General features: G+C 68.8%; 46 protein-coding genes (2 of these 46 cut by a window edge). 22 read left to right on the top strand and 24 right to left on the bottom strand.

All coding sequences use genetic code 11. From position 1 onward, the window contains the following. Positions 1–849: the 5' portion of a CoA-acylating methylmalonate-semialdehyde dehydrogenase gene (locus KYX17_RS21890; protein ID WP_243229530.1), read on the bottom strand. Its footprint begins 654 nt before the window's first position; 849 of the gene's 1,503 nt are visible here — the first part of the coding sequence; it begins with the start codon at positions 847–849; its stop codon lies off the left edge, out of view. 128 nt (positions 850–977) lie between these two features. Between KYX17_RS21890 and KYX17_RS21885 the strand changes: the two genes are divergently transcribed. Together KYX17_RS21885 and KYX17_RS21880 are read left to right on the top strand one after the other, a co-directional pair. Beyond that, positions 978–2,186, top strand: a complete 1,209-nt coding sequence (locus KYX17_RS21885; protein ID WP_243229529.1) for an acetyl-CoA C-acetyltransferase — start codon at positions 978–980, stop codon at positions 2,184–2,186. Positions 2,187–2,193: 7 nt separating this feature from the next. Continuing rightward, the gene (locus tag KYX17_RS21880; RefSeq protein WP_243229528.1) at positions 2,194–3,756 is read left to right on the top strand and encodes an enoyl-CoA hydratase/isomerase family protein; all 1,563 of its coding nucleotides are present in this window, start codon (positions 2,194–2,196) and stop codon (positions 3,754–3,756) included. Positions 3,757–3,848: 92 nt separating this feature from the next. Here KYX17_RS21880 and KYX17_RS21875 read toward each other — a convergent pair whose 3' ends face one another. Beyond that, positions 3,849–5,102: an HNH endonuclease signature motif containing protein gene (locus KYX17_RS21875; RefSeq protein ID WP_243229527.1), complete on the bottom strand. Its 1,254-nt coding sequence runs from the start codon at positions 5,100–5,102 to the stop codon at positions 3,849–3,851. A gap of 106 nt (positions 5,103–5,208) precedes the next feature. Next, the gene (locus tag KYX17_RS21870) at positions 5,209–5,655 is read right to left on the bottom strand and encodes a hypothetical protein (protein ID WP_243229526.1); all 447 of its coding nucleotides are present in this window, start codon (positions 5,653–5,655) and stop codon (positions 5,209–5,211) included. A gap of 375 nt (positions 5,656–6,030) precedes the next feature. Between KYX17_RS21870 and KYX17_RS21865 the strand changes: the two genes are divergently transcribed. Beyond that, positions 6,031–6,597, top strand: coding sequence for an antibiotic biosynthesis monooxygenase (locus KYX17_RS21865; protein ID WP_243229525.1), 567 nt, complete (start codon positions 6,031–6,033; stop codon positions 6,595–6,597). Between the two features lie 33 nt (positions 6,598–6,630). Here the strand turns inward: KYX17_RS21865 and KYX17_RS21860 are convergent, their stop codons facing one another. The 6 genes from KYX17_RS21860 to KYX17_RS21835 form a co-directional block, all read right to left on the bottom strand. Continuing rightward, positions 6,631–8,112: a hypothetical protein gene (locus KYX17_RS21860; protein WP_243229524.1), complete on the bottom strand. Its 1,482-nt coding sequence runs from the start codon at positions 8,110–8,112 to the stop codon at positions 6,631–6,633. 15 nt (positions 8,113–8,127) lie between these two features. After that, on the bottom strand, positions 8,128–9,039 hold the full coding sequence (locus KYX17_RS21855; RefSeq protein ID WP_243229889.1) for a 1,4-beta-xylanase: 912 nt from the start codon (positions 9,037–9,039) through the stop codon (positions 8,128–8,130). Positions 9,040–9,103: 64 nt separating this feature from the next. Continuing rightward, on the bottom strand, positions 9,104–11,563 hold the full coding sequence (locus KYX17_RS21850; protein WP_243229523.1) for a glycoside hydrolase family 2 protein: 2,460 nt from the start codon (positions 11,561–11,563) through the stop codon (positions 9,104–9,106). Next, positions 11,560–12,465 carry a carbohydrate ABC transporter permease gene (locus KYX17_RS21845; RefSeq protein WP_243229522.1) on the bottom strand — a complete coding sequence of 302 codons (906 nt, stop codon included), beginning with the start codon at positions 12,463–12,465 and terminating at the stop codon, positions 11,560–11,562. Before KYX17_RS21845 ends, KYX17_RS21850 begins: the two co-directional genes overlap by 4 nt. Then, the gene (locus tag KYX17_RS21840) at positions 12,462–13,454 is read right to left on the bottom strand and encodes a carbohydrate ABC transporter permease (protein WP_243229521.1); all 993 of its coding nucleotides are present in this window, start codon (positions 13,452–13,454) and stop codon (positions 12,462–12,464) included. The genes KYX17_RS21845 and KYX17_RS21840 overlap by 4 nt, the downstream gene beginning before the upstream one ends. Positions 13,455–13,474: 20 nt before the next feature. Further along, positions 13,475–14,797, bottom strand: a complete 1,323-nt coding sequence (locus tag KYX17_RS21835; protein WP_243229520.1) for an ABC transporter substrate-binding protein — start codon at positions 14,795–14,797, stop codon at positions 13,475–13,477. Between the two features lie 219 nt (positions 14,798–15,016). Between KYX17_RS21835 and KYX17_RS21830 the strand changes: the two genes are divergently transcribed. Together KYX17_RS21830 and KYX17_RS21825 are read left to right on the top strand one after the other, a co-directional pair. Next, the gene (locus KYX17_RS21830) at positions 15,017–16,087 is read left to right on the top strand and encodes a LacI family DNA-binding transcriptional regulator (protein WP_243229519.1); all 1,071 of its coding nucleotides are present in this window, start codon (positions 15,017–15,019) and stop codon (positions 16,085–16,087) included. Next, complete coding sequence (locus tag KYX17_RS21825) at positions 16,084–18,225, top strand: alpha-galactosidase (RefSeq protein ID WP_243229518.1); 2,142 nt, start codon at positions 16,084–16,086, stop codon at positions 18,223–18,225. Before KYX17_RS21830 ends, KYX17_RS21825 begins: the two co-directional genes overlap by 4 nt. Positions 18,226–18,228: 3 nt before the next feature. On the opposite strand, the gene KYX17_RS21820 is transcribed toward KYX17_RS21825, so the two are convergent. From KYX17_RS21820 to KYX17_RS21790, 7 genes are all read right to left on the bottom strand, one after another. Then, positions 18,229–19,260 carry a LacI family DNA-binding transcriptional regulator gene (locus tag KYX17_RS21820; RefSeq protein WP_243229517.1) on the bottom strand — a complete coding sequence of 344 codons (1,032 nt, stop codon included), beginning with the start codon at positions 19,258–19,260 and terminating at the stop codon, positions 18,229–18,231. Positions 19,261–19,409: 149 nt separating this feature from the next. Further along, positions 19,410–20,684 (bottom strand): glycoside hydrolase family 27 protein, encoded by a 1,275-nt coding sequence (locus tag KYX17_RS21815; RefSeq protein WP_243229887.1) that lies wholly within the window; start codon positions 20,682–20,684, stop codon positions 19,410–19,412. Positions 20,685–20,701: 17 nt separating this feature from the next. Beyond that, positions 20,702–21,619, bottom strand: coding sequence for an aldose 1-epimerase family protein (locus KYX17_RS21810; protein WP_243229516.1), 918 nt, complete (start codon positions 21,617–21,619; stop codon positions 20,702–20,704). Further along, positions 21,619–23,136 (bottom strand): L-arabinose isomerase, encoded by a 1,518-nt coding sequence (gene araA / locus KYX17_RS21805; RefSeq protein WP_243229515.1) that lies wholly within the window; start codon positions 23,134–23,136, stop codon positions 21,619–21,621. The genes KYX17_RS21810 and araA overlap by 1 nt, the downstream gene beginning before the upstream one ends. 103 nt (positions 23,137–23,239) lie before the next feature. Next, entirely contained in the window at positions 23,240–24,835 is a 1,596-nt protein-coding gene (locus KYX17_RS21800; protein WP_243229514.1) for a xylulokinase, read from the bottom strand. After that, complete coding sequence (locus KYX17_RS21795; RefSeq protein WP_243229513.1) at positions 24,832–25,551, bottom strand: L-ribulose-5-phosphate 4-epimerase; 720 nt, start codon at positions 25,549–25,551, stop codon at positions 24,832–24,834. The genes KYX17_RS21800 and KYX17_RS21795 overlap by 4 nt, the downstream gene beginning before the upstream one ends. A gap of 132 nt (positions 25,552–25,683) precedes the next feature. Further along, complete coding sequence (locus KYX17_RS21790; protein WP_243229512.1) at positions 25,684–26,697, bottom strand: LacI family DNA-binding transcriptional regulator; 1,014 nt, start codon at positions 26,695–26,697, stop codon at positions 25,684–25,686. 56 nt (positions 26,698–26,753) lie between these two features. Here KYX17_RS21790 and KYX17_RS21785 point away from each other — a divergent pair, with 56 nt between their 5' ends. Further along, positions 26,754–27,611 (top strand): NAD(P)-dependent oxidoreductase, encoded by an 858-nt coding sequence (locus KYX17_RS21785; RefSeq protein WP_243229511.1) that lies wholly within the window; start codon positions 26,754–26,756, stop codon positions 27,609–27,611. Positions 27,612–28,033: 422 nt separating this feature from the next. Here the strand turns inward: KYX17_RS21785 and KYX17_RS21780 are convergent, their stop codons facing one another. Then, positions 28,034–29,062 (bottom strand): LacI family DNA-binding transcriptional regulator, encoded by a 1,029-nt coding sequence (locus KYX17_RS21780; protein ID WP_243229510.1) that lies wholly within the window; start codon positions 29,060–29,062, stop codon positions 28,034–28,036. A 193-nt stretch (positions 29,063–29,255) separates the two neighbouring features. Here KYX17_RS21780 and KYX17_RS21775 point away from each other — a divergent pair, with 193 nt between their 5' ends. The 10 genes from KYX17_RS21775 (at position 29,256) to KYX17_RS21730 (ending at position 41,178) form a co-directional block, all read left to right on the top strand. After that, positions 29,256–30,554, top strand: a complete 1,299-nt coding sequence (locus KYX17_RS21775) for a sugar ABC transporter substrate-binding protein (RefSeq protein WP_243229509.1) — start codon at positions 29,256–29,258, stop codon at positions 30,552–30,554. A gap of 65 nt (positions 30,555–30,619) precedes the next feature. Then, positions 30,620–31,525, top strand: coding sequence for a carbohydrate ABC transporter permease (locus KYX17_RS21770; protein WP_243229508.1), 906 nt, complete (start codon positions 30,620–30,622; stop codon positions 31,523–31,525). 3 nt (positions 31,526–31,528) lie between these two features. Then, positions 31,529–32,425, top strand: coding sequence for a carbohydrate ABC transporter permease (locus KYX17_RS21765; RefSeq protein ID WP_243229507.1), 897 nt, complete (start codon positions 31,529–31,531; stop codon positions 32,423–32,425). 10 nt (positions 32,426–32,435) lie between these two features. Further along, the gene (locus KYX17_RS21760; RefSeq protein ID WP_374208982.1) at positions 32,436–34,292 is read left to right on the top strand and encodes a glycoside hydrolase family 127 protein; all 1,857 of its coding nucleotides are present in this window, start codon (positions 32,436–32,438) and stop codon (positions 34,290–34,292) included. A 111-nt stretch (positions 34,293–34,403) separates the two neighbouring features. After that, positions 34,404–35,015, top strand: a complete 612-nt coding sequence (locus KYX17_RS21755; RefSeq protein ID WP_243229505.1) for an HD domain-containing protein — start codon at positions 34,404–34,406, stop codon at positions 35,013–35,015. 234 nt (positions 35,016–35,249) lie between these two features. Then, complete coding sequence (locus tag KYX17_RS21750) at positions 35,250–36,293, top strand: LacI family DNA-binding transcriptional regulator (protein ID WP_243229504.1); 1,044 nt, start codon at positions 35,250–35,252, stop codon at positions 36,291–36,293. Between the two features lie 123 nt (positions 36,294–36,416). Next, on the top strand, positions 36,417–37,754 hold the full coding sequence (locus KYX17_RS21745) for a substrate-binding domain-containing protein (RefSeq protein WP_243229503.1): 1,338 nt from the start codon (positions 36,417–36,419) through the stop codon (positions 37,752–37,754). Then, entirely contained in the window at positions 37,751–38,698 is a 948-nt protein-coding gene (locus KYX17_RS21740) for a carbohydrate ABC transporter permease (RefSeq protein WP_243229502.1), read from the top strand. The genes KYX17_RS21745 and KYX17_RS21740 overlap by 4 nt, the downstream gene beginning before the upstream one ends. After that, complete coding sequence (locus tag KYX17_RS21735) at positions 38,698–39,609, top strand: carbohydrate ABC transporter permease (protein ID WP_243229501.1); 912 nt, start codon at positions 38,698–38,700, stop codon at positions 39,607–39,609. Before KYX17_RS21740 ends, KYX17_RS21735 begins: the two co-directional genes overlap by 1 nt. A gap of 33 nt (positions 39,610–39,642) precedes the next feature. Next, entirely contained in the window at positions 39,643–41,178 is a 1,536-nt protein-coding gene (locus tag KYX17_RS21730) for an alpha-N-arabinofuranosidase (RefSeq protein WP_243229500.1), read from the top strand. A gap of 91 nt (positions 41,179–41,269) precedes the next feature. Here KYX17_RS21730 and KYX17_RS21725 read toward each other — a convergent pair whose 3' ends face one another. After that, positions 41,270–42,784 (bottom strand): alpha-N-arabinofuranosidase, encoded by a 1,515-nt coding sequence (locus KYX17_RS21725; RefSeq protein ID WP_243229499.1) that lies wholly within the window; start codon positions 42,782–42,784, stop codon positions 41,270–41,272. A gap of 3 nt (positions 42,785–42,787) precedes the next feature. Beyond that, a complete protein-coding gene (locus KYX17_RS21720; protein ID WP_243229498.1) occupies positions 42,788–45,127 on the bottom strand; it encodes a glycoside hydrolase family 3 N-terminal domain-containing protein in 2,340 nt (779 codons plus the stop codon). Between the two features lie 177 nt (positions 45,128–45,304). On the opposite strand from KYX17_RS21720, the gene KYX17_RS21715 reads away from it, so the two are divergent. From KYX17_RS21715 to KYX17_RS21695, 5 genes are all read left to right on the top strand, one after another. After that, positions 45,305–46,222, top strand: coding sequence for a carbohydrate ABC transporter permease (locus tag KYX17_RS21715; protein ID WP_243229497.1), 918 nt, complete (start codon positions 45,305–45,307; stop codon positions 46,220–46,222). Positions 46,223–46,281: 59 nt separating this feature from the next. Next, the gene (locus KYX17_RS21710) at positions 46,282–47,112 is read left to right on the top strand and encodes a carbohydrate ABC transporter permease (RefSeq protein WP_243229496.1); all 831 of its coding nucleotides are present in this window, start codon (positions 46,282–46,284) and stop codon (positions 47,110–47,112) included. Positions 47,113–47,171: 59 nt separating this feature from the next. Next, entirely contained in the window at positions 47,172–48,509 is a 1,338-nt protein-coding gene (locus tag KYX17_RS21705) for a sugar ABC transporter substrate-binding protein (protein WP_243229495.1), read from the top strand. Positions 48,510–48,676: 167 nt separating this feature from the next. Next, the gene (locus KYX17_RS21700; RefSeq protein WP_374208981.1) at positions 48,677–49,726 is read left to right on the top strand and encodes a LacI family DNA-binding transcriptional regulator; all 1,050 of its coding nucleotides are present in this window, start codon (positions 48,677–48,679) and stop codon (positions 49,724–49,726) included. 234 nt (positions 49,727–49,960) lie between these two features. After that, positions 49,961–52,459 (top strand): esterase family protein, encoded by a 2,499-nt coding sequence (locus KYX17_RS21695; protein ID WP_243229493.1) that lies wholly within the window; start codon positions 49,961–49,963, stop codon positions 52,457–52,459. Positions 52,460–52,534: 75 nt separating this feature from the next. Here the strand turns inward: KYX17_RS21695 and KYX17_RS21690 are convergent, their stop codons facing one another. From KYX17_RS21690 to KYX17_RS21670, 5 genes are all read right to left on the bottom strand, one after another. Continuing rightward, positions 52,535–53,668 (bottom strand): bifunctional 2-methylcitrate synthase/citrate synthase, encoded by a 1,134-nt coding sequence (locus tag KYX17_RS21690; protein ID WP_243229492.1) that lies wholly within the window; start codon positions 53,666–53,668, stop codon positions 52,535–52,537. A 47-nt stretch (positions 53,669–53,715) separates the two neighbouring features. Beyond that, positions 53,716–54,624, bottom strand: coding sequence for a methylisocitrate lyase (prpB, locus tag KYX17_RS21685; RefSeq protein ID WP_243229491.1), 909 nt, complete (start codon positions 54,622–54,624; stop codon positions 53,716–53,718). Next, positions 54,624–56,150 carry an MmgE/PrpD family protein gene (locus KYX17_RS21680; protein WP_243229490.1) on the bottom strand — a complete coding sequence of 509 codons (1,527 nt, stop codon included), beginning with the start codon at positions 56,148–56,150 and terminating at the stop codon, positions 54,624–54,626. Before KYX17_RS21680 ends, prpB begins: the two co-directional genes overlap by 1 nt. Then, positions 56,147–56,794 carry a GntR family transcriptional regulator gene (locus KYX17_RS21675; RefSeq protein ID WP_243229489.1) on the bottom strand — a complete coding sequence of 216 codons (648 nt, stop codon included), beginning with the start codon at positions 56,792–56,794 and terminating at the stop codon, positions 56,147–56,149. Before KYX17_RS21675 ends, KYX17_RS21680 begins: the two co-directional genes overlap by 4 nt. Before the next feature lie 72 nt (positions 56,795–56,866). Further along, positions 56,867–57,229 carry a VOC family protein gene (locus KYX17_RS21670; protein WP_243229488.1) on the bottom strand — a complete coding sequence of 121 codons (363 nt, stop codon included), beginning with the start codon at positions 57,227–57,229 and terminating at the stop codon, positions 56,867–56,869. A gap of 178 nt (positions 57,230–57,407) precedes the next feature. On the opposite strand from KYX17_RS21670, the gene KYX17_RS21665 reads away from it, so the two are divergent. Next, positions 57,408–57,671, top strand: the 5' portion of a protein-coding gene (locus KYX17_RS21665; protein ID WP_243229487.1) for a glucose-6-phosphate isomerase family protein. 312 nt of this gene lie beyond the right edge of the window; the window shows 264 of its 576 coding nt (coding positions 1–264); it begins with the start codon at positions 57,408–57,410; the stop codon falls past the right edge of the window.

Raw genomic sequence — 57,671 nt, 5'->3', positions numbered from 1 at the left:
CATGCAGCGCTCGCCCGCCGAGCCGTAGCCCGAACCGATGAGGGCGTCGGCGACCTGGTCGAGGTCGGCGTCCGGCAGGACCACGAGGTGGTTCTTCGCCCCGCCGAAGCACTGCGCGCGCTTGCCGTTGGCTGCGGCGGTGGCGTAGATGTACTCCGCGATCGGGGTCGACCCCACGAAGCCGATGGCCTTCACGCGATCGTCCTCGAGCAGGGCGTCCACCGCCTCCTTGTCGCCGTGGACGACGTTGAGGACACCCGCCGGGAGCCCGGCCTCGAGGAAGAGCTCCGCCAGTCGCACCGGGACCGACGGGTCGCGCTCGCTCGGCTTGAGGACGAACGCGTTGCCGGCGGCGAGCGCGGGTCCCGCCTTCCACAGCGGGATCATGGCCGGGAAGTTGAACGGGGTGATGCCGGCGACGACGCCGAGCGGCTGGCGCATGGAGTACACGTCGATGCCGCTGCCGGCGTCGGTCGAATACTCCCCCTTGAGCAGGTGGGGCGCGCCCGCGGCGAACTCGATCACGTCGAGCCCGCGCTGGATGTCGCCTTTCGCGTCGTCGAACGTCTTGCCATGCTCGCGGGAGAGCAGGCGGGCGAGGTCGTCCATGTCCCGATGCACGAGATCGATGAAGCGCAGCAGCACCCGCGCGCGCTTCTGGGGGCTGGTCGCTGCCCAGGCGGGCTGCGCGGCCTCGGCGTTCGCGACGACGCGTCCGACCTCGTCGGGGCTCGCGAGCGGCACGCGCGCCTGGACAGAGCCGGTGCTGGGGTCGAAGACGTCTGCGAAGCGTCCGGCGTCTGGAGTGAGGAGCGATCCGCCTACGAAATGGGGGATGGTGCGAGTCATTGTGCAAAGTCCCTTCGCGCCGTCATTGGCACAAGCTCAGCTTAGTTTGCCCATCATCGAATTACTAGGGCATCCAACTATCTGCCGGCCGGGCAGGGCGCATAATGCTGTAGAGGGTTGGAGCAGACATGACGGACGCGTACATCTTCGATGCGGTGCGCACACCGCGCGGCCGCAACAGGAGCGGCGCGCTGCACGAGATCAAGCCGGTCGATCTGGTGACGGGCCTGATCGACGCGATCCGGGAGCGCAACCCAGGACTGGATGCCGCGGACATCGACGATGTCGTGCTCGGCGTCGTCTCCCCCGTGGGCGAGCAGGGCGGGGACATCGCGCGCACGGCGGCGCTCGTCGCGGGCCTGCCGGAGTCCGTGCCCGGTGTGCAGGTGAACCGGTTCTGCGCGTCGGGACTGGAGGCCGTGAATCTCGCTGCCCAGAAGGTGGCTTCCGGGTTCGAGGACCTGGTGCTCGCCGGCGGGGTCGAGTCGATGTCGCGGGTGCCCCTCGGTTCGGACGGCGGCGCGCACGCACAGGATCCGACCACGGCCTACGACCATCACTTCGTGCCGCAGGGCATCGGGGCCGACCTCATCGCGACCCTCGAGGGATTCAGCCGCTCGGACGTCGACGCCTATGCCGCGCGGTCGCAGGAGCGCGCCGAGACCGCCTGGCGCGAAGGGCGGTTCGCGCGCTCGATCGTCCCGGTGCGGGACATCAACGGCGTCGTCGTGCTCGACACGGACGAGCATCGGCGCCCCGGTTCGACCGTGGAGTCGCTCGGCCGGCTCCCGGCCAGCTTCGCGGGCATCGGCGAGCGGTTCGGCTTCGACGCCGTCGCCCTGCAGAAGTACCACGGGGTCGAGCGCATCGATCACGTGCACGGCCCGGGGAACTCCTCCGGCATCGTCGACGGCGCCTCGCTGGTTCTCGTGGGCTCCGCAGAGGCTCCCGCCACCGCCCGGCTCACGCCGCGGGCTCGGATCGTGTCGACGGCGGTGGTCGGCTCCGAGCCGACCATCATGCTCACCGGCCCGGCGCCGGCGACGCGGAAGGCTCTGAAGCGGGCCGGCCTGGGCGTGGAGGACATCGACCTGTTCGAGCTGAACGAGGCCTTCGCGGCCGTCGTCATGAAGTGGCAGCGCGATCTCGGCATCCCGGACGAGAAGGTCAACGTCAACGGCGGGGCGATCGCGATGGGCCATCCGCTGGGGGCGACCGGCGCGATGATCCTGGGAACGCTGCTGGACGAGCTCGAGCGCCGGGACCTGCGGCGCGGGCTCGCGACGTTGTGCGTCGGCTCCGGCATGGGGATCGCGACCGTGATCGAGCGAGTGTGAGGGCAGGATGAGCGCAGACGCCGGGTACCGGTGGGATCAGGATGCCGAGGGCGTCGTCACCGTGACCATGGACGACCCGGACGCCGCAGTCAACACCATGAACGCGCACTTCGTGGCGGCCTTCGGGGCGACGATCGAGCGCTTGGAGGCCGAGCGCGACGGGATCACGGGGGTCATCCTCGCGTCCGGGAAGGACAGCTGGTTCGCCGGCGGAGATCTGGTGCAGCTTCGGCAGGCGGATCCGTCCCGGTCGGCCGAGGAGACGGCGCGCGTGGAGCACGTGAAGTCGCTGCTGCGCCGGCTGGAGCTGCTGGGGCGCCCGGTGGTCGCGACGCTCACCGGTTCGGCGCTCGGCGGAGGCCTCGAGGTGGCGCTGGCCGCGCACCGGCGCATCGCGGCGTCGGATGCCCCGCGGGCACGGTTCGGCCTTCCCGAGGTGTCCCTGGGGCTGCTGCCCGGTGGCGGGGGAATCGTGCGCACGGTGCGGATGCTCGGTCTGCAGAAGGCGCTGGAGCAGGTGATCCTGCCGGCGACCCTGTTCGACGGCGCGGAGGCGGTGGACGCCGGCATCGTCGATGAGCTGGTGCCGTCTGCGGACCTGACCGCCGCGGCACGGGCGTGGATCGCGGTGAACCCGGAGCCGGTGAAGCCGTGGGACGAGAAGGGCTTCCGGATCCCCGGCGGCGGGCCGAAGGAGGGCTCGGTGGCGAGCATGCTGCCGGCGATGACGGCGCAGTTGCGCGCAGAGGTCGGCGGCGCGCCGCTGCCGGCTCCGCGGGCGGCGCTGGCGGCCGCCGTCGAGGGCGCGTACCTCGACTTCGAGGCGGCATCGCGGGTCGAGACCCGGTACTTCATCCACCTCACTCACACACGGGTCGCGAAGAACATGATCAGCGCGTTCTTCGACCGGCAGGCGCTCAAGACCGAGGGTGGCCGGATGGGGCCTGCCCCCGCCGCGCGGGCGGGGCTGATCGAGGCGGTCGCCGCGGTCGGCGAGGGAGTCGAGCCCGCGTCCGTGGAGCAGGCGGCACGTCAGGCGGGGTACCGCGTCGGAGCACTGCGGCGCGTGGACGAGGGCGCACTCGCGGGAGATTCCCCGGGTGCCGTTGTGCGGGCGGACCGGCTCGCGGGCGTCGCGGAGGAGGTCCTGGCCTGGTTGCGCGACGAGACGCCGCGCCGGGGAGACGAAGCGCCGCACGGCTTCTACGAGTACGACGAGGCCGGCGAACCCGTGCGGATCCGCGCGGACCTGCGCGAGCGCTTCAGGTCGGGCCGTGCGGCGCCCGCGCTGGTCGAGCTCCAGGAGCGGATGCTGTTCGCGGATGCCCTGGAAGCGCTCGACCGCCTGGACGAGGGCGTCTTCGCCTCCGTGGCCGAGGCGAACATCGCCTCTCTGGAAGCCGGCTTCCCGTCGTGGACGGGCGGCGCGCTGCAGTACATGGCGCAGTACGACGGAGGCGTGGCGGGTTTCGCCGCGCGTGCTCAGGCGCTGGCGGATCGGCACGGAAGTCGCTTCGCTCCCCCACCGTCGCTCCTTCGGCTCGTCGAGGACGCGGGCGATCACGCGTAGGCACAAGGCCCCCTGAAGCACGTGCACGCACCGGGCCCAGTCTCCGGTAGGCGCACCGGCCGATCCGGAGCACCGATTGCGGCGCCGACCGATCACACGAACATGACGCGTGGCGGCGGCTCGTCGATGTAGGTATGGCCGACGGGGCTCGTCCACGCGATCACCCCTCCGGGAAGCTGAGTCGCGGACCAGCGATGACGGTCGAGCAGATCGGGGTGCTTCAGCGCATGATGATTGATGCAGAAGCAGGAGAGATTGCAGATCTCGGTGGACCCGCCCTTCGCATGATCGTGATTGTGATCGATCTGGCACCGGCGAGCGATCCTCCGACATCCCGGGAATCGGCAGCGCTGATCTCGCGCCCGCAGATGCCGCTTCATCGACTCGGACGGGGAGTACGCGTCGGTGCGCGTGGCCATGCCGCCGGGATCGAGGAACAGCCGAGACCATGCCGAGGCGTGCGCCGCGAGATCCCGCGCCTGCTCGGGAAGCATCGGCCCGAATCCGTCGAGCTCCGCCATCCGGTCGTCCTCGCCGGTGAGCGTGGTCGCGGCGATCGTGATCTGGATGCTCGCACGGACCGCCTCGGCGGGAGTTCCGGCCACCGTCTCGAGACGACCGCCGAGGAGGAGCTCGAGCGCCACGTCGGCCCGGATCTGGTCCAGAGAGCGCGTGTCCGCGTCCTTCTCCTGAGGGCCGATCACCGGGCGCTGAGCCATGATCTGCTTCGCGATCTCGGTCGCACGGTCGAGAGCTGCCTGGATCAGGTACTCCGGTCCCGAGACCGAGAGCTGCCCGAGGCCGTCGTCGATGGGGAACGCCCGTACCGACCTGTGCTCCAGCGCCGCCCGGTGCCGCTCGGCGACCGTGGTCGGCGCGAGGGATGCGGCCACCGACTTCGCCATCGCCAGCGTGCGCCCCGGGCTCTCGGACACGGCGATCTCCAGGGCGCGCCCCTGATACTCGCTCAGCTCCGGCACCGGCGACGTCGACAGAGCCGACGCACCCGTGATGATCGCGTCCGCATGTCGAGAGGTGATCGCCCCGTCGCGCAGCGCCTCCCACACCAGCGGGAACCGATGCCTGAGCGTGTGCGCACGGTGCATCGCGGCATCCACGACGCCCGGCGAGAGACGCGCCACGGCGGCGAACTCCGCCGCCGCCGAACGCACCGCGATGTCGTGATGCGGCGAATCGAACGGATCATCCTCCAGCAGCAGATCGAACCGCTCGGCGAGAAGGCGGGCGCGTTCGGCCTCGAGAGCGGCGATCTGCGCGTTCACGGCTTCGAACGCCTCGAGCAACGCGACCTCGCGGTCGGCTCGAGTCTCCGTGATGAACGCCATACTTCAGTTTAGGATTTCTCTTCGATATTTGACAAGCCCTTCCGAGTATTGATTCGTATATTTCTCGGGCGAGTGCCGCGTTCCAATACGCCCCAAGGACGGCCGTTCACATGTAGTCGTCGGGATGGAGCTGGCGAAGACCGCGGTTGTGCAGCAGGAACTGAGCACGCAACGGCACGCCGAGCGCCGCCGCCTCGTCCGCCATCGCCGACGCCCACGCGCGATCCTGGCCGTCCAGGACGTTGGGCGCGACGCGTTCCCACACCAGGACGACGGATGCGTTCCCCGTCGCCTCGCGCAGCATCCCGATCCGATGCATCAGCAGATGCCCCTGATCGACGACGCCGAGGTCGTCCGCCTCGGTCTCCTCATGCGGGTCGGCGGGGTAGTCGGCCATGGGCATGATCGGGTCGCCGATGCGCCCGCTCTCCTCCATGAACACCAGCCACAGCTGGCGTCGGTTCGCCTGCCCGAGCAGGACATGCAGCACATCGCGCAGGTCATCGGCCCGATCGAGGACGCGGTCTCTGAGGTTCGTGTCGGCTTCCGTCATGCCCCGATCGTGAAGGATCCGCGCACGGCGCCTCCGCAGGATTCCGCGCCCTGTGGAGAGCACAGCCGCGTTCCGGCGCCTGCAGGACAACTGGTGCGGAGAACCGGTCCGGAGTTCCGCCCGTGTTCACCTTCCGGTCACCTGGAGCGATTACAACTGCAGATGCGCGGAGGATCAGACCGGAATGGGTAGTCAGAGACTTTCCGCGCCGCGGTGAGCCGATCATTGCTCCCGCTCGCGGTTGTCACACCGCGAGAGACCCCCGCCGAATCGGGTCGGCGGGGGTCTCCTTCTTCCCCCGGTACGCCCGGAAGGAGACCGGCGACCGCCTACACTCGTATGCGCCACAAGCATCCGAGAACCCGAGGGCCACCCATGTCCAGCGAACCCGTCACCGTCTCCATCCGCCGCGAGGTCGACCCCGAACGCATCCCCGAGGTGACCGCCTGGGTGCAGGCCGGCGTGAATCTGGCGAACCGGCATCCGGGATTCCTCGGGTCCGGCTGGATCCGCGCCGGGGAGACGTCGCACGTCTGGTACATGCTCTACCGGTTCACGAACGCGGAGACCCTCGACGCCTGGGAGAGCTCCTCCGAGCGCACGCAGTGGCTGTCCCTGGGCGAGGGCCTGATCCGCAGCGAGCGCTCGAAGCGCCGCACCGGCATCGAGGGGTGGTTCGACGAGCCGGCGACGGGAGCGGTGCCGGTGCCCGCCGACGCGCTCCCCGAGGCTCCGGTGCGCTGGAAGCAGGCCGTCACGATCTGGCTGGGCTTCTTCCCGGTGAACCTGCTCTTCACCTACGTGTCCGCACCCATCCCCGGATGGGGCGAGCAGCCGATCTGGCTGCGCGTGCTCGTGACGACCCTGGTGCTCACCCCGGTCATGACCTATTGGGTCCTGCCGTGGGTGACCCGGATGCTGCGCGGCTGGCTCTCACGCTGAGGCGGATGCTGCGGCATCCGCCTCAGCGCCGGATCACTCCCAGACGACCGTCGGCGTCTCGGCCGCGAAGTCGACCTTGGGGGAGTCGAGGTAGCCGCCGAACCACACCTCGAAGTCGGCGCGCGTTCCGCCCTGCTCACCCTGAAGCGTCATCTCGACGTCGATGGTGTCGTAGCTCGTCACCACGGCTCCGGAGGACACCTCGGCCGTCATGCTGTCCAGCGTCGACTGGCCCTCCGCCGTGATCGTGCGCGTGACCGTCCCCTCCACCGGGGTGTACCCCGTCAGGTCGATGTCGGTGAGATCCATGCCGCACGGGGTGGCGAGCGTCTTCATCGCAACGCATTCCTCGACCGAGGCGCGCACGAGCGACCGGAACGTCGCGGTTCCCTCCTCTGTGAGGGTCGGACGCAGATCCCACAGCGGCTCGGCATCCGCGTCGCTGGCCACGACGAAGGTCGTCGTGTCGCCCTCGATCGCGAACTCCTCGACGCCGAGCGCCAGCTCGTAGGTGCCGGGGAAGACATACGCGCTCTCGGGCGCCTCGGCGCCGTTGACGGTCAGACCGAGCCCTTCGAAACCGTAGAACCCGGACAGCGCGATCAGCCCGTCCACGATCTGCCAGTCGTCATCGCCGTAGTTGTAGACCTGGAATTCCCGCGAGATCGTCTCTCCGCCGATCGTGAAGGTCACCGGCACGGTGGACTCGTACGAGTCGCCTTCCGTCTGCTCCTCGACCTCGATGTCATCGATCGCGCCGAGGGCGAGAGAGGCCTGCAGGACCTCATCCGTCAGCAGGCTGTCGTCGCCGTAGGTGTCGATGTGCTCGAGCGCGGCTTCGGCGTCTCCGTCCGCCAGCGCGGTCAGGTAGTCCTCGACGATGTCGGATGCTGTGACCGCCGGGCCCCGCAGCAGAGCGGGGACGATGATCGCCGCGGCGATGAGGAGGATCACGGCGACCGCGCCCCCGACGATGCCGAACACCGCCCCCTTGGACAGCCCCTTCTTCGGGGTGGGCGCGGCGGGATAGCCGGCGTACGGCGGGACACCAGCCGTGGCGTTCGGGTCGTACGCCGGGGCGTTCGGATCGTAGCCGGCGGTCGCGTACGGCGCCGCGCCGGGATATCCGGCCGGATACGCGGCCGAGGGGTCCGGCTGCGCGGAACCCGGGTACGGCTGGGCGCCGGGATACTGCGTGGCCGACGGGTCGGGCTGCGCGGAGCCCGGATAGACCGGCGCAGAGTCCGGATACGTCTGAGCGGGCGCTTCTGCGCCGTACGGCGTCGCGTCGGACGCCGCCGCGCCAGGAGCCGCCGTCGCCGGGACTTCCACGGCCGGAGCATCCGCCTCAGGATCTGAGGTACCGGGACCCGAAGCTTCCCCCGCGGACGGCTGCGCCGCAGCCGACGAGGTCACGGCATCGAATCCGTGGTCTCCGGTCCCCGGCGCTTCAGGCGTCTGGGGACCGGTCTCTGCCGGCGGGGTGGGCTGCGGGTTCTCCGGAGTCTCTGTCACGAGTTCATCGTAGGGCTAGTGGCCCGCCCTCGATGAGTACGCCTCCCGGAGGAAGTCCCCCGCCGGCTTGCCGTACGGACAGTAGTCGTCGTTCGCGTCCTCCGCCGCGTACAGCGTCGGCGGCCAGTCCCACAGCATGAACCCGCGCATCCACGGACGCGCGTCGCACGCCGCGAACATCGCCCGGTAGTAGCGCAGCTGCTCCGCGCCCGACGGCTCCCCTGGCAGGCTCCAGTCGTTCGGACGGTCCGGCGAGCCCGTCCGCGACGGGCACCCCGCCTCCATGAAGAAGAACGGCGTGCCGGATGCCTCCACCACCTTCTCGATGCGGTCGAGCTCGGCATCCCAGCGGTCGATCGGGTAGTAGCCGCTCGAGGTGATCGCGTCCACGGCATCCCACCACGTGACGTGGTCCTCCTGGTACTTGTCGCAGTTGTACGTGACGATCCCGCCGTAGACCTGGCGCACGGCGGCGATGAGTTTCCGCCACTCGGTCTCGCGCGAGTCCGCGCGCACCATCTCGCAGCCGACGCAGAGCATCTCGCATCCCTCGGCCTCGGCGATCCGGGCCGCATGCAGGATGAACTCCGTGTAGGCCGCGAACCAATCGGTCCAGCTCGGTTCGCCGGGCACATCCCAGTCGAAGAAGCCGATGTGCGCCCGCCACGTGCCGTCGGACACGTTCACGACGGGCTTCAGGCACACCTTCAGTCCGTGCGACTTGGCCTCGCGGATCGCCCACACGATCTCGTCGTCGGTCACGGTCGGCGCCTGGTCCCACGGCATCTCGGTCGACTGCGCGGTGGCCTGCTCCACGGCGTACGCGAGGGCGGTCCAGTTCACGCCGTGATCGACCATCGCCGCCATGGATCGGGATGCCGCGGCCGTCGCCCAGGTGCCGCGCACGCCCGTCCAGCCCCACGTCATCCCGGCGACGTATCCCTCGAGCACGCGGCCGGTGTGTTTCGACTCGCTCACGTCGTTCCCTCGCTCAACGCACGACCCCCGCGACCAGTTCGTTCGCGGTGCGCAGCACGCGAGACGAGGCGAGAGAAGCGGAGTCGATCGGCTGAGCGTGACGCACGAGCAGCGTCGCGGTCTCCCCCGGCAGCAGCGTGATCAGACCGTCCTCCGTGGAGGCATCCGGGTCCACCTTGTCGGGCTGCAGCGCCAGATCGCGCACCAGGTTCCTCGCCGTCACGCGCACCTCGGTTCCGCCGTCGGCCGCGACGGTCTCGACGGCGAGATCCGCGGCGGGCAGCTGCGAGTCGCGCGGCTCGGCGAAGAACCAGAACCCGCGGGCGTCCGTCGTGCTCGCCACGATCAGCTCGCTCGCGCCATCCTGCGCGGAAGAGACGTCGGAGGCGATCACGATCGCGGCGCCGCCCCGAGCGGATGCCGAGAACGACTCCGTCTGCTCGGCCAGCACCGTGCCGTCGAACCGCAGCCGGCGAACGACGATCTCGCCGGCCCAGTCCTCGGCGGTGTCGTTGCCGAGCACGGCCGTCAGGCCGTCCTCGCGCGGCTGGATCGTGACCACCCGCGGTGCGAAGGAGTGCTTGAGCGCGTGCCACAGCGGCTTCGGCCGTTCGTCGCCGTCGATCGCGGCCCAGCTCGTCACCGGCCAGCAGTCGTTCAGCTGCCACACCACCGCACCCGTGTTGTGCGGAGCGAGCGAGCGGAAATGGTCGAGGGCGAAGCGCACAGCGTTCGCCTGGTTCAGCTGCATCGCCCAGTGCCAGGTGTCGGTGTCGGTCGGCACACGGAAGTGCGGAAGCAATCCGCGCGTGAGCTTGACGTTGCCCTCCGCCGCCTTCTGGTGCACGATCATGCCGGGCGACTCCGGGGTCAGCGGCTCATCCGAGATCGCCCGGGTCATGGTCGACCACGCCGGCGGTCCCTGCCAGCCGAACTCGGCCACGAAGCGCGGGCGGTGGTCGCGATACGTCGTCCAGTCGCGACGGTTCCATTGCTCCCACAGGTGCACGCTGCCGTGCTCGTCCGCGCTCGGGTGCTGGCCACCGGGGCTGAACGGGCTCCCCGGCGTGTAGGGCACGTGCGGGGCGAGCTCGGCGACGAGCTCGGGGAACAGCTCGAAGTAGTAGAACGCCCCCCAGGTGCGCCCGTCCAGCTCCTGCTGCCAGCCCCAGTCGGCGTAGCCCATGAGGTTCTCGTTGTTGCCGGTCAACAGCACGAGGGACGGATGCGCCGACAGCCGCACGATCTGCTCTCTGGCCTCGGCCTCGACCTCGCTGCGGATCGGCTCCTCCTCGGGATAGGCAGCGCACGCGAAGAGGAAGTCCTGCCAGCTGAGCAGGCCGAGCTCGTCGCACAGCTCGAAGAAGTCCTCCGACTCGTACATGCCGCCGCCCCAGACGCGCACCAGATTGAGGTTCGCCGCCGCGGCCTGTCGCAGGCGCCGCTCGTAGCGAGCCCGGTCCACCCGCACGAACAGCGCGTCGTCGGGAATCCAGTTGACGCCTTTCACGTACACCGGCTGGTCGTTCACGATCAGGGTGAACGGGGTGCCCTCGGCATCCGGCTCCATGTCCCAGCGCACCGAGCGGAAGCCGACCCGGCGCTGCGTCTCGTCTCGCACGCCCTCGTCATCCGACAGGGTGAAGGATGCCGGGTACAGCGGCTGCTCGCCGTAGCCGATCGGCCACCACAGTTCGGCATCCGCGACCTCCACCTCGAGATCGGCGGCTCCTCCGGCGACCGTCGCGTTCGAGGTGCGTCCGGCGACCTCGACGTCGACGGTCAGGGGTGCGGTTTCGGCGGCATCCGCTCGTTCGACGAGGACGCGGGCCGTGAGCCTCCCCCCGGTCTCGGCAGGAAGCGCGGCAAGCCGCACCTCGGCGATGCGGGCGACCGACCAGGACTCCAGCCGGACCGGACGCCAGATGCCGCTCGTGGCCGTCGAGATCCCCCAGTCCCAGCCGAAGCTGCACGCCGACTTGCGGATCGCCTCGTACGGTGTCGGATAGGCGCGCGGGCGCGGCGCGAGCTGCTGGCTTTGCGCGTTCGCGTACCGCACCGGTGAGCGGAAGGCGACCTCGAGACGGTTCGTCCCCTCGACCAGCGCTTCGCGCACGTCCGCGCGGTACGAGCGGTGCTGATTGGCGGTGCTGAGGACGACGTGCCCGTTCAGCCGGACCGTGGCGACGGTGTCGAGCCCGTCGAACACCAGGTCGTGACGGGCGTGGCCGTCATCGGCCCATTCGAACGTCGTCTCATAGGTCCAGTCGACCAACCCGACCCAGGACAGGAGCGCCTCGTTGTCGTCGAGGTACGGGTCGGGGATCAGCGACGCGCCGAGCAGGTCGGTGTGCACGCAGCCCGGCACGGCCGCCGGGATCACGCGACCCTCGATGTGCTCCGGCGCGGGGCCGTGGGCGGCGCGGACGGTCCAGCCGGTGTGCAGGTCGGTGCGGACGGGGGTGAGGGTCACTTGACGGCTCCTGAGGTGAGGCCCTTGTAGATCCAGCGCTGAAGCAGCAGGAACGCGATGAGGGTGGGGATGATGACGAGGACGGTGCCGGCGGCGATGACCTCCCACTGAGCGCCGAACGGTCCCTTGAACCGGAACAGCGAGGTGGAGATCAGGCCCTCGGACGGGAGATAGAGGAAGGGCGTGTAGAACTCGTTGTAGACGGCGATCCCCTTGATGATGACGACGGTGGCGATGGCGGGTTTCAGCAGCGGCAGGACGATCCTCCAGTAGATCGTCCATCGATTTGCTCCATCGATCATCGCAGCCTCGTCCAGGGACACCGGGATCGACTGCATGAACTGGATGAACAGGTAGATCGCGATGATGTCGGTGCCCATGAACAGCAGGATCAGCGCAGCCTTGGTGTCGTAGAGTCCGAGGCCGTTGATGAGCTGGAACGTCGCGACCTGGCTCGTGACGCTCGGGATCAGCGTGGCGACGAGGAACAGGCCGAACACCAGCTTCTTCCCGCGGAAGTGGAACCGGTCCAGGGCGTACGCGGCCATCGTGCCGATGAAGATCGTTCCCGCCAGCGACACGACGAGCACGATCGCGGTGTTGACGAATCCCTCGAGCATGCGCCCGCTCGTGAAGGCCGTGACGAAGTTCTCGACGTTGAGCCAGTTCGCGGGCGGATCGAAGGGGCCGGTCTGCGCGTACTCCTGCGCGGTCTTGAGGCTCGCGAACAGGAGGACCGACAGCGGGAGCAGCGTGACGACCGCCGCGATCACGAGGCTGAGGTACTTCGCGGTCGTCGCGCTCACCCCGCGCAGCCGCTCGCCGAGCGAGCGCCCGCGGGTCGGGCGAGGAGGGGTGGTGCGCAACGGCATCGTGCGCACGGGTCCGGTGGCGCCGGTCATGTCAGATCCACCTTCTCGTCGGGGAACACTCGGCGCTGGATCCAGGTCACGACCAGCACGATGAGCAGGAGCACGACCGCCATCGCCGAGGCGAGGCCGACGTTGCGGAAGGTGAAGGCGGTCTGCAGCGTCTGGATCACGAAGGTCGCGGACCCGTTCGCGCCCCCGGTCATGATGAACGGGATCTCGAAGACGCTGAGGCTGCCCGAGATCGCCAGGATGAAGCTCAGTCCGATCACACGACGGATGCCCGGGAAGATGATCGCCCAGAACTGCTGCCAGCGGTTGGCACCGTCCAGATCGGCGGCCTCGTACAGCTCGTGCGGGATCGACTGGATCGCCCCGAGGAACAGGACGAAGTTCATCCCCGTGTAGCGCCACACCGACGTGCCTGCCAGGGACCAGTTCACGATGTCGGGGTCACCCAGCCACTGCGGCGGATCGACCACGCCGAACCATCCGAGCACCGTGTCGAGCGTCCCGCCGGGCTGGAACAGGTACAGGAAGACGAACCCGATCGCGACGCCGTTGATGAGGTACGGGAAGAACAGGATGCCGCGGAAGAGGTTCGAGAAGCGTGTGGAGAAGCTCAGCAGAGTCGCGAAGTACAGCGCGATGGCCATCTGGGCGAAGGACGCGAAGAAGTAGTACAGGCTGACGCCGAACACCGAGAACACCCGGGGGTCGGTGAACACCTCGACGTAGTTCTCGAGTCCGACGAAGTTCTTCTCGAGATCGATGCCGTCCCAGTCCGTGACGCTGAAGTAGAAGAGGTTCAGCGCGGGCCAGTAGGTGAACAGCAGCAGCAGTCCCAGCGCCGCGGCGAGGAAGAACCACGGGGTGAGCTTCTGCAGCGGGCCCTTGCCCGCCGTGCCGCCCCGGGGCGCGCCGGACCGGCGGGGGAACCCGCCGATTCGACGCGCCCGAGCGGGCGCCGAGAGGGCGGCCGGGGCATCCGCCGGTGCCGCACCTGGTGTCGCGATGGCCATGTCTGCGCCGCCCTCCGCCCTCAGCCCGCCAGCTTCTCGACCGAGGCGCCCCAGCGCTCGTTCAGTTCGGCGAAGTAGCTGTCCTTGTCGCCGTCGGCGGCGCCGCGCGCGACGTCGATGAGCTTCTGACGGTAGATCGGTCCGTACAGGTCGATCTGCGAGTCGCTGGAGACCTCGTTCAGCAGTCCCTCCTTGCCGGCGGGCGCCGCGTTGATCTCCATGAGTTTGACGCCGGCCGCCTCGAAGTCGGAGAGCGACTCCGGAAGGGGAGCGTCCTTGAGCGGCGAGACCATCCCCTGCGTCTCGGTGTACCCGGATTCGGCGACGACCCACTGGATCCACGCCCAGGCCGCGGCCTTCGACTCGGAGTGCCTGCTGACCGCGAGGTTGTAGTCGCCGCCGATCACGGCCAGCTGCGTGCCGTCGACGTTCGCGGGGAAGGCCATGAAGCCGATGTCGTCGGCGGAGGCGCCGTTGTCCTCGGCAGCCTGTTCGATCTGCGAGATGGCCCAGGATCCCAGCGGCATCGTCGCGATCTTGCCCGTGCCCAGGTCGACCTTGGACTGCTCCCAGTTCGTGGTGAGCGGGTCCTCCTCCGTGAGTCCCGCCGCGACCGTCTCGTAGAGCAGGCTGTCGATCGCGTACATGTCGGTGCCCTCCGTCCACGGCGCCGGGTCCTCGGCGAGCGTGATGGGTGCATCCGGATCGTTCGTGACGGCACCGAGGTTGCCGAAGCTCTGCGTGAGCGGCCAGCCGTCCTTGTAGTTCGTGTACATCGGGATGGCGTCGGTGTTGTCCTTCACCTTCTGCAGGGCGTCCAGCCACTCGCTCTCGCTGGTGGGCAGGTCGGTGACACCGGCCTCCTCGAAGACCTTCTTGTTGTAGACGACGCCGTTGGCGTTCCCGCCGAACGCGATGCCGTACTGCGTACCCTCGTAGCTCGCGGCCGGGAGGAACCGGTACGTGTCCTCGAAGTCCGCCGTCTCGCCGAGCGGCTCGAGGAACTGCTCGTACTGGTCGGGCTGGATCGCAGGGATGCCGATGACGTCGCCGTAGTTGTCGGTGCTCATGCGGGTGAGCATCTCGCCGGCGTAGTCCGTGATGCCCTCGAACGTGACGGTCACGTCCGGGTACTTCTCGGTGAACTCCTCCGCGTACGCCTCGAGCGTGCCGTCCTCGACGAGGTCGGTGCGCCAGGTGACGACCTTGATGTCGCCCTTGACCTCGCCGTCGATCGCGTTGTCCGCATCCGAGCCTCCGCCGCCGCTCGAGCACGAGGTGAGCAGGAGCGCCGTGGTCGCAGCGACTGCGACAAGGCCGGTCATTGCCTTGCGTGATGCCATGTGAATCTCCCTTGATGTCTGGCCGCCGACGAGCGCCGTCGGTGCGGATGTCAGCGTAGGACAGCGCACGTCGGATGTAAAGCGCTTTAGTCCAATTTTATCGAGTCGGGATACTCGACGAGGAAGGGAGATATCGCTTCTGAACAGGGAATTGACTGCGATCGGCTGGGAGCGCTCCCGCGTCCCGGACCGATGTCCGTCGTTGTCAGAACGCGATTCATGGCTACGATGGACCGCGATCTGCCCCTGACGAGAGCCCTTCCGATGACGCCCGTGCAGCCTCGAGCCACCCTGGACGATGTCGCGCGCCTGGCCGGGGTCAGCGCGAAGACCGTGTCGCGCGTGTTCAATCAGCCGGATCTGGTCGGCGCCGTCACGGCGCAGCGGGTGCAGGCCGCCGCCACACGCCTCCGATTCCGTCCGAACACGCTCGCCCAGGGGCTGCGCCGCGGCGGGGGCACGCACACGATCGGATTCGTGATGGGCGAGTTCGGCAACCCGTTCTACTACAAGCTCGCCTCGGGAATCGAGGCCGAGATCGCCCCGCACGGTCATCACCTTCTGCTGGCCACCACGGACGACAGCGCGGAGGGCGAGGCCCGCGTGGTCGACGCCGTGCTCGGACAGCGGGTCGGCGCCCTGATGATCATCCCCGTCGCCGAGGACCAGGCGTACCTGGAGGGAGAGCGACAGCTCGGCACACCCGTGATCTCGATCGACCGCGATGCCGTCAACGTCCTGGCCGATGCGGTCGTGCTGGAGAACCATCGGATCGTGCACGAGGCGACCACGCGACTGCTCGCGCGAGGACACCGCCGCATCGGATACGTCTGCAACCCTGCCGGCGTGTCGACCCAGGCGGATCGGATCGCCGGTTTCCGCGCCGCGATGGCCGAGGCGGGCATCGCGGACCCGTCCACGTGGTGCCGCCTGAGCGACGACCGCGACGAGACCCCCGAGGCCGCCGTGGGCGGGCTGCTGGATTCCACCGATGCGCCGACCGCGATCATCACCGGGAACAACCGGATGACGATCGGCGCGCTGCGCGCACTGCGCGCCCGCGGAGACGAGTCCACCGCCCTCATCGGCTTCGACGACTTCGACACCGCCGACGTGATCGGCGTCTCCGTGATCACCTACGACCCCATCGAGATGGGCCGGCGGGCCGGGCGGCTCGCCATCGAGCGGATGAGCGACCCCACGGGACCGCCGCGCCGCGTGGTCCTTCCCACCTGGATCGTCGAACGCGGCACGGGCGAACGCCGCCCCCGCGAGAGGAGAGCGACATGACGGCGCTGTTCCTGCTCGAGCGCGACGGCGTCGGCGTCCTCGTGGATGCCCGAGGCACCGGACTCCCCCGCGTGCTGCACTGGGGCGACGAGCTCGGCGCGCTGGACCAGGCCGACCTCGCCCGGGCCGCCGAGGGCCTCGACCGCCAGAGCGCGCCGGGCACCCTGGACGCCGCGGAGCAACTGACCGTCATGCCCGCCGAGGCGGACGGCTGGAGCGGACGTCCTGGCATGCAGCTGCGGCGCGAAGGACGACTGCACACCGCGCGCTGGACGCTCGACACCATCGAGGCGACGTCATCCGCCCTGGAGTTCGAGGCGCGGGATGCGTCGAGCGGGCTCGCGCTCACGCAGCGCATCGCACTGGTGCCCGGCGGGCTCGTGCTCGTCGACGCCGTCCTGCGCCACGACGGCGGAGCCGATGCCGCACCGGTCGAGGTCGAATGGCTCGAGGCGACGCTGCCCGTTCCCACGACCGCTTCGCACCTCACCACGTTCGACGGCCGCTGGAGTCGGGAGAAGCGCCCGGTCACGACCGAGTTCCCCGCCGGTTCCGTGGCACGTCAGTCGCGACGGGGGCGGCCGGGCCATGACGCAGCGACGATGCTCATCGCGTCCGAGGGAGAGCCGCGCTGGCGTTCCGGACGCGTCTGGGCATCCCACATCGCCTGGCCCAGCGACACGACGCATCGCACCGACCGCGTCACGGACAGCCTCACGCTGATCGGCGGGGGTGCGCTGCTGCGCCCCGGTGAGCTCGTCCTGGCGCCGGGCGAGACGTATGCCGCGCCGACCGTCGTCTTCTCCTACGCGGAAGACGGCCTCGACGCGATGTCGGCGCGTGTGCACGACTGGCTGCGCTCCCGTCCGCAGCATCCGCGTACGGACCGGCGGTTCACGTTGAACACCTGGGAGGCGGTGTACTTCGATCAGGATCCCGCTCGACTCATCGCCCTGGCCGAGCGCGCGGCGGAGATCGGCGTCGAGCGCTTCGTGCTCGACGACGGATGGTTCGCCGGGCGGAACGACGACACCACGAGTCTCGGCGACTGGATCGTCGACGCGCGCGCCTGGCCGGACGGGCTGGGCGTCCTCGCCGATCGCGTGCACGCGCTCGGCATGCAGTTCGGGCTGTGGTTCGAACCCGAGATGATCAGTCTCGACTCCGATCTGGCCCGCGCCCATCCGGAATGGCTGCTGCACGATCCGCGCCACCTCGATCACGACCCTTCGCTGAGCTGGCGCTCGCAGTACGTCCTCGACCTCGCGAACGCGGATGCCTGGACGCACATCCTCGAGCAGATGAGCGGGCTCGTCGCGGAGCTCGGGATCGACTACATCAAGTGGGATCACAATCGCGATCTCGTCGAGAGCGTGCACGACGGCATCCCCGGGACGCACGCGCAGACGACGGCCGTGCTGCGGCTCATCGCCGCGCTCAAGGAGCGCCATCCCGGGCTGGAGATCGAATCCTGCTCCAGCGGCGGGGCCCGCACGGATCTCGGCATCCTGCAGGTGACCGACCGCGTGTGGGCGAGCGATTCGAACGACCCCGTCGAGCGTCAGGACATCCAGCGCTGGACCGGACTGCTGCTGCCGCCGGAACTGGTGGGCGCGCACGTCGGCCCGACCGCGTCGCACAGTTCGGGCCGCGTGACGGACCTGTCGTACCGGATCGCGACGAGCCTGCTCGGCTGCGCCGGACTGGAATGGGACATCCTCGGCTGCGACGCGGACGAGACCGCGGCGCTCGCGCGCTTCACGGCCCTGTACCGGGAACTGCGTCCGATCGTGCACGGCGGCAGGGTCGTGCACCCGGATCTGCGCGATCCGGCCTGGCGCGTCACGGGCCATGTGACGCCGGATGCCGCCGCCGCCGTCTTCGTCGTCGCGACGATCGCGAGCGTCGCGGACGCCCGCGCCGAGCGTTTGCGCTTCCCCGGCCTCGATCCCGACCGCCGCTACCGCGTCCGCGTGCGGAACGAGATCGGCCGGACGAGAGCGGGCTGGATCCTGCCGTCCTGGATGCGCGGCGGCGAGATCACGCTGCCGGGGTCCGTGCTCGAGCGGGTGGGACTGCAGCTGCCGACGCTGTGGCCCGCGCAGGCCCTGGTGCTGCACCTGACGGCGGTGCGCTGACGGCTAGCGCGGCGCGGGTCCGGTGGACTCGCGCGGCTGGAGGACCGGCGTCGAATCCAGGTCGGCTTCAGGGGGCGCGCCGCCGACCACGTCGAACAGCCGCCTCGCCACGTGCGCACCGAAGTTCACCACGTCGTGGCTCAGCGAGGTCAGCCGCGGATAGGAATGCTGGCACAGCACGGAGTCGTCCCAGGCGACGATGGACAGGTCGTCCGGCACGCGGATGCCGAGCTGCGCGGCGACCCCGAGCGCGGCGACGGCCATGATGTCGTTGTCGTAGACGATCGCCGTGGGAGGCTCCGCCGCGGTCAGCACCGCTCCGGTGGCTTCGACGCCTTCCGCAGGGGTGAAGTCGGTGTGAACGACGGTGGGCTCGGCATCCTGCAGCCGCATCTCGTCGAGGAACGCGTCATCGCGAAGCCGGGTGTGCGCGAGCTCGGCCAGACCGGCCACTCGCGCGATGCGGCGATGACCGAGGTCGACGAGGTGACGCACGGCCGCCCTGGCCGCGGTCGCGTCGTCCGTGCCGACCGTCGTCATCCCTTCGGCGACGCTCGGGTCGCCGACCACGACAGCGGGCAGGCCCGGGGTCTTCGCGAGGTAGGCGATGCGCGGATCGTCGACGCGCACGTCGGTGACGATCACTCCGTCGACCCGGCGCGCCTTGTGCCATCCGCGCAGCGTCTCGAGCTCGCTCTGGATGTCCGGGACGACCTGCAGGAGCAGGCCGTGGTTGCGCAGCGACAGTTCGCTCTCGATCCCCGCGAGGAACTGCATGTAGAAGGACTCCACGCCGAGGTTGCGGGGGTCGCGCGCGAGCACGAGTCCGAATGTCGCGGTCTTGGCTCCCGCGAGCGAACGGGCGGCGCTCGCCGGCGCCCACCCGAGCTCGTCGGCGACCGCGAGGATGCGCGCCCGCGTGTCTGCGGACACGCCCTTGCGCCCGTTGAGCGCGAACGAGACCGCGCCGATCGACACCCCGGCGCGTGCCGCGATGTCCGCGATCGTCACCCGCCGGTCCGTGCCACTGCTCACTCCTGAACCCTACGCCCTCCCCCCGCTCGCCCCACCCCACTCCCGCTCCCGCATCCCGCATCCCGCGAGACTTGGCTGACGGAGTGAGACTTGGCGCAGGGGAGCACGTCTCACTCCGCAGGCCAAGTCTCGCGGAGACAGGGAGTGGGTCAGATCCTGAGGAGCGCGGCGCCGTGCGACGGCAGCGCGACGCGCAGCGCGGCGCTTCCCGGCGCCACACCCCGGGCGGCATCGCTCTGCGCTGCGATCGGCTCCAGAGGGATCTCGCGCCCGGTCCACAGTTCCGTCGCGACACCGGATGCCGGGAAGCCGATGTTCCCGGCATCCAGGATGGCCTCCAGCGGTTCGCCGCCGACGTTGAACGCCGCCGCGTACCGCACGCCGTCGGGGCCGTCGGCAGCCCAGAGCACGAGCGCTCCCTCCCGGAAGACCTCTCGGTTGCGCGACGATGAGGCCAGCACGGCGAGCGCGTCATCGTTCTGGAACAGCGCGATCGTCGCCGGGTCCGATGAGGGGAGGTCGCCGCCGATCATCAACGGCGAGCGCGCGATGATCCACAGCGTCAGCAGCGACACGCGCTCGTCCGGGGTGAGCCGGTCGTCGCGGGGCTCCCCGCGCTCGGCGCGGATGCCGATGCGCCCGAGCGGGAGCATGTCGCCGTCCGGCCAGCCTCGCTCCCCCGCGAACGGCGCCCAGCGCGCGAAGCGGGCGAAGTTCGCCTCGACGTCCGGCCACTGATCCCACAGGTCATCGCAGATGCGCCACATGTCGGCATGCTCGCGCAGATGCTCGAGACGCTCCAGCGACAGATCGCGCCCCGGCGACAGGCTCAGGACGATGTCCCGGCCGGAGGTGCGGATCGCCGACGCGTAGGCCTCGACATCCGCGGCCTGATACGGCCAGAGCATGTCATCGGCCTTGATGAAGTCGACGCCCCACCCGGCGTACAGCGCCAGGGTCGAGTCGTAGTAGGCCTGTGCGGCGGGGTGCCCGTGGTCGAGGCCCAGCATGTCCGGGTTCCACTCGCACACGTTCGCCGCGTCGGCGACCTCGGACGCGCGCGCCGCGCTCCCGAGGATCGGCAGGTCCTGAGCGACGGCGCGCCGCGGGATCCCGCGCATCGTGTGGATGCCGAAACGCAGGCCGAGCTCGTGGATGCGCGCGGCGAGCGGACCGAATCCCGCGCCGCCCGCCGAGCTCGGGAACCGCCCGGGGTCGGGGATCAGGCGGCCGTACTCGTCGAGGTGCAGCGGGGCGCCGGCGTTGTAGCCGTGCGAACGCGCCGTGGGGTCGGCCCAGTCGATGTCGACCACGATGGTGTCCCAGCCGTGGCGGAGCAGGTGCTCGGCCATGAACTCGGCGTTGGCGAGCACCTCGGACTCGGTCACGGTCGTGCCGTAGCAGTCCCAGCTGTTCCACCCCATCGGCGGTCGCGATACGGTCACAGCGCCGCGATCCTCCAGGATGCCGCGTGCGAGGCACCCGGCTCCAGCGCGACCAGGTCCGTTCCGGAGTTGAAGGCGTCCGGCGGGCAGGTCATCGGCTCGACCGCCAGACCGATCCGATGCGTCGCCTCGATGCCGGTGTCGGCGGTGTGGACCTGCACCCAGGGGCAGCCCGCGTCCCAGCGCATCGCGACGCCCGTGCCGTCCGCGGCCGTCAGGCGGACCTCGGCAAAGCCGTCCGCGCGCGACAGCCCCGTGAAGGCATGATCGATGAACACGTCGCCGATCCTGCGGGCAGTGCGGAAGTCCCATTCCGCGTGCTGTTCGACGGGTTCGACCGCCAGCGGGCTGAGCCGGTCCGCGGTCACCGTGAGCACCTCGGATGCCGGCAGCGTCAGGGTCCAGTCGTCCACGCGCCCGGCGCCCGCCACGAGGTACGGGTGCGGGCCGGTGCCCCACGGCGCGGCATCAGGCCCGATGTTGCGGGCGGTGACCGTCTGGTGCAGACCGTCGGCGTCGAGCCGGTACTCCGTCTCGACCTCGACCCGGAACGGATAGCCGTCCTGCGGCTGGATCACGGCGGCCAGCACGACGCGATCGGGCTCGACATCGCGGGCGGCGAAATCCGCCCACGCCAGCAGGCCGTGCAGCGCCTGTCCGCGGGCCGGCTCGGTCAGCGCGAGCTGGTGCTCCCGCCCGGCGAAGGAGTAGCGGCCGTCGACGATGCGGTTCGGCCAGGGTGCGAGCGTCGTGCCGCGGTAGCCGGGTCGCACCTCGTCGGCGTCGAAGGGCACGACGAGGTCGCGCCCTTCGGACCGCAGCACCCGCAGGGAAGCGCCGACCGAGGCGATGACCGCCTCGTAGCCGCCGGAGGAGATCGCGAGCTGCTGCCCGGAGCGCGGAGCCGCGGTCATCACAGCCCCTGCGCGAGCCGGTAGTACGCCTGGTTCCAGCGCACCTGCTTCTGGAACTCCACCAGCGTGGTGTCCTCGTCGATGACCAGCAGCTCGACCTCGGCCATCTCGGCGAAGTCGCGGAAGGCGTCGAGCCCCACCGCGGTCGACATGACCGTGTGGTGCGCGGCCCCGGCGGTCAGCCAGGCGGCGGCGCTCGTGGTGAAGTCCGGTGCCGGCTTCCAGACCGCGCGCCCGACGGGGAGCTTGGGCAGCGCGGCGCGCGGCTCGACGTTCTCGACGACGTTGGCCGTCAGGCGGAACCGGTCGCGCATGTCGCTCATCGCGACCACGACGGCCGGTCCGGCATCAGCGGTGAAGACGAGGCGGACGGGGTCGTCCTTGCCGCCGATGCCCAGCGGATGGATCTCCAGCGTCGGCTTGGCGGTCGTCAGCGACGGCGACACCTCGAGCATGTGGGCACCGAGGATCAGCTCGTCGCCAGGGGTCATGTCGTAGGTGTAGTCCTCCATGAGGCTCGCACCACCGGGGAGCCCGGCGCCCATGACGTTCGCGATGCGCACGAGGACGGCCGTCTTCCAGTCGCCCTCGGCGCCGAAGCCGTAGCCCTCGGCCATCAGGCGCTGGACGGCGAGGCCGGGCAGCTGCTTGAGCTCGCCGAGGTCCTCGAAGCTCGTCGTGAAGGCGCCGAAGCCGCCCTCCTCCAGGAAGGAGCGCAGCCCGATCTCGATCGCCGCGCCGTCGCGCAGCGACTGGTGGCGCTCGCCGCCCCGGCGCAGTTCGGGGACGACCTCGTAGAGCTCTTCGTACTCGGCGACCAGCGCGTCGATCGCCTCATCGGATGCCGCGGCGACCGCCTCGGCGAGCTCGTTCACGCCCCAGGTGTTGACCTGCACGCCGAAGCGCAGTTCGGCCTCGGTCTTGTCGCCCTCGGTGACAGCGACGAAACGCATGTTGTCGCCGAAGCGGGCGAGCTTGAGCGAGCGGGCGGCAGCGAGACCCGCCGCGGCGCGCTGCCACGTGCCGAGCTCGCGCTGCACGCGGGGGTCGGAGGCGTGGCCGACGATCGTCTTGCGCGGCACGCCGAGGCGCGTCTGGATGTACCCGAACTCGCGGTCGCCGTGCGCCGCCTGGTTGAGGTTCATGAAGTCGAAGTCGATGTCGGCCCACGGCAGCTCGACGTTGGCCTGCGTGTGCAGGTGCGCGAGCGGCTTCTGCAGCGCATCGAGTCCGGCGATCCACATCTTCGCGGGGCTGAAGGTGTGCATCCAGGCGACCAGGCCGATGACGTTCTCGTCGGCGTTCGCCTCGAGCGCGGCCTGCTTGATCGCGGCCGAGTCGGTGAGCACCGGCTTCCACACGATCCTCACCGGCACGTCGCCCGCGGCATCCAGGATCCGGGCGATCTCCTGCGACTGGTCGGCGACCTGCGCCAGGGTCTCCGGCCCGTACAGATGCTGGCTTCCGGTGAGGAACCAGACCTCGTATCCGTCGAGGGAGGTGGTCAGCTGGGGCATCTCAGGTCCTTTCTTGGCCGTTCGGCGAGGCGTTTCGACTCCCTTCGGTCGCTCAACGAGCGGAGGGGGGTCGGTCGCTCGACGAGCGGCGGGGATCGGTCGCTCAGCGAGCGGAGGGGAGGTTCTCGGTGGCGGCGGCCTCGATGGCCAGGCCCGCGCGGTAGCGGTCGAGGTAGGCGGAGAATCCGGCGACGTCGGCCGGATCGGGATCAGCGGTGGAGAGGGATGCCGAGGCGAACACGTGCTCGTCGAGGTACGTGCCCAGGTCCGTGGCATCCGCGTGGGCGAGATAGGACGCGAGCACCGCGATCCCCCAGGCCCCGCCCTCGCTCGCCAGCTCGCCGACGGCGACCGGAGCGTCGAGAGCACCGGCGAGGAAGCGCTGCGCGACGCCGGCGGTGCGGAACATGCCGCCGTGCGCGAACATGCGGTCGAGCCCGACCCCTTCCGCCGCGAGCACCTGCATGCCCAGTGCCAGCGTGCCGAACACGCCGTACAGCTGTGAGCGCATGAAGTTCGCGAGCGTGAAGGCGCTGTCCGGCGTGCGGACGAACAGCGGGCGCCCGTCCGTGAGGCCGGCGATCGGCTCGCCGGCGAGGTGGTTGTAGGCGAGCAGGCCGCCGGCATCCGCCTCGCCGTCCAGCGCCTCGCGGAACAGCGCCTCGAACACGGCGTCGTCGTCCAGCGGCCGGCCGGCTGCCGCGGAGAACCGCGTGAAGAGCCCTGCCCACGCGGCGAGCTCGCTCGCGCCGTTGTTGCAGTGCACCATCGCGACCGCGTCTCCGGCCGGCGTGGTCACGAGGTCGAGCTCGTGATGCACCTCGGTCAGAGGTCGTTCGAGCACGACCATGGCGAAGATGCTCGTGCCCGCGGAGACATTGCCGGTGCGTGGGGCGACGGAGTTCGTCGCGACCATGCCGGTGCCGGCGTCGCCCTCGGGCGGGCACAGCGGGATGCCGGGCTCGAGGTTTCCGGTCGGGTCGAGCAGGGCGGCGCCTTCTGCGGTGAGCGCTCCGGCGTCGGCGCCGGCGGGGAGCACGGCAGGCAGGAGCTCCTTCACCGGCGCAGGCAGGCGGTCGCCGGCGAGACCGTCGTAGGCCGACAGCATGCCGGCGTCATAGTCGCGCGCGGCGGAGTCGATCGGGAACATGCCGGACGCGTCGCCGACGCCGAGGACGCGCTGTCCGGTCAGGCGCCAGTGGACGTAGCCCGCGAGCGTGGTGACGAAGTCGATCTGCGGGACGTGCGGCTCGGCATCCACGACCGCCTGGTGCAGGTGCGCGATCGACCAGCGCAGCGGGATGTTGACGCCCAGCAGGTCGGTGAGTTCGGCGGCCGCGACGGAGGTGTTCGTGTTGCGCCAGGTGCGGAACGGGACGAGCAGGCTACCTCCGGCGTCGAACGCGAGGTAGCCGTGCATCATGGCGGAGATGCCGATGGCGCCGAAGCTCGTCGGCGCGACGCCGTGACGGTCCTGCGCGTCGGAGACCAGACCGGCGAACGCCGCCTGGAGACCTTGCCACACCTCGTCGATCGCGTAGGTCCACAGGCCGTCCTCGAGCCGGTTCTCCCACGAGAAGGAGCCGGTCGCGAGCACCTCGGTGGCGTCCTGACCGATCAGGCAGGCCTTGATGCGAGTCGAGCCGAGTTCGATGCCGAGGCTCGTGCGGCCGGAGCGGATGTCGTCGACGGCGCTCATCGGCGTGCGTCCGTGTTCTGGCCGTACACGTTCTGATAGCGGCTGAAGAGGCTGTCGATGGCTTCCTGCGGGATCGGGATGAGCGGACCGGCCTCCCGTGCGTAGTGCACGGTGCGTGCGACGTCCTCGACCATGACGGCGGCCTTGACGGCGTCCTTCGCGTTCACGCCGATCGTGAACGGTCCGTGGTTCTGCATGAGGACGGCGCGGGAGCGGTGCCCGGTGAGCGTCTGCACGATGCCGCGCCCGATCGAGTCGTCGCCGATGATCGCGAACGGTCCGACCGGGATCGGGCCGCCGAACTCGTCGGCCATGGCGGTGATGACGCAGGGGATCTCCTCGCCGCGCGCGGACCACGCGACGGCGAAGGTCGAGTGCGTGTGCACGACGCCGCCGACCTCGGGCATGTGGCGGTAGACGTAGGCGTGCGCGGCGGTATCGCTGGACGGGCTGCGCTCGCTGCCGGCGGTACCGGGGACGACGTTGCCGTCCAGGTCGCACAGGATCATGTTGTCGGCCGTGAGGTCGTCGTAGCTGACGCCGGAGGGCTTGATGACGAACAGATCGGCGCCGGGGACGCGGCCGGAGACGTTGCCCCCGGTCCAGACGATCAGGTCGTAGCGGACGAGTTCGCCGTGCAGCCGCGCGACGTCCTCGCGTACGGTCCGGATGGCTGCTTCGATCTCAGGGGGGAAGACGGGGGCTTCGCTGCTCACGGATACCTCGGGTTTCGGTGGTCGCTGTGACCGGTCACAGAAGTGTGACACGCGGGGGTCGCGGCGTCAAGACGACCGCCCCGCCTGCCCGCCGCCGGGGAGTTGTGAACGGTGTCGCACGGATGATCCGGTTCAGCGGGGCGGCGGAGCGATCGAAGCGCGGGGCACGAGCACCGGAGCGACCGGTGCGAGATCCGATGCGGCGGCGTCCGGCGAGGAGATCAACGCGGCCACGGCCCGGCGGGCCAGCTCCCCGAAGTCCTGACGCACGGTGGTCAGCGGTGGCCAGTAGTACGCGGAGTCCGGGATGTCGTCGAACCCCACGACGCTCATGTCGCGGGGGACGTCGAGCCCGGATTCGCGCAGGCCGGTCAGCAGGCCGAGCGCCATCTGATCGTTGGCCGCGAACACGGCGGTAGCGCCGGAATCGCGGATGGCGGCGGCCGCGTCGTGCCCGGAGCGCGCGGTCCAGTCGCCGGCGAAGACCGGTCCCGGCGCGAGCCTCCGCTCGGCGAGCTCGGCCTGGAACCCCTCGACGCGCGACTCCGCCTCGAGCCAGTCCACGGGACCGGCCAGATGCGCGATGCGAGTGTGCCCGGCATCCGCCAGCGCCGCGACCGCGAGACGGGCGCCGGCGGCGTGGTCGACCGAGAGGCCACGGGCACCGCGTCCGGCGGAGTGCAGCGTGACGACGGGGATGCCGATCCGGGAGACATCCAGGGCGAGCAGCGTCCGCGCGTGCGGGGCGACCACCACGATGCCCTCGACGCCCTGGGCGATGAGATGGTCGACGGCAGAGGCCACCGCCGCATCGTCCGCGGCATCCGCGAACGCGGCACTGACCCAGTAGCCGGCCTCCCGCGCGCTGGACTCGATCGCGGCGATGCTGCGGGACGGCCCGTACTGCAGAGCGTCCGAGGCGAGGATGCCGATCGTCCGGGTGCGCCGCGTGCCCAGTGCGCGAGCCGCGTTGTTCATGCGATAGCCGAGTTCGTCCATCGCCGCGAGGACGCGCTCGCGCGTGGCCGAGGCGACCTCGGGGTGGTCATTGAGCACGCGCGAGACGGTCTGCCGGGAGACCCCGGCGAGCGCCGCCACCTCGCGCACGCCGATCGTGCGCCCCGGAGTGCCGTGCGTGTCGCTCATCGCGATGAGTCTAGAGCCGACGCCCACCGGCGCCCCGCACGTGCCACCCTGGATCCATGCGCATCGCTCTCACGGGATCATCGGGCAAGCTCGGCCGCGTCGTCGCACGGGAACTGCGTGCCGACGGGTACGAGGTCATCGGCATGGACGTGGCCGGCGAGCGCGGCCCGGACTTCGTCCAGGTCGACCTCACCGACTACGGCCAGGTCGTCGACGCGTTGACGGCGGTCGGCGACCGCCATGACGGGATCGACGCGGTCGTGCACCTCGGTGCGATCCCGGCGCCGGGCATCCGCAGCGATGTCGCGACCTTCCACAACAACATGCCGGCGACCTTCAACGTGTTCTGGGCGGCGGTGCGGCTCGGCATCCGGCGCATCGTGTACGCGTCCAGCGAGACCGTGCTGGGGCTGCCGTTCGACGTGCCGCCGCCGTACATCCCGGTCGACGAGGACTACCCCGCTCGCCCGGAGTCGGTCTACTCGCTCGTGAAGACGCTCGAGGAGCAGCTGGCGACCGAGCTCGTGCGCTGGCATCCCGACGTGTCGATCACCGCTCTGCGGTTCTCGAACGTGATGGTGCCGGAGGACTACGCGGCCTTCCCGTCATTCGACCTGGATGCCCTGCTGCGCAAGTGGAACCTGTGGGGCTACATCGACGCTCGGGATGGAGCGCAGGCCGTGCGACGCGCGCTCGAGATCGCTCCACCCGGCTTCGACCGGTTCATCATCGCGGCGGCCGACACGGTCATGTCGCGCCCGAACGCCGAGTTGATCGCGGAGGTGTTCCCCGGCGTGCCCGTGACTCGGGACGTCGGCCCGAACGAGACGCTGCTCTCGATCGACAAGGCCCGGCGGGTGCTGGGCTTCGACCCGCAGCACTCGTGGCGCGACCACGTGCCTCCCGCTCGTTGAGCGAGCGAAGCGAGTCGAAACACGGCTACCGTCGCTCAGCAGTGAGCCCGTTTCGACTCCTCGCTCCGCTCGTCGCTCAACGAACGGAGGGGAAGGGATGTCTCATCGCTCCTTCCCCGATCGTTGAGCGAGCGCAGCGAGTCGAAACGCAGTGACCGCCACTCAGCAGTGAGCCCGTTTCGACTCCTCGCTCCGCTCGTCGCTCAACGAACGGAAGGGGAAGGATGTCTCATCGCTCCTTCCCCGATCGTTGAGCGAGCGCAGCGAGTCGAAACGCAGTGACCGCCACTCAGCAGTGAGCCCGTTTCGACTCCTCGCTCCGCTCGTCGCTCAACGAACGGAGGGAGGGCGGCGCTCGTCGCTCAACGAACGGGGAGGGCGGGCCCCGTCGCTCAACGGAGCGAGTCGAAACGCGAGGGAGCTCACCGCCGGGCGATCGTGGATCCGCGGATCACGAGCCGCACGGGCAGGGTCCGCGTCCCCGAACCGATGTCGACGCTGTCGATCGCGTCGAACACGCGCAGCGCGGCCTGGCGGCCGAGCTGCTGCAGGTTGGCGTCGATGCTCGTCAGCTCGGGCCGGGAGTTCGCCGCCAGCACCTCCCAGTTGTCGTAGCCGATGACCGCGAGGTCGTCGGGCACGGACCGGCCGAGGTCCCGGGCGGAGTCGAGCACGCCGCGCGCGATCTGATCGGAGCCGCAGAAGATCGCATCGATCTCGGGATGACGCTGCAGCAGCAGGGCCGCAGCATCCCGCCCCCAGTGCTCGCTCCACTCCGAGAACATCGGCGCGCCCACGAGGTCGAGACCGGCCTCGGCGAGCGCACCCCTCGCACCCGTCAGCCGGTCCTGCGCAGCCGCATAGGAGGGATCGCCGGAGATGTGCGCGATGCGACGACGGCCGCAGGCGAGCAGATGCTCGATCGCCATCCGTCCCCCGGCGACGTTGTCGGGCGTGAGGGACAGATCGCGCGGATCGTCGGAAGGGGCGTAGGCATAGACCACCGGCACCGGGATGTCCTGCCCCAGCGACGGCCGCGGATCGGTCTGCCTGCCGACGACGATGATGCCGTCGACCCGGCGGCTGAGCAGCTCCCGCAGGTGGTGCTGCTCGCGGATGGCGTCACCGCGGGCATCGCACAGGAACACGTTGATCCGGCCCGCGCCGAACGCGTCCTCGGCGCCCATGAGGATCGGCAGCATGAAGCGACCCTCGAGGTCGCTGGTGAGCAGGCCGACGGTCCCGGTCCGCCCTGCCAGCAGGCCCTTCGCCATCGCGTTCGGCGTGAACGCCAGCTCGTCGGCTGCGGCGCGCACGCGGGCGCGGGTCGCGGCGGCGACGTCGCCGCGGTCGTTGAGGGCCTTGGAAGCCGTGGCGATCGAGACACCGGCGCGACGCGCGACATCGCTGAGGGTGGCCGCCCTGGTTCCGGCTTCGCCTGCTACTGCCATCGCATCCTCCTCGTTGCTGAAAGGTTATCGGACTCACTCTTGACCGAGCGGTGAACCACACGGTATATCTTTTCGAAAGGGGTTTCGAGATTTTCGATCCAACCCCGGCAATCCCCGCCGCCGCACACCGACGGCATCCGCTCGAAGAAGAACGCAGCATCCGCTCGAGGAAGAGCCGAGGAGGCCACATCCCATGCACACCACCAGACGCCGCACGATCGGACGGGCGGCGATCGCCGTCACCGCCGTCGCGGCACTCGTCACATCCCTCGCCGCCTGCGCGAGCGGCGACGACCCTGCAGAACCCGCCGAGTCCATCCCCGCCGAGGGCGTGGACGACGGATCGACGCTGACCCTCTGGACCCGCGCACCGCTGGAGCACCAGGCGAACCTGCTCGTCGACGCCTACAACGCGACGCATGAGAATCAGGTCGAGCTCACCGTCGTCCCCAACGACGACTACGTCGCCAAGGTCGGTGCGGCCGCCGGCTCTGGCGGCCTGCCCGACCTGTTCGCCGCCGACATCGTGTACGTGCCGAACTGGGCGCAGCAGGGCCTGTTCACGGACATCAGCGAGCAGATCGACGGCCTGGACTTCAAGGACTCCATCAACCAGGGGCACCTGTCCGCCGGGACCTACGAGGACAAGGAGTACGTGCTCCCGTTCGTGCTCGACCTGTCCATGCTGTTCTGGAACAAGGAGCTCTTCGCCGAAGCCGGCCTCGACCCCGAGAAGGCACCGGCCACTCTCGAGGAGTTCGCCGCAGCGGCTCAGGCCGTCCAGGCGCTGAACAAGCCGGACACGTACGGCACGGCCACGGGCCTGAACTGCGGCGGATGCCTGGTCTTCACGTGGTTCCCGTCGATCTGGGCATCCGGCGAGGAGGTGCTGAACGAGGACGGCACCGAGTCGCTGCTCGACGGGGATGCCGCGCAGGAGGTCTACGAGACGTGGTCCGGCCTGCAGGAGTCGGGAGCGATCCTGCCGAGCTCGACGGATGAGACGGGTCCGACCTGGACGGCCGCCTTCAGCGAGGGCAAGGTCGGCGTGATGCCGTTCCCGGCGACGCTGCTGCCCACGCTCGAATTCGACGCCGGCGTGGCGGGGCTCCCCGGGGTCGACGGCGGCGCGTCCACGTTCGTCGGCGGCGACGGCATCGGCATCTCGAAGGACTCGAAGCAGTCCGCCCAGGCGTGGAACTTCCTCAACTGGATGATGTCCGAAGAGGCTCAGGTCGAGGTGCTGGCGCAGGACGGGAACGCCGTCTCCCGCAGCGACCTCGCCGACAACGAGTACGCGGCGGCCGACCCCCGACTCGTCACGATCAACGAGGTGGCCGCGCAGGGAGACACCCCGGTGGCGATCAACTTCCAGCAGGCGTTCAACGCGCCGGGCAGCCCCTGGCTGACGCTGATCCGCAATGCCGTCCTCGAAGGCACCGACACCGTCGAGGCCGACAACGACGAGATCACCGCCATCCTGTCCCAGTGAGCGATCGGTGGGGGCGGCGACCGTCGCCCCCACCGTCCACTCCCGCGTCCCGACGGAGAGAACACATGACCTCGACCGCATCACCGCGGCTCACCCGCCGCAGGCGCACGGCTTCGGGCGGCGCCGTGCAGGGCTGGCTGTACGCGGCCCCGACGGCGCTGTTCGTGCTGGGACTGTTCGTCGTCCCGCTCGCCCTCGTCCTGCAGATGTCGGCATCGGACTGGCCGCTGCTGGGAGGCAACCAGGGGATCAACCTCCCCGACAACTACGTGGATGCCGTGAACCACCGGCTGTTCTGGGACTCCGTTCGCTTCACGCTGCTCTACACGCTCATCACGACCGTGCTGCTCATCGGGCTCGGACTCGGTCTTGCTCTGCTCGTGCAGGAGTCGACCCGCTGGAAGGGCTTCCTGCGCACGGCGTTCCTCATCCCGAGCGCGCTCGGCCTGGCATCCGCCTCTCTGCTGTTCTACGTGCTGTACTCGCCCATCGCCGGGCCATTCGCGGACCTCATGAGGGCCTGGGGCATCACGTTCCTCGGGACGCCTGAGGGTGCCCTGTGGTCCACGGTCTTCCTGATCGTCTGGCGGTACGCGGGCTTCTACATGCTGCTCATGCTCGTCGGGCTCCAGGGCATCCCCGACGACGTCTACGAAGCGGCGCGCATCGACGGTGCCGGGCGCTGGCAGACGTTCCGCCACATCACGGTGCCGCTGCTGCGCCCGACGTTCGCACTCACGATCGTGATGTGCGTGACCGGGTCGCTGCTCGCGTTCGAGCAGTTCTACATCCTCACCAAGGGCGGCCCGGACAACAGCACCATGACCGTCGTGCAGCTCATCTACAACGTCGCCTTCCAGGGTCAGAACAGCCTCGGGATCGCCGGGGCCCTGTCGGTGATCGTGCTGATCGCCCTCATCGTGATCAACGTCTTCCAGCTGCGCGCCTTCCGCCGCCCAGAGGAGAGCTGAACCGTGACCGAGAATCAGACCCTCACGCGCACCATCGTCGCGCCCGAGCACCAGCCGACCCGCCCGCGATACCGTTCGACGGCGCAGCGCGTGGTCTACGGCATCCCGTACTGGGTGTTCACGACCGCCCTGGCCGTGATCTTCCTGTACCCCCTGATCTGGACGGGAGTCTCGAGCGTGAGCCCGCTGGCGGGGACGAGCCAGACCGACGGCTGGGGCTTCGGCAACTACGCAGCGCTCGGCGAATACCAGGCCGGCATCTGGGTGTACCTGGGCAACTCGCTGTTCGTGTCCGTGCTGACCGTGGTGCTCACGCTGTTCATCTCGCTGCTGGGCGGCTACGCGTTCGCGCGATTCTCCTTCCCCGGCAAGAACGCACTGTTCCTGCTGACGCTCGCGATCCTGATGGTCCCCTACGCGACTCTGCTGATCCCGCTCTACGTGATCCTCAACGCCGTGGGGCTGCAGAACTCGCTCGTCGGGGTGGCACTGGTGATCACGATGTTCCAGCTGCCGTTCTCGATGTTCATGATGCGGATCTCGTTCGAATCGATCCCGCGCGAGATGGACGAGGCGGCCATGGTGGACGGCTGCTCCAGCTGGGGCGCCCTCTGGCGCGTGCTCCTCCCGGCGGTCAAGCCCGGACTCGTGACGGTCGGCCTGTTCGCGTTCCTCACCGCGTGGAACGACTTCATGGCACCGCTGATCCTCATCAACGACTCCAACCGGATGACGCTGCCGCTGGCGGTCGCGAACCTCCGCGGGCAGGTGCAGGGCGTCGTCGACTACGGCGCGACCGAGGCCGGCGTCGTCGTGCTGGCTCTGCCCTGCATCGTGCTCTTCCTTATCCTCCAACGCCACTACGTCCGCGGCTTCATGTCCGGCGCCTTCAAGGGATGACAGTCAAAGGATGACGATGTACGACACCACTGCTCCGGCCGCTCCCGTGGTCCCCACCCGCGGGCGGCTGCGTCCTCTCGGCCTCGGTGAGGTGACGATCACGGACGGGTTCTGGGCCCGACGTCAGCGGGTCAACGGCGAGGCCACGCTCGAGCACATCGAGTCGCGACTCGAGTCCGAGGGCTGGCTGGGCAATTTCGATCTCGCGGCCTCCGGCAAGCTGCCGGCCGGCCGGCGGGGTCGGGAGTTCGCGGATTCCGAGATCTACAAGTACCTCGAGGCCGTCGCGTGGGAGATCGGGCGGAGGGATGCCGACGCATCCTCTCCGCTCGAACAGCGCTTCCGTGCGATCGTCGCCCGCGTCGCGGCAGCACAGGAACCCGACGGGTACCTCAACACGAACTTCGGCCGCCCGGGTCAACGCGAACGCTGGTCGGATCTGGAGTGGGGGCACGAGCTGTACTGCCTCGGGCACCTCTTCCAGGCGGCGGTCGCGCGCGTGCGGACCCGACCGGATGCCGACGACGGCCTGATCGAGATCGCCCGGCGTGCCGCGGAGCTGGTGTGCCGCGAGTTCGGCATCGGCGGTCGCGAGGGGATCTGCGGGCACGCCGAGGTCGAGGTCGGCCTCGCCGAACTCGGCCGCGCGCTGGGTGAGCGGCGCTTCGTCGAGCAGGCCGCCCTGTTCGTCGAGCGACACGGACGAGGCTCGCTGCGCGACATCGAGTGGGGCCGGAAGTACTACCAGGACGACACGCCCGTGAGAGATGCCGACGCCCTTCGCGGGCATGCGGTGCGCGCGAACTACCTGTCGGCGGGGGCGAGCGATGTCGCCGTGGAGACGGATGACGACGCGCTGCTGTCGTCGCTGCGTCGCCAGTGGGACCGCACGGTGGAGCGCCGGACATACATCACCGGCGGTCAGGGCTCGCACCATCAGGACGAGGCCTTCGGCGACGACTGGGAGCTCCCTGCCGATCGCGCCTACTCGGAGACCTGTGCCGGGATCGGATCGATCATGTTCTCGTGGCGGCTGCTGCTCGCGACCGGCGAGGCCGCGTACGCCGATCTCATCGAGCGGACCCTGTTCAACGTCGTGGCGACGTCGCCGGCACCGGATGGCAAGGCGTTCTACTACGCCAACACCCTGCATCAGCGGGTTCCCGGCATCCCGGCCGACCCGTCTGCGACCTCGTCGCGGGCGTCGTCTTCGCTGCGGGCGCCGTGGTTCGAGGTCTCGTGCTGCCCCCCGAACGTCGCGCGCACCTTCGCGAGCCTGGACGCCTACGTCGCGACCGCGGATGACGACGGTGTGCAGCTGCATCAGTACGCGACGGGCCGCGTGCGAACGGTGCTCCCGGACGGACGGGTCGTGGCGTTCGACGTGCAGACGGACTATCCCGCCGACGGCCGGGTGCGGATCACGATCGCGCAGGATGCCGAGTTCACGCTCACGATGCGGATCCCCACCTGGGCTGACGGCGCGCGCCTGGTCGTCGGCGGCGCGGGCGAGGATGCGGCTCCGGGCACGGCCTCGGTGCGTCGCGCCTTCCGGGCGGGCGATGTCATCGAGCTGGCTCTCCCCGTGGCTCCGCGCGTGACCGCCCCCGATCCTCGGGTGGATGCCGTGCGGGGATGCGTCGTCGTGGAACGGGGCCCCGAGGTGCTCGCTCTGGAGTCGGTGGATCTCGGCGCGGATGTGGGCGATGCCGTCCTGGCGGGCGAGCCCGTCGAACGCGACGGGTCTGTGGTGCTCCCGGTGCGGAATCGCTCGACCGACTCGGTGTCCGAGGTGCCCCTGGTGGCCTATCACGACTGGGCCCAGCGCGGCCCGTCGACGATGCGGGTGTGGGTTCCGACGAGCTGAGAGCGACCTGCCGGTGGCGGCGAGCTCCGAACCGGGACCGTTGGCGGCATTCCGGCGGACCCTGACGCTCTTCGCACGCTCAGGCCCGAGCGCATTCACTACCCTCGTTGCATGCGCATCGACGACTTCGCCGTCCCCGACACCGCCGCCGCGCGGGGCGCCCGCGAGCTCATGGACGAGTACCACTCACCCGCGCTGCGCAACCACGTGCAGCGCTCCTGGCTGTGGGCCGAGGCGTTCGCGGTCATCGAGGGTCGAACGGGCGTCGACCACGAGCTGCTCTACGCCGCGGCACTCCTGCACGACATCGGACTCGCGCCGGCGTTCGACAATCACCTGCTCGGCTACGAGGAGGCCGGCGGCCACGTCGGCGAGGCGATGGCGGCCGGGGCGGGATGGCCGATCGAGCGCCGGCGACGGATCAACGAGGTCATCGTGAGGCACAACTGGCCGGAGGTCGACCCAGGGCTCGACCTCGAGGGTCACCTGCTCGAGATCGCGACCGGCCTCGACATCTCGGGGCGTCGGGACACGGAGATCCCGCTCGCGTTCCGCCGCGAAGTCCTCTCCGTGTACCCGCGGCTCACTCTCGCCGAGGAGTTCGGCGCCGCCGTGAGCGAGCAGGCAGACCGCAAGCCGCGCAGTCACGCCTCCCGTCTGCTCGACGGCGGTCTGATCGACAAGCTGGGGGCGAACCCGCTGGAGCGCCTCCCCGCTCGTTGAGCGACGTCTCGACTCGCAGCGCTCGCTCACTGCAGGCCCTACGAGTCGAAGCGCGGCCACCGTCGCTCAGTATCGGACGCGTTTCGACTCCTCGCTTCCGCTCGTCGCTCAACGAGCGGAAGGAGGCGTGCCGCTCAACGAACGGTACGGAGGGGCGCGCCGCTCGACGCTCGACGAGCGGGAGCACGCGCGTGCGGACGGGGCGTCGAGCGCCCACCGCACTATCCTGTTCGGATGACTGGGACGCCGGCCCGCGCGAGAATGAAGGACGTCGCCGCGCTCGCCGGCGTCTCGCCGAAGACCGTCTCGAACGTCGTGACCGGGACTGTCGCGGTCCGCGAGGAGACCAGGGCGCGGGTCGAAGCAGCCATGGCCGAGCTCGACTTCGTCCCGAATCTCAACGCCCGGGGGCTGCGCCAGGGACGCAGTGGCATCATCGCGCTGGCGCTGCCCGATCTCGCCACCGCCTATTCCGCGGAGCTCGTGCACCGCATCGTCGAGGCCGCCCACGAACGCGGGCTCGCCGTGCAGATCGAGGAGACCGCGTCCGAGCCCGACCGCGAGAAGGAACTGCTCTCTCGCGCCCGGGCGCATCTCGTCGACGGCCTCATCCTCAACCCGATCCGCCTGGAGGACAGCGTCGTGCGCCACGCCGATCGCCTGCCTCCGATCGTCGTGATCGGCGAAGTCGAGCAGCACCGCGCCGACCACGTGCGCATCGACAGCCAGCAGGCCGCGGCGGACGCCGCTCGCCACGTCCTGGAGCGCGGCGCACGCCGCATCGCCGTGATCGGCGGCGACGACGACGCGTCGGTCGCGACCGCGACCAGCAGGCTCCGCCTGGATGGCGTCCACGATGCGCTGCGCGAGGCGGGCATCGCCCGCGACCCCGCCCTCGAGATCAACCGGCTGCCCTGGTCGATGGCCGCGGGCGCCGAGGGCATGAGGGAGATCCTCGACCGTCGCGTGGCGTTCGACGCCGTGGTCGCGTTCACGGACTCGATGGCCGCGGGGGCGCTGCACACCCTCCATGACCACGGCATCGACGTGCCCGGAGACGTGATCGTCACGGGGTTCGACGACGTCGAGTTCTCGCAGTTCACGTCGCCGTCGCTCACGACCATCGCCTTCGACCGCGCCGCCTTCGCCGAGGCGACGCTCGGGTTGCTGCAGTCGCGGATGGACGACCGTACGGCCGCGCCGCGCTCGCTGACGCTGTCGCATCGGGTCCTGGAGCGCGCGAGCACGGCACGCACGCCCGCGGGCCACCGCCCCTGAGCAGGCGGCGGCCCCGGCATCCCGAGCACCCAAGGCCGCCAAGGCTTGCGCACCGGATTACCACGATGTAATGATGAGACGCCCGATCCGTGCAACCCCGACCGCTGTCACGAAGGAGTGACGATGACACCCCCGCTCGATATGTCCCGAAGGCAGTTCCTCGCTGCCGCATCGGTGGCCGCCGGCACAGTGCTGCTCGCCGGCTGCGCCCCCGGTGCCCCCTCAGGCTCGAACGCCCAGACGCTGCAGTTCTGGCATCTGCTGTCGGGAGGCGACGGCGTGACGATGTCCGCGCTCCTGCAGGGCGTGAACGATGCCCAGAGCGACTACTACATCCGGCCCACCGTCCTCGCCTGGGGAACGCCGTACTACACCAAGCTCGCCATGGCGGGCGCCGGTGGCCGCGCCCCCGACGTCGCGATCATGCACGCGACTCGCACGGTCGGATGGGCGCCCGGCGGCCTGCTGGACACCTGGGACGTCGACCGGCTCGCCGAACTCGGCGTGGACCGCTCCACCTTCCCGCGACCGATCTGGGAGAAGGGCTTCGTCGGCGACGACCTGTTCAGCATCGCGCTGGACGCGCATCCCTTCATCCTGATGTTCAACACCGACATCTGCGACGCGGCCGGGGTCCTGGAGACCGACGGCACGCTCACGCCGACCTCGTCCCCCGAGGAGTACCTGGACCAGCTCCGCGAGGTCGCCGGCGCCGCGGAGGGCCACGCGCTGTCTTACGGCTACCTCGGCGACGGGGCCCAGATGTGGCGCCTGTTCTACGGCCTGTACGCGCAGCACGGTCTCGAGATCGAGCTCCCGGTCGGCGGCAAGGCCGTGATCGACAAGGATGCCGCGGTCGAGGTCCTCACCTTCATGCAGTCTCTCCTCGACGGCGAGATCGCCGCTGCTCAAGCCGACTACGGCACCGCGGTGGCCGAGTTCGCGACCGGTCAGAGCGGCATGCTGATGACCGGCGTCTGGGAGCTGCGCACCATGCAGAACGCCGGCATCCCCTTCGACGCCACGATGATCCCGACGCTGTACGGGACGCCGGCCGTGTACGCCGACTCGCACTCATTCGTGCTCCCGCATCAGATGAACGCGGACCCCGTCCGACGCGACCTGACCTACCGGTTCGTCGCCGACATGCTCAAGGGCTCCTTCGGCTGGGCGGAAGCCGGCCACATCCCCGCGTTCCTCCCGGTGACGCAGTCGCCCGAGTACGACGATCTCGTCCCGCAGGCCCACTACGCCGAAGCGGCCGACCACGTGGTCTACGACCCGCAGGCCTGGTTCACGGGGTCCGGATCCAACTTCCAGAGCGAGTTCGGCGCCGCCGTGCAGGGCGTGCTCCTGTCCGGCGATGACCCGGCTGTCGCGATCGACCGCTTCGAGGCACGGGTCAACACGTGGCTCAAGCAGCCGAACCCGGCCGATCCTGAAGGGACGTGGAAGCCATGACCACCACCGCCTCCTCGTCCACGCGCGTCATCGTCACGGGCAAGGCCGCCGATCACCGCAGCCGCCGCTCCGGTGCGCCCAAGCGCGAGCAGCTCATCAGCTGGGCGTTCCTCGCGCCGTTCCTCGTCGCCTTCCTGCTGTTCCTCGCCTGGCCGATCATCCACGGCATCTACCTGAGCTTCACCGACCAGTCGCTGACCGGCGCGGGAGGAACGCTCGTCGGGTTCGCGAACTACGCCGAGGCACTCGCAGACCCCGTGATGTGGCAGTCGCTGTGGAACACCGTGTGGTTCACGCTGCTGTCCACCGTGCCGCTCGTCCTGATCGCGCTGATCATGGCGGCGCTCGTGGATCGCGGCCTGCCCGGCCAGTGGCTGTGGCGTCTGTCGTTCTTCATGCCGTATCTGCTCGCCTCGACGGTCATCTCCCAGATCTGGGTGTGGATCTTCAACCCGCAGATCGGCGCAGCCAACAACATCCTCAAGTTCTTCGGCCTCGAGCCGATCGCGTGGCTGCAGAACCCGGACACGAACATGCTGTCGATCGTCATCGCGACGGTCTGGTGGACGGTCGGGTTCAACTTCCTGCTCTACCTGGCCGCGATGCAGAACATCCCGCCGCAGCAGTATGAGGCGGCCTCTCTGGACGGCGCCGGAGCGTGGCGCCAGTTCTGGTCGATCACCCTGCCGCAGCTGGGTCCCGCCACCGTGCTCATCCTCATCCTGCAGATCCTGGCATCCCTGAAGCTGTTCGATCAGGCCTATCAGATGCTCGGCGGGGTGGCGAGTGACACCACGCGATCGATCGTGCAGTACATCTACGAAGCCGGATTCGTCAGCTACCGGTTCGGCTACTCGGCCGCCATCTCCTATGTGTTCTTCGCCATCATCGTCATCATCGGCGTCGCGCAGGCCCTGGTCATGCGCCGTCGGAAGGAGCAGTGATGTCCACCGCAACCCTCTCTCCGACCGAGACGATCACCGTCGCGAAGCCCGGCAGGGCGCGCCGCACTCGACTACCGGGACAGAAGCCCTTCGGCCCGCTGCGGGTCACCGCGTTCGTCGTCCTGCTGCTCATGGCGATCGGCTGGCTGCTGCCCTTCCTGTGGGCGGTCGCCACCGCGTTCAAGACCGAGACGGATGCCGCATCCGGCGACCCGTCGTGGATCGGAGCCTCGGGGCCGACGGTCGAGGCCTTCGCCGCGATCCTCTCCCAGGGCAACGTCTACATCTGGGCGTTCAACAGCCTGTGGACCTCGGCGGCCGTGACCGCGATCACCCTCGCGATCTCGGCGCTGGCGGCCTACGCGTTCTCGCGTCTGGACTTCACGGGGCGCAAGTGGCTGTTCGCCGTGATCATCGCGTCGATCGTCGTGCCGCCGCAGGTGCTGATCATCCCGCTGTTCTACCAGATGCTCACGTTCAACATGATCGACACGTACTGGGGCCTGATCCTGCCGCAGGTCGTGGCGCCGGCGATGGTGTTCATCCTGAAGCGGTTCTTCGACGCCATCCCGATCGAGCTCGAGGATGCGGCCCGCGTGGACGGTGCGAGCCGGCTCCGGATCTTCTGGTCCATCGTGCTGCCGCTGTCGCGGCCGATCCTGGCGTCCGTCGCGATCTTCGTGTTCATCGGCGCGTGGAACAACTTCCTCTGGCCGTTCCTCGTCATCAACGACACCACGCTGATGACGCTGCCGGTCGGACTCCAGACCGTCATCAGCGCGTACGGCGTGCAGTACGCGCAGGTCATGGCCCAGGCGGTGCTGGCCGCACTGCCGCTCATCATCGTGTTCATCATCTTCCAGAAGCAGATCGTCAAGGGCGTCGCCACCAGCGGCTTCGGCGGTCAGTAGTCCCCGCATCCGGCCACCATCACAAGGAGAGCAATGTCTCAGGCCCGCATCACCATCGACCGCGACTTCACCATCGCCGACGTCCCCCGGAGGCTCTTCGGGTCGTTCGTCGAGCACATGGGGCGCTGCGTGTACACCGGCATCTACGAACCGGGGCACCCGCAGGCCGATGAGCGCGGCTTCCGCCGAGACGTGCTCGCCCTGGTGCGGGAGATGGGCCCGACCGTGATCCGGTACCCCGGCGGCAACTTCGTGTCGGGGTACCGGTGGGAGGACGGCGTCGGTCCCGTCGAGGACCGCCCGGTCCGCATCGACGGCGCCTGGCACACCATCGAGACGAACGCCTTCGGGCTGCACGAGTTCGTCGACTGGGCGCGCGAGGCGGACGTGGAGGTCATGGAGGCGATCAACCTCGGCACCCGTGGAGTCGAGGAGGCGCGCGCGCTCGTCGAGTACGCGAACCACCCCGGCGGGACCTACTGGTCCGATCTGCGACGCAGCAACGGCGCGGCAGACCCGTTCGACATCAAGCTGTGGTGCCTGGGCAACGAGCTCGACGGCCCGTGGCAGATCGGGCACAAGACGCCCGCGGAGTACGGGCGGCTCGCCCAGGAGACGGCCAAGGCGATGAAGCTCGTCGACGACTCCATCGAACTCGTGGCGGTCGGTTCCTCCAACCGTCAGATGCCGACGTTCGGCACGTGGGAGCACACCGTGCTCACGCACGCGTATGACGAGGTCGACTACATCTCGATGCACGCGTACTACCAGGAGCACGACGGCGACGCCGAGTCGTTCCTCGCGGAGGCGGTGGAGATGGATGCCTTCATCGAGGGCGTCGTCGCCACGATCGACGCCGTGAAGGCGGCGGGCAAGCACACCAAGCAGGTCGACATCTCCTTCGACGAGTGGAACGTCTGGTACCAGTCGGGGCTGGACACCGAGGACCAGCCGCACCAGGTCTCCAAGTCCTGGCGCACGCATCCGCGTCTCATCGAGGACACCTACTCGGTGACGGATGCCGTCGTCGTCGGCACCTTCCTCAACAGCCTGCTCCGCCACGGCGACCGGGTGCGGATCGCCAACCAGGCCCAGCTCGTGAACGTCATCGCGCCGATCCGCTCCGAGGAGGGCGGTTCCGCGTGGCGGCAGACCAGCTTCTGGCCCTTCGAGCGGATGGCCCGGCTCGCCAAGGGACGGATCCTGCGTCTCGCTGTGAACGCCTCGCAGATCAGCACGAAGCGCTACGGCGACGTGGATGCCGTGGACGCCGCAGCGACATGGGACGAGGAGACCGGCCGTGTCGTGGTGTTCGTCGCGAACCGTTCGCTGGAGACATCCAACGACCTGACGCTGGACCTGCGCGGTTTCGGCGACCTGCGGATCGCGAGCGCCGAGACGCTGACGATCCCGGAGGGCGGCGATCGCCACACGGCGAACCTCGAGACCGCGCCGGACCGCGTGGGCATGGTGCCGCTCGCCGGCGCCGAGGTCGTGGACGGCGCCGTGCGCGCGACCCTGCCGCCGCTGTCCTGGTCGGTGCTCGAGCTGAACGCCGCACGCGCCTGATCCATACCTGGTCGACGCCGAAGGGCCCTGCTCGCGCTGAGCAGGGCCCTTCGGTTCATCCGCCCCGACTCAGCGTCGGGGGGAACAGATCTCAGCGCGCCAGGGCGATCGCTGACCACGAGACGGGCGGCAGTGTGATGGTCAGCTCGCCGCCGTCGATCCTGACGCTGTCGTTGACGTGCACGGTGACCCGTTCCGGCCGCTCGAGGGTGTTCTTGGCATGCACGTCCTCGTCGCTCAGGGTGTGCGCCTCGAGCACCGAGACGTCGCCGAGGCCGACGACGTCGACCGTCACTGTGATCGGCTCCGTCCGGCTGCGGTTCACCAGGAACACCGCCGAACGTCCGGCCTCGGCATCGTGGGTGGCGACAGCGTCGACGAGAGGGACCTCTCCGTACGCCTGCGTCGTGTAGGTCGGAGCATCGAGCTTGAGCTCCAGCGCCTCGCCCTGCGCGAGACGGGAGGTGATCGAGAACGGGTAGAAGGTCGTCTGACGCCAGGCGGGTCCGCCGGGTTCGGTCATGATGGGCGCGATCACGTTGACCAGCTGCGCCAGCGATGCGCTCGTGACCCTGTCCGCGTGCTTGAGCAGCGAGATCATGAGGCTTCCGAACACGACCGCGTCCACGACCGAGTACACGTCTTCGAGCAGGCGGGGCGCGACGGGCCAGTTGTCGATCCCCTCGATCTTGTCCACTCCGTGGTAGCGATCGATGTACCAGACGTTCCACTCGTCGAACGAGATGTCGATCTTCTTGGTGCTGCCGCGCACGGCGCCGACGTGGTCGGCGGTGGCGATCACCGTTTCGATGAAGTGGTCCATGTCGACAGCGGATGCCAGGAACGAGTCGATGTCCCCATCCTTCTCCTCGTAGTACGCGTGGCAGGAGATGTAGTCGACGTCGTCGTACGTGTGGCTGAGCACGACGCGCTCCCATTCGCCGAACGTCGGCATGTGGGCGCTCGACGAGCCGCACACGACGAGCTTGACCCCGGGGTCGATCTGCCGCATGCCCTTGGCCGTCTGCGACGCGATCTTGCCGTAGTCGTCGGCGGAGCGGTGCCCGAGCTGCCATGGTCCGTCCATCTCATTGCCGAGACACCACATCTCGACGCCGAACGGCTCATCGCGCCCATTCCTGCGGCGGAGCTCGCTCAGCGCTGTGCCCCCACGGATGTTGGAGTACTCCAGCAGATCGAGCGCCTCAAGGGTGCCACGGGTACCGAGGTTGACAGCCATCATCAGGTCGCTTCCGACCTTCTCCAGCCAGGATGCGAACTCGTGAAGACCGACCTCGTTGGTCTCGGTGGAGTGCCAGGCGAGGTCCAGTCGGTGCGGGCGCTGCTCGCGCGGACCGACCGAGTCCTCCCAGCGGAATCCGGAGACGAAGTTGCCGCCGGGGTAACGGATCGTCGACACTCCCAGCTCGCGGACGAGATCGATGACGTCCTGGCGGAATCCTTCGGCATCCGCCGTCGGATGGCCGGGCTCGTAGACGCCATCGTAGATGTGACGGCCGAGGTGCTCGACGAAACCGCCGAACAGCCTGCGCTGGATGCGCCCGGTGACGAAATGCGGATCGATGGTCAGACGTGCGGTGGTCATTCTCTATTCCTCATTCTGTGCGGAGATCGTGCGGGCGCTGCGTGTCTCATGCGCTTCGGTGCGCAGGACGGGATCGACGACCTCGCGCGTCTCGCCCGTCATCATCACGGTCCTCGATCGCGCGAGGTCCCCGACGGAGAACCCGGCGGACAAGACGACCTCCCCCGCTTCGACGATCCGCCGACGCGACAGCCCGGTGAACGAGAAGCGATCCGCGTGCAGGGTGAACGCCACCTGCGTGCACTGACCGGCTTCGATCGCGATACGCGCATAACCGACGAGCTGCTGCACGGGCCGAGTGACCTGGGCGACCGGATCGGCCGAATAGAGCTGCACGACGGTCTCGCCCTCGCGCTCGCCCGTGTTCGCGATCGTCACCGTCGCCGTGACCGTGCCGTCCGTGGCGATCTCGGCGTGGTCGACGGCGAGCTCGACGATCTCGAAGGTCGTGTACGACAGGCCGTGGCCGAAGGGGAAGGCCGGAGCGATCGACAGGTTGCTGATCCGATCGCCGTCCTGCCCGAGCGGAGGCGCGAGGTACGTGTGCGGAAGAGCCGCGGAACTGCGCGGCACCTGCACCGGCAGATGTCCGCTCGGATTGACTTCCCCAGCCAGGATCCGGGCAAGGGCTCCGGCGCCCTCGACACCCGGCATGAACGCCTGCAGCACCGCCGCCCCGCGCCCGACGAAACGTCCGAGCGCGTAGGGGCGGCCGGAGAGGACGACGAGGACGACGGGCGTTCCCGTCGCGAGAATCGCGTCGACCAGATCTCCCTGATCTCCCGGAAGATCGAGCGACGCCGCGTCCGAGCCCTCGCCGGACGTGCCCTTGCCGAACATGCCGGCATGATCGCCGACGACGACGATCGCGACGTCGGCGTGCGTCGCCGCATCGACGGCGCGTGCCAGGTCCTCCGCCGTGCCGGGATCCTGCAGCGGACAACCGCTCTGCACGGCGACGCCCGCTCCGGGAAAGGACGCGCGCAGGGCATCCGGGAGCGACATCGCCGGCACCCCCGGCCCGAGTCCCGGGTGCCGAGGCAGCACGTGCACGGGGAACGAGTAGGCGCCCATCAGCGCGCTCGGATCGGCGGCGCAGGGCCCGATCACCGCGATGCGGGACGTTGCCGGCGCGAGGGGAAGCAGGGCCGCGGGATTGTCGAGCAGGACGATGGACTTCTCCGCCATGCGCCGTGCTATGTCCCGGTTGGCCGGGCTGTCCAGGTCGTGTTCGACGGGTTCAGCCGGTTTCCAGTCCTGGTCGAGCAACCCGAGCTGGATCTTCTGCCTGAGGACCCGCCGCAACGCCGTGTCGATGTCGGCGGCGGTGCGCTCGGGATCGGGGTCTTCGTCATCGAGGACGAGGAATGCCGAGATGTCAGGGAGTTCGACGTCCAGGCCGGCGTGCAGAGCCAGACGTCCGGCCTCGGGCATCGTCCCCGCCAAGCCGTGCTTGGACTTCAGGAAGGCGACAGCCCAGTAGTCGGAGACGACAGTGCCATCGAATCCCCACTCTCCGCGGAGCAGATCGGTCAGCAGCCACCGATCCGCCGCAGCGGGAACTCGATCAGTCTCGGTGTAGGAGTTCATCACGCTGCGCGCACCCGCCAGGCGAACCGCCATCTCGAAGGGAGGGAGCACGAGATCGCGCAGTTCCCGCTCTCCCATGGCGACCGGCGCGTGATTGCGGCCGCCGCGAGAGGACGCGTGCCCGGCGAAGTGCTTGAGCGTCGCGATCACGCCGGAGTTCTGCAGCCCCTCGACATAGGCGGATGCCAGCGTGGCGACCACGTACGGATCTTCGCCCATCGTCTCCTCCACTCGGCCCCAGCGGTAATCCGTCACCACGTCCAGCACCGGGGACAGGCCCTGGTGCACACCGACCGCCGACATGTCGCGGCCGATCGCCCGCGCCATCTCGCCCACCAGTTCCGGGTCGAATGTCGCACCCCATGCGAGCGCGGTCGGGTAGACCGTTGCGCCGAGGGTGGTGAAACCGGTGAGGCATTCCTCGTGGACGATGGCCGGGATGGCGACACGCATGGCATCGAGCAGGTGCTGCTGAGCGTCCCGAATGCGCGTCATTCCGTCACGCGCGGAGACCGGCGCGGTCCCGAAGACGCGAGTGAGCTGACCGATCCCGTGGCGGACGACTCGCTCGAACGGCGCCCTCCCCTCCGAGAACACGTCCTGCATCGGCGCGATGATCTCGCCGCCGGTGCGCTGGTCCGCCCAGTACCCGCCGAGTTGAGCGACCTTCTCCTCTCGAGTCAGTTCCGCGACGAGCGCATCCACTCTCGCCTCGACGCCGACCCGAGGGTCGCGCCAGATCTCGCCCGTCATGGGTGCGCCTTCCGTCACTGGATCTCACCGTTCGCATCCCCGCGCGAACGCCTGCTCCAGACTCGCTGGTCGACCGCGAAGATACAACGTTGTAAATTTCTTCTCCGGAGTATAGCCTTCTCAACCGAGACGGAGAGGTCCGGCCCGAGAGGCACTCAGTTCGAGGAAGAAACTGGCATGACGAAGACACACCGCTTGAAGAAGCTGCTCTACAACCAGCGGCTCGCACCGTACCTGTTCATCCTGCCGTTCCTGGTGACGCTGCTCGTCTTCTGGCTCGTCCCGGTCGGACGTTCCGTGATCATGAGCTTCCAGGAGGTGCTGTACGGCCAGGCGACGTTCATCGGCACAGCGAACTACGAACGACTCTGGAACGATCAGGTGTTCTGGAAGGCCATGTTCAACAGCGTCCGCTACATGGTGCTGACGCTCGTGATCCTCGTCCCGATCCCGATGGCGCTCGCGGCCATCATCAACTCCAGGCTGGGAAGCAGCCGGATCAAGAACTTCTTCAAGTCGTCGCTGTTCGTGCCCGCTCTGACCTCCGTGGTGGTCGCGGGCATCGTGTTCCGGCTGATGTTCTCCGAGACCGACTCGGGGCTGATGAACCAGATCGTCGAGTTCTTCGGGTTCGGCCCGGTGCGCTGGCTCCGTGAAGACCTCACCGGACTGGCGGCGCTCCTGCTTCTCGCGCTGTGGCGTTGGGCCGGCGTCAACACGATGTACTTCCTCGCCGGAATGCAGGCGATTCCGAGCGAGTACTACGAAGCGGCATCCATCGACGGCGCGAACAAGCTGCAGCAGTTCTTCAACGTGACGCTTCCCGGTCTCAAGCCCACGATCGTGTACGTCACGACCATCAGCGTGTACGGGGGGCTGGCGATGTTCCTGGAGAGCTTCATGCTCTACGCCGGCAACAACTCGCCGAACAATCAGGGGCTCACGATCGTCGGCTACCTCTACCGGAAGGGCATTCAGGAGAACGACCTCGGCTTCGCCTCCGCCGTCGGCGTCGTGCTCCTGGTGCTGGTTCTCGCGATCAACCTCACCCAGCTCACGGCCACGGGAACGTTCAAGAAGGAGTCGGTGCGATGAGCCAGGACACAGCGATGACATCCGACCGCACCTCGAGTGCAGGCGCATCGAGGCCGCGCATGAGCCGCAGGACGGCCACGCTCATCCAGAGCGCCTTCCTCATCGTGATCGCACTGATCTCGCTCGTGCCCGTGATCGCGATCTTCGTCGGGACCTTCCAGGACGGCAACGACGTCATCCGCAACGGCATCTCGTTCTCGATCGACCTCTCGGAGCTGAGCTTCGACAACTACGCGATGCTCTTCACGGATTCCGGCATGTACTTCCAGTGGTTCTGGAACAGCCTGCTGCTGACCGCCGTCCAGGTGGCCGGCACGCTGCTGGTGAGCTCGTTCGTCGCCTACGGATTCGCGATGTACGAATTCCGCGGCAAGAGCCTGGGCTTCATCCTCGTGATCATCCTGATGACCATCCCGTTCGAGATGCTCATGCTGCCGCTCTACGTGCAGGTCAACGACCTCGGCGCCGCAGACCAGTACTGGATCGTCGTCCTGCCCTTCCTGGCGCAGGCCGTGACGATCTTCTTCTTCCGCCAGTACTTCCTGGGCGTACCCCGCGAGATCCTCGAAGCCGGCCGTGTGGACGGCGTCTCGGAGTTCGGCATCTTCTTCCGCCTCGTGGTCCCCATCGCCAAACCCGCCTTCGCCGCCATGGCGATCCTGAACGGCATGACCATCTGGAACAACTTCCTCTGGCCGCTTCTGGTGCTGCGCTCGCCCGAGAAGTTCCTGCTTCCGATCGGCCTCAACACCCTGCTGACTCCTCACGGCAACAACTACGAGCTGCTGATCATCGGCTCGTTCTTCTCCCTGATCCCGATCCTGATCCTCTTCCTCGCGTTCCAGCGATTCTTCGTGGCCGGCATGACCGCCGGCGCGGTGAAGGGCTGATCTCACGCGTTCCTCCAATCCCCAACCGCAGTACCCAACACACAGTCAGGAGCAACATCATGCGAATCCGAAGGATGCTGACCGCAACGATCGCGGCAGGGCTGGCAGTCGGAGCTCTGGCCGGCTGCACGAGCGGCGGCCAGCCGGACGGCGGCGGCGAAGGCGCCGACGGCGCGACCGCACTGGACATGTGGGTGTTCGCCGAACTCCACGGCCAGGTCTACGAAGAGATGGCCGAGAAGTGGAATGAGGAGAATCCCGACAAGGCCGTCGACCTCAACATCACCGTCTACCCCTACCAGGACATGCACGACAAGCTTCTGCTCGCCGTGAACTCGGGCCAGGGACTGCCCGACCTCGCGGACATCGAGGTCGGCAAGTTCGCGAACTTCGTCAAGGGCAGCAACCCGCCGCTCGCCGACCTGACCGAGGCCGCCGCTCCCTACGCCGACGACATCGTGCAGGCCCGGCTCGACCTTTACAGCCGAGACGGCAAGATCTACGGCTACCCGACGCACGTCGGCGCCTTCGTCGCGTTCTACAACACCGAATTGCTCGAGGCCGCCGGTGTCGACTACACGACGATCAAGACCTGGGATGACTTCGCTGCGGCCGGAACCGCGTACAACCAGGCGACGGACAAGGCCTTCAGCGTCGCAAGCACGGGCGTCTTCTTCACCGAGCCTCTGGCGATCGCCCAGAACGGCGGACAGCTCTTCGAGGACGATGGGCTCGGCGCGCCCGCGGTGAACAGCCCCGAGGTCGTCGAGACGATGCAGATGTTCCAGGACATGAAGGAATCGGGTGCGCTCTCGACGATTCCCGGCGGCAGCCCGGACAGCGAGGAGGCCTTCGGCGCCATCAACAGCGGTGACTACGCCGCCATCGTCTATCCGGCGTGGTACACGTCGCGCTACGTCGACTACATGCCTGACCTGGCAGGCAAGATCGCCATCGCTCCGGCTCCGCAGATCGAGGGCTCCGAGGTCCTCACGATCGGCGGCGGCGGCACCGGCACCGCCGTGATGGCTGCCAGCGAGAACAAGGAACTCGCCAGCGATTTCCTCGCCTACACGAAGTTGTCCCTCGAAGCCAACGTGGCGGTGTGGGAGGTCCTCGGCTTCGATCCGGTCAACATGTCGGTCTGGGAGGACGAGGCGGTCACGCACAACCCGGACAACAAGTTCAACCAGTACTTCCAGACGAACCTCTTCGACGTGCTGAACTCGGTGAAGGACGGCATCGGCCACTTCGAGTCGTTCTCCAACGAGAACCTGCCGACTGTGGACAACCAGTTCCGGACGGTCACTCTCAACGAGATCTACGAGAACGGCACGCCTGCGGAGGAAGCCCTCGATCAGGCACAGGAAACCGTGCAGAACGAACTGGGCCAGTAGTCCCGCGCATGCGGTTGGGGCGGAGGTTCATCCGCCCCAACCGCGTGGCGCCCGACCGGGCGGAAGCAGCGGACGCGCGGCCGACACACATGATCGCTGACGACCGGGACGGCGCGGCTAGAGTGAAGACAACGCGGCTGAGCCGTGACACAGCGATTGGTGGAACGATGGATCCGACGATGCACGACGTCGCCAGGGTCGCCGGCGTCTCCATCAAGACGGTCTCCAACGTCATCAATGACTATCCGCACGTGCGCACGTCCACTCGTGAGCGCGTCCAGGCGGCGATCACGGAGCTGGGCTATCGGCCGAATCTGTCGGCGCGCGGGCTCCGCTCCGGGCGCACCGGTGTCATCGGACTCGCCGTCCCTGCGATCAGCGAGAACTACTTCGCCAAGCTGGCAGACGCCGTCATCCGCGCCGCCGACGCACGCGGACTCGGCGTCGTCGTCGAGCAGACCAGCGGCAATCGCGAGCGCGAGCTGCAGGTCATCACGGGTGGACGGCTGCGTCTGACCGACGGACTCCTGTTCAGCCCCTTCGCGCTCGGGCAGTCCGACGCCGATTCCTTGAACACCGGCTTCCCGCTCGTCCTGCTCGGCGAGCGCATCTTCGACGGTCCGACCGACCACGTGACGATGCACAACGTCTCCTCGGCGAGAGCCGCGGTAGAGCATCTGCTCGACATCGGCCGGCGTCGGGTCGCCATCGTCGGTGCCGAGGCGGCTCCCCTGGCGGGAACGAGTTCCGCGACATTGCGCCTGGCGGGCTATCGACAGGCCTTCGAGGGCGCGGGCATCGAGGTCGATCCGCGACTGATCCGCACGACGGAGCACTGGAACCGCACCGCCGGCGCCTTGGCGGTCCGCGAGCTGGTCGGCGAAGGGATCGCCTTCGATGCGGTCTTCGCCCTCAACGACGCCCTGGGGCTTGGCGCCCTTCGTGCACTCGGTGAGGCAGGCCTCCGGGTCCCGGAGGATGTGGCGGTCATCGGATTCGACAACATCGACGAGGCCCGATTCGCCATGCCGTCGATGTCGAGCGTGGACGCGGGCAGCGCCCAGATCGCACTCACCGCAGTCGATCTCCTCATCGAACGCATCGAGGAGAAGGGCGATCGCCGTCCGCCGCGAACGGTCAAGCCGGGCTTCCGCATCGTCCGCCGCGAGTCGACCGGGTTCCCCGGGCGCGCCGCGGAAGCAACGCCGAACGCCTGAGCACTCCGCCTCCGATCGGCCGCCGCAACTCGACAGGTCGAACTCCTTCGGCACCTACAACGTTATAAATTCTTCTTGACGTCCCAATGGAAGCTCTGGGATAGTGGCCCCGCGCGCACTTTACGACGTTGTAAATCAAGATCGCGTAGAGTTCGTGCTCGCCATCCGGCTCCGGCGTCCCTGCATGAACGAGCGTCTCTCCGAGTCGGCCGAATCACACGAGATGAGGAATCGATGGAGAACATGTCAAAGCACCGGCCTTCGGGTCGGTCCTGGAGAGGACGGCGCGCGATCGGGTTGCTCACGGCTGCACTCGTCGCCTTCGCCGGGTTGACGGCGACGGCTCCTGCGGCCGCCGCGGAGCCGTGGGTCGGCGTGCAGGCCGACGGCTATCTGCGCATCAGCGTGCCGAACGCCGCCGTCGAGGAGGCCGTCGGGCCGGTATCGCAGGTGGTCGTCGAGGGCAACTTCGGCCCCTCGCACAACTGGGCGCAGATCGGCCTGCAGCGCAGTGGCGCCAACTGGACCGCGACCTACGGCCCGTTCGAGCCTGGCCTGTACTACTACCAGGTGACGGGAGACGACAGCAAAGTGCTCAAGGACGCGAGCAACCCCACGAGAGTCGCGTCCGAGCCGGAATGGAGCACGTTCTTCATTCCAGGTGAATCGGCGGCCCTGCTCGCCGACGCGCCGGAGGAGGCAGGCACCATCGAGACGATCACCTACGACAGCGCGGTCGCCGGCGAGGAGCGTGAGGCGCTCGTCTGGCTTCCACCGACATACAAGCCCAAGGGCAAGAAGTTCCCGGTCTTCTACCTGCAGCATGGCGGTGGCCAGAGCTACCGCGACTGGGTGGAGGTCGGTCGTGCCGAGCAGATCCTCGACAACCTGTGGTTGTCGGGTCAGCTCGAGGACATGATCGTGGTGATGGGCAACGGGAACGTCTCCGACTTCTCCGCCGAGCTTCTGGAGAACATCGTCCCCGCCGTCGAGGACAACTACAACGCCTCGCCCTCGAAGAAGAAGCGGGCACTCGCCGGCCTGTCGATGGGCGGCGGCCAGACGTTCGAGGTCTTCAGCGAGCACCCCGGCGAGTTCGCCCAGATCGGCACGTTCGGCGCCGGTCGATTCGACGATCTGGCGAGCATCCCGGTGTCGAAGATGAACAACAGGACGGACCTCTTCCGCGTCTACGTCGGCAATCCGACGGACATCGCGCACAATGACGTCTACGATTCCTTCCAGAAGTTCGACGAGCTCGGTCTGCACTACCAGTTCGACGGCGTGAACCCGGATGCCGGGCACAACTGGAACGCCTGGCAGGAGAACCTCATCGACTTCGCCCCGCGGTTGTTCACCGGTGAGGCTTCCGACCCCGCGATGAGTGAGGGACACACCGCGCTCACCGAGCGCTTCGAGAAGCCGGCATCCGGCACAACGCCGACACCATGGATCAGCGAGGACGGCTTCGTCACCTTCGAGACGACGACGGAGTTCGCGGAGGCCGAATACGTCTCGGTGTGGGCGAACATCGCGCCCGGGGGCAGTTGGCTGCGCACGGAGATGAGCAAGGTGGGCGACCGCTGGCAGACGACGATCGGTCCGCTGGACCCGTGGTTCTACCACTACCGGCTCATCGTCGATCGTCAGGCGGTCAAGGACACCTCCAACCCGGCCTCCGTCACGTCCGAACCCGCGTGGAGCACCTTCCTCGTCGAAGGGGAGGCTTCACGTCTGCTCACCGACGTGCCAGAAGGCGAAGGCGGCGATCTGGAGGTCATGACGTACCAGAGCAGTGTGGCCGGTCAGGAGCGCAGCGCCTATGTCTGGACTCCGCCGGGCTACGACCCCGAACGCGCTGAACCCTACCCGCTGTTCGTGCTCAACCACGGTGGAGGCCAGAGCTGGACGGACTGGGTGGAGGTCGGCCGAGCACGCCAGATCCTCGACAACCTCTCGCGCGACGGATCGATCCAACCGATGGTCGTGGTGATGCCCAACGGCAACGTCAACGACTACCCGACCGAGCTGCTCGACAACGTCGTACCGACCGCGGAGAACCACTACAACATCAGCGTCAACCCTGCCAAGCGCGCACTGGCCGGCCTGTCGGCCGGAGGAGCGCGCACGGTCTCGGTGCTGAAGGCGCATCCGGGCGAGTTCGCCTGGATCGGCACGTTCGCCGCCGGCTTCGGCGGCGCGGCGGGCGTGGATGCTGACGCCATCAACGCGGGCACCGAACTGTTCCGGCTCTACACGGGAGACATCACCGACTTCACATACGGGTCCGTGATGAACTCGCTCCCGGTGCTGGACGAGCTCGGCATCGAGTACGAGTTCGACGGCGTGACGGTGGGACCGCACGGATGGGACGTCTGGCAGAAGAACCTGATCGACTTCGCACCGCGTCTGTTCCAGAGTCTTCCCGCTGACGACCTTCGCCCAGAGGCGGCACTGGTGTCGCCGTCGACGGCGGGCCCGTTCGACGCGGTGAGCATTCAGGTCGACGCATCCGACATCGGTGGACTCGAGCGCATCGTCGCGAACGTCTACCAGGACGGCAAGCTCGTCGAGAGCACGCAGTCGGCGATGAACGGTGCCGAGAGCGGATCGCACACGGCGACCGTGGAACTCCCTTCGGGCGAGTACCTGGTGAAGTACAACGCGCACGATCGTTCAGGCAACGTCTCGAAGACCGGGACGTTCGCCTTCACGGTCGCAGACGGGGCGTGATGGCGCCGCCGACGACGAGCTGACGCGGACAGGGGATGCGGCCGGATCGGCCGCATCCCCTGTCTCATGCGGTGTTCAGATCTGGATGTGCCTCTCGTCCACGCCGTCGTAGGCCGACAGCGGACGGATGAGCGCATTGGCGCCCGCCTGCTCGATCACGTGCGCGGTCCAGCCCGTCACGCGAGCCGCGACGAACAGCGGCGTGAACGTCAGCGTGTCGAAGCCGATGAGGTTGTAGGCCGGCCCCGAGGGGTAGTCCAGGTTGGGATAGATCCCCTTGCGGGACACGAACTCCTGCTCGAGCGTCTCGTACAGCTCCGCGACATCCGCGCGGCCGTAGTGCTCGACGAGCGTGTCGAGGGCCGTCTTCATGGTCGGCACCCGCGAGTCGCCGTTCTTGTAGACCCGGTGGCCGAACCCCATGATCTTGCGCTTCTCCGCGAGCGCGCGATCCAGCCAGGACGCGACGTTGGAGGCATCGCCGATCTCGTCGAAGATGTGCAGCACCGCCTCGTTCGCCCCGCCGTGCAGCGGGCCCTTGAGAGCGCCGATCGCGCCGACGACGGCCGAGTACAGGTCGCTCAGCGTCGACGTGATGACCCGGGCGGTGAACGTGGACGCGTTGAAGGAGTGCTCCGCGTACAGGATCATCGAGCGGTTGAACGCGTCGACCACCACAGGATCCGGCACCTCGCCGAAGGTCATCCAGAGGAAGTTCGCGGAGTAGTCGAGGTCGTCGCGCGGCGCGACGATGTCCTGTCCGCGTCGGCGGCGCTGGCCGTAGGCCACGATCGCGGGGAGCGCGGCGAAGAGGCGGATGCTGCGCTCGAGGTTCTGCTCCGGGCTCCCGCCCGCGTTCAGCACCGACCCGCTCGCGTCCGGGTCCGAGGCCCCGATCACGCTCACCGCCGTGCGGACCTCGTCCATGGGATGCGCCTCGAGCGGGATCAGATCGATCGCGGCCCTGACGTTGTCCTCCAGCGCGCGGTGCTTCCGCTCCGCGGAGCGGAAATCCGCCAGCTGACCGGCATCCGGAAGCTCGCCGTGCCAAAGCAGGTAGGCGACCGCCTCGAAGGGCTGGGTCGCGGCGAGCTCCTGAACCGGGTATCCGCGGTACAGCAGACTGTTCGTCTCGGGGTTGACCTTGCTGATCGCCGTCGTGTCGACGACCACTCCGGCCAGGCCCTTGCGGATCTCGGTGTCTGCCATGTCCTGCTCCTTTGCGCGGAAATTGTGTTTCGACTCGCTCCGCTCGCTCACCGAGCGGGCGGAGCGATGGTGAAGTTGAAGACGCCGGAGTCGAAGTGGTTGTACGACTCGTAGTCGATCAGATCGTAGAGATCTGCGCGGTGCTGCATCTCCCCCAGCTTCGAGGTGAGATGCCCTTCCTCGTTCAGCGTATCGAGTGCGCGGTCCGCGGCGCCCATCGCGATGCGCAGCAGCGAGACCGGCCAGATGACGATGTTCACTCCGGCGTCCCGGAGCTGATCGGTCGAGAACAGCTCGGACTTGCCGAACTCGGTCATGTTGGCGAGGATCGGCACGTCCAGGGCCTTCGCCATCGCCTCGAACTCGCCGAGGTCGCGCATCGCCTCGGGGAACACCGCGTCAGCGCCGGCGTCCACCAGCGCCTTGGCGCGGTCGATCGCGGCATCCAGACCCTCCACGGCGCGGATGTCGGTGCGCGCCATGATGAGGAAGTTCTCGTCGCGGCGCGCGTCGGCCGCCGCCCGGATGCGCTTGATCGCCGTGCTCTCGTCGACGACGCTCTTGCCGTCGAGGTGCCCGCAGCGCTTCGGGTTCACCTGGTCCTCGATGTGCGTGCCGGCGAGTCCGGCATCCTCGAGCGTCTGTATCGTGCGCGCCACGTTCATCGGCTCGCCGAAGCCGGTGTCGGCGTCCACGATCGCGGGAAGGTCGGTCATGCGCGCGATCTGCTGCGCGCGCGAGGCGACCTCCGTGAGCGTGGTCAGTCCGATGTCGGGCAGCCCGAGGTCCGCCGACAGGACGGCGCCCGAGATGTAAACGCCGTCGAAGCCCTTCCGCTCGATGAGCCGGGCGCTGAGCGGGTTGAACGCACCGGGGAAGCGCAGCAGCTCACCGCTCGCGAGGCGCTCGCGGAGCAGTCGCCGCTTCTCGGCCGGGGTGGTGGTGGAGTACAGCATCAGAACAGACCCCGCGTGGTCGGCTCGGCGGACAGGATGCCGGGGCGCGCGATGATCGACAGCTCGCCGACCTCGGCCGCCGTCAGCTCGGGCAGGCGCTGCACGAGCGCGAGGAAGCGCTCGATCTCGGCCTCATCGAGCACGGGCTCGGCGAGCAGCCGGAACTTGGCGATGTAGTGCTCGCGGGCGAACGGCCGAGCACCGAGCGGATGGGCGTCGGCCACCGCGATCTCGTCGACCAGCGTGGTCCCGTCCGTCAGCGTGATCTCGACCCGCCCGCCGAACGCCTTCTCGGCGGGGTCGATCGAGTGGTAGCGACGCGTCCACTCGGCGTCCTCGGCGGTGGTGATCCGGTGCCAGAGCGCGACCGTGTCCGCCCGCGCGGCGCGCTCGGGCAGGTAGGAGTCGACGTGGTGCCACGTGCCGTCCTGCAGCGCGACCGCGAAGATGTACGGGATCGAGTGGTCCAGCGTCTCGCGCGAGGCCTGCGGGTCGTACTTCTGCGGGTCGTTCGCCCCCGAGCCGATCACGTGATGCGTGTGGTGGCTCGTGTGCAGCACGATGCTCGCCACGTTCGCCGGATCGATGAGCTCGGGGTGCTCGCGGTGGAGCTTGCGGGCCAGGTCGATCCACGCCTGCGCCTGATACTCGGCGGAGTGCTCCTTCGTGTACGTGTCGAGGATGGCGCGCTTGGCCTCGCCGGTCGCCGGGAGCGGCACCTCGTAGGACGCGTCCTTGCCGTCCAGCATCCAGGCGATGACGCCGTCCTCGCCCTCGTAGATCGGCGCGGGCGAGGTCTGGCCGCGCATCGCGCGGTCCACGGCCTCGACCGCCATCTTCCCGGCGAAGGCGGGGGCGTGCGCCTTCCACGTGGAGATCTCGCCCTTGCGGCTCTGCCGCGTGGCGGTGGTGGTGTGCAGCGCCTGGCCGACCGCCTGATGGATGGTCTCGACGTCGAGGCCCAGCAGCGTGCCGATCCCGGCCGCGGCCGAGGGTCCGAGGTGCGCGACGTGGTCGATCTTGTGCTTGTGCAACGAGATCGCGCGGACCAGGTCGACCTGGATCTCGTAGCCCGTGGCGATTCCCCGCACGAGCGCCTGTCCGTCGCAGCCCGCGTGCTGGGCGACGGCGAGGATCGGCGGGATGTTGTCTCCGGGGTGGGAGTACTCGGCGGCCAGGAACGTGTCGTGATAGTCGAGCTCGCGCACGGCGACGCCGTTCGCCCAGGCCGCCCATTCCGGGCTGGTGCGCCGCTCGAGCGCGGCTCCGAACACGGTCGCTCCCTCGCCGCCCGTGGAGACAGGGTGGCTGAACGCCTGATCGCGCGCGGCGACGATCGGTGCACGGGTGAGGGATGCCGCAGCGACCGCCGCGTTGTCGATGATGCGGTTGATGATCATGTCGACGACCTCGGGCTCGACGTCGACGGGGTCGGCGGCGACCTCGGCGATCCGCCAGGCGAGCTGCTGCTCGCGCGGGAGCTCCTCCTCGGAGCGGTAGACGCGGACGTGGTGGGTGACGGTCATGGCTGTCCTTCGCTGTGGGTCGAGAGGGAATCGAGGATGCTGGAGAGGGCGTTGCGCAGATGCACATGCGTCGCGTGCGCAGCCAGCTCACCGTCGCGGTCGGCCAGCGCCTCGGCGATCAGGCGATGCTCGGCGACGGACGCGGCCAGGCGCTCGGGCTTGTCGCGCGCCATGCGGCGCACGCGCCCGAGATGCGTGCGCACGGTCCGCAGCGCGGAGGACATGTAGTCGTTGGCGACGGCCCGATCGATCGCGCCGTCCAGGCGGGAGATCAGGGCGTAGTAGTCGTCCGTCCCGCGGGCCGCCGCGAGATCGATCGTGGCGAACTCGGCCGCCAGTGCGGCGAACACCTCGACCTCGCCGCGGTGGGCCGCGAGCCGGGCGGCGGCCTCCTCGAGCGCGCGCCGGATCTCGAACAGGGAGCGGATGTCGTCGGCATCCAGGTCCGACACGACCGTCACGCGCGGAGACTGCTGGACGACGAGCCCGTCGGCGGCCAGCAGCTGCAGCGCCTCGCGCAGGGGAGTCCGGCTCACCCCCAGACGCTCGGACTGCTCCACCTCGGCGAGCACCGCCCCGGGAGCGAGCGCACCGGACTGGATGTCCTCCAGAAGCGCCGCATAGGCGCGTTCGCTCGCCCGCATGCCTCTACTGTATACACAGAATGGCGCCATGGCGTCAATCGCGCCATTCAATCCGTGGCAACGTATACAGAATCAGCCGCTGACGACTCCTTCGAACAGCCCGATGCGATTGCCGTCCGGATCGACGATGACCGCGACCGCGCTCGTCTCGGTGATCGGCTGCTTCGCGATCTCGACCGATCCGCCGGCCTTCACAGCCGCCGCGATCACGTCGTCGATCGAGTCGACCTCGACGTACGAGCGCGGCTGTGTGAAGCCGTCCTCCCGCTGGGCCAGCCCGCCTCCCGAGATGCCGTTCGGCGCCCGCCACATGGGGTACCCCTCGAAGCCGGGCATCTCCGCCAGACTCCAGCCGAACAGCTCGGAGTAGAACTCGGTGGCGCGCGCCACGTCGCTCACCGGGATGTCGATATGAGTGATGTCTCCGTGTGCCATCGCCCACCTTCTCTCTGTTCGTCTCTGCGCACGTCCTCCCCGGCGCGGCCAGTCTCCTCTCCCGGCTCCTCGCGGACAAGGGGATGTGTTGTCCGAACCTGTAATAACAGGTACACTGCTTGTCATTACAGGCTTGTCCTCGTTCACGACGAGCCTCCGGATCGCCCGAGGAGCACCGATGCCCCAGTTCCACACCCCGCCGATCTCGCCGCTGGCGATCGCCTTCGACGCCGAGAACCTCACGCTCTCGCCCGAGGGGCCGACCCTCACTCGGCGCATGTCCGACCTCGAAGGGCTGTTCCGCGATCGCGACGCGTGGGCCGCGGCATCCGCCGGCGAGAACCCGGTCGTCTACACCGTGACCAGTTCCCCCGTGCCCGAGGTCGACCGGGAGCTGCCGCAGTCGATCACGACGATCATGCCGGGAGACACCTCCGGTGAG

This window comes from Microbacterium sp. CIAB417 (assembly GCF_022788845.1).
Note: the sequence above shows the minus strand (reverse complement) of the source record. Positions and strands in the feature narration are given on the sequence as shown.

Excerpts from the sequence above, each read along its gene's own strand:
- KYX17_RS21885 (WP_243229529.1), top strand. The coding sequence starts at position 978 with ATGACGGACGCGTACATCTTCGATGCGGTGCGCACACCGCGCGGCCGC.
- KYX17_RS21880 (WP_243229528.1), top strand. The coding sequence starts at position 2,194 with ATGAGCGCAGACGCCGGGTACCGGTGGGATCAGGATGCCGAGGGCGTC.
- KYX17_RS21875 (WP_243229527.1), bottom strand. The coding sequence starts at position 5,102 with ATGGCGTTCATCACGGAGACTCGAGCCGACCGCGAGGTCGCGTTGCTC.
- KYX17_RS21870 (WP_243229526.1), bottom strand. The coding sequence starts at position 5,655 with ATGACGGAAGCCGACACGAACCTCAGAGACCGCGTCCTCGATCGGGCC.
- KYX17_RS21865 (WP_243229525.1), top strand. The coding sequence starts at position 6,031 with ATGTCCAGCGAACCCGTCACCGTCTCCATCCGCCGCGAGGTCGACCCC.
- KYX17_RS21855 (WP_243229889.1), bottom strand. The coding sequence starts at position 9,039 with ATGACGTGGGGCTGGACGGGCGTGCGCGGCACCTGGGCGACGGCCGCG.
- KYX17_RS21845 (WP_243229522.1), bottom strand. The coding sequence starts at position 12,465 with ATGACCGGCGCCACCGGACCCGTGCGCACGATGCCGTTGCGCACCACC.
- KYX17_RS21840 (WP_243229521.1), bottom strand. The coding sequence starts at position 13,454 with ATGGCCATCGCGACACCAGGTGCGGCACCGGCGGATGCCCCGGCCGCC.
- KYX17_RS21835 (WP_243229520.1), bottom strand. The coding sequence starts at position 14,797 with ATGGCATCACGCAAGGCAATGACCGGCCTTGTCGCAGTCGCTGCGACC.
- KYX17_RS21830 (WP_243229519.1), top strand. The coding sequence starts at position 15,017 with ATGGCTACGATGGACCGCGATCTGCCCCTGACGAGAGCCCTTCCGATG.
- KYX17_RS21825 (WP_243229518.1), top strand. The coding sequence starts at position 16,084 with ATGACGGCGCTGTTCCTGCTCGAGCGCGACGGCGTCGGCGTCCTCGTG.
- KYX17_RS21815 (WP_243229887.1), bottom strand. The coding sequence starts at position 20,684 with ATGGGGTGGAACAGCTGGGACTGCTACGGCACGACCGTGACCGAGTCC.
- KYX17_RS21810 (WP_243229516.1), bottom strand. The coding sequence starts at position 21,619 with ATGACCGCGGCTCCGCGCTCCGGGCAGCAGCTCGCGATCTCCTCCGGC.
- araA (WP_243229515.1), bottom strand. The coding sequence starts at position 23,136 with ATGCCCCAGCTGACCACCTCCCTCGACGGATACGAGGTCTGGTTCCTC.
- KYX17_RS21800 (WP_243229514.1), bottom strand. The coding sequence starts at position 24,835 with ATGAGCGCCGTCGACGACATCCGCTCCGGCCGCACGAGCCTCGGCATC.
- KYX17_RS21790 (WP_243229512.1), bottom strand. The coding sequence starts at position 26,697 with ATGAGCGACACGCACGGCACTCCGGGGCGCACGATCGGCGTGCGCGAG.
- KYX17_RS21785 (WP_243229511.1), top strand. The coding sequence starts at position 26,754 with ATGCGCATCGCTCTCACGGGATCATCGGGCAAGCTCGGCCGCGTCGTC.
- KYX17_RS21780 (WP_243229510.1), bottom strand. The coding sequence starts at position 29,062 with ATGGCAGTAGCAGGCGAAGCCGGAACCAGGGCGGCCACCCTCAGCGAT.
- KYX17_RS21775 (WP_243229509.1), top strand. The coding sequence starts at position 29,256 with ATGCACACCACCAGACGCCGCACGATCGGACGGGCGGCGATCGCCGTC.
- KYX17_RS21770 (WP_243229508.1), top strand. The coding sequence starts at position 30,620 with ATGACCTCGACCGCATCACCGCGGCTCACCCGCCGCAGGCGCACGGCT.
- KYX17_RS21760 (WP_374208982.1), top strand. The coding sequence starts at position 32,436 with ATGACGATGTACGACACCACTGCTCCGGCCGCTCCCGTGGTCCCCACC.
- KYX17_RS21755 (WP_243229505.1), top strand. The coding sequence starts at position 34,404 with ATGCGCATCGACGACTTCGCCGTCCCCGACACCGCCGCCGCGCGGGGC.
- KYX17_RS21750 (WP_243229504.1), top strand. The coding sequence starts at position 35,250 with ATGACTGGGACGCCGGCCCGCGCGAGAATGAAGGACGTCGCCGCGCTC.
- KYX17_RS21745 (WP_243229503.1), top strand. The coding sequence starts at position 36,417 with ATGACACCCCCGCTCGATATGTCCCGAAGGCAGTTCCTCGCTGCCGCA.
- KYX17_RS21740 (WP_243229502.1), top strand. The coding sequence starts at position 37,751 with ATGACCACCACCGCCTCCTCGTCCACGCGCGTCATCGTCACGGGCAAG.
- KYX17_RS21735 (WP_243229501.1), top strand. The coding sequence starts at position 38,698 with ATGTCCACCGCAACCCTCTCTCCGACCGAGACGATCACCGTCGCGAAG.
- KYX17_RS21730 (WP_243229500.1), top strand. The coding sequence starts at position 39,643 with ATGTCTCAGGCCCGCATCACCATCGACCGCGACTTCACCATCGCCGAC.
- KYX17_RS21725 (WP_243229499.1), bottom strand. The coding sequence starts at position 42,784 with ATGACCACCGCACGTCTGACCATCGATCCGCATTTCGTCACCGGGCGC.
- KYX17_RS21720 (WP_243229498.1), bottom strand. The coding sequence starts at position 45,127 with ATGACGGGCGAGATCTGGCGCGACCCTCGGGTCGGCGTCGAGGCGAGA.
- KYX17_RS21715 (WP_243229497.1), top strand. The coding sequence starts at position 45,305 with ATGACGAAGACACACCGCTTGAAGAAGCTGCTCTACAACCAGCGGCTC.
- KYX17_RS21710 (WP_243229496.1), top strand. The coding sequence starts at position 46,282 with ATGAGCCGCAGGACGGCCACGCTCATCCAGAGCGCCTTCCTCATCGTG.
- KYX17_RS21705 (WP_243229495.1), top strand. The coding sequence starts at position 47,172 with ATGCGAATCCGAAGGATGCTGACCGCAACGATCGCGGCAGGGCTGGCA.
- KYX17_RS21700 (WP_374208981.1), top strand. The coding sequence starts at position 48,677 with ATGGATCCGACGATGCACGACGTCGCCAGGGTCGCCGGCGTCTCCATC.
- KYX17_RS21695 (WP_243229493.1), top strand. The coding sequence starts at position 49,961 with ATGGAGAACATGTCAAAGCACCGGCCTTCGGGTCGGTCCTGGAGAGGA.
- KYX17_RS21690 (WP_243229492.1), bottom strand. The coding sequence starts at position 53,668 with ATGGCAGACACCGAGATCCGCAAGGGCCTGGCCGGAGTGGTCGTCGAC.
- prpB (WP_243229491.1), bottom strand. The coding sequence starts at position 54,624 with ATGCTGTACTCCACCACCACCCCGGCCGAGAAGCGGCGACTGCTCCGC.
- KYX17_RS21680 (WP_243229490.1), bottom strand. The coding sequence starts at position 56,150 with ATGACCGTCACCCACCACGTCCGCGTCTACCGCTCCGAGGAGGAGCTC.
- KYX17_RS21675 (WP_243229489.1), bottom strand. The coding sequence starts at position 56,794 with ATGCGGGCGAGCGAACGCGCCTATGCGGCGCTTCTGGAGGACATCCAG.
- KYX17_RS21670 (WP_243229488.1), bottom strand. The coding sequence starts at position 57,229 with ATGGCACACGGAGACATCACTCATATCGACATCCCGGTGAGCGACGTG.